Annotated in this window: 58 protein-coding genes and 1 pseudogene (1 of these 59 running past the window's edge); 17 read left to right on the forward strand and 42 right to left on the reverse strand. The window is 66.4% G+C overall.

The window, feature by feature from the left end; translation table 11 throughout:
* Positions 1-325 precede the first annotated feature (325 nt).
* The 3 genes from E3O18_RS04105 (at position 326) to E3O18_RS04115 (ending at position 2,116) form a co-directional block, all read left to right on the forward strand.
* Positions 326-1,219 carry a D-hexose-6-phosphate mutarotase gene (locus tag E3O18_RS04105; RefSeq protein ID WP_134394789.1) on the forward strand — a complete coding sequence of 298 codons (894 nt, stop codon included), beginning with the start codon at positions 326-328 and terminating at the stop codon, positions 1,217-1,219.
* Between the two features lie 180 nt (positions 1,220-1,399).
* The gene (locus tag E3O18_RS04110; RefSeq protein ID WP_134394790.1) at positions 1,400-1,774 is read left to right on the forward strand and encodes an Asp23/Gls24 family envelope stress response protein; all 375 of its coding nucleotides are present in this window, start codon (positions 1,400-1,402) and stop codon (positions 1,772-1,774) included.
* Positions 1,775-1,849: 75 nt separating this feature from the next.
* On the forward strand, positions 1,850-2,116 hold the full coding sequence (locus E3O18_RS04115) for a GlsB/YeaQ/YmgE family stress response membrane protein (RefSeq protein ID WP_104099742.1): 267 nt from the start codon (positions 1,850-1,852) through the stop codon (positions 2,114-2,116).
* A gap of 128 nt (positions 2,117-2,244) precedes the next feature.
* Here the strand turns inward: E3O18_RS04115 and E3O18_RS04120 are convergent, their stop codons facing one another.
* Complete coding sequence (locus E3O18_RS04120) at positions 2,245-2,766, reverse strand: DinB family protein (RefSeq protein ID WP_134394791.1); 522 nt, start codon at positions 2,764-2,766, stop codon at positions 2,245-2,247.
* 118 nt (positions 2,767-2,884) lie between these two features.
* Between E3O18_RS04120 and E3O18_RS04125 the strand changes: the two genes are divergently transcribed.
* Both E3O18_RS04125 and E3O18_RS04130 read left to right on the forward strand, forming a co-directional pair.
* Positions 2,885-3,295, forward strand: coding sequence for a DUF4383 domain-containing protein (locus tag E3O18_RS04125; protein WP_134417576.1), 411 nt, complete (start codon positions 2,885-2,887; stop codon positions 3,293-3,295).
* Positions 3,296-3,331: 36 nt separating this feature from the next.
* A complete protein-coding gene (locus tag E3O18_RS04130; protein ID WP_134417578.1) occupies positions 3,332-3,913 on the forward strand; it encodes a hypothetical protein in 582 nt (193 codons plus the stop codon).
* A 52-nt stretch (positions 3,914-3,965) separates the two neighbouring features.
* On the opposite strand, the gene E3O18_RS04135 is transcribed toward E3O18_RS04130, so the two are convergent.
* The gene (locus E3O18_RS04135; protein WP_134394794.1) at positions 3,966-5,315 is read right to left on the reverse strand and encodes a serine hydrolase domain-containing protein; all 1,350 of its coding nucleotides are present in this window, start codon (positions 5,313-5,315) and stop codon (positions 3,966-3,968) included.
* A gap of 284 nt (positions 5,316-5,599) precedes the next feature.
* Positions 5,600-6,913, reverse strand: a complete 1,314-nt coding sequence (locus E3O18_RS04140) for an AAA family ATPase (protein ID WP_134394795.1) — start codon at positions 6,911-6,913, stop codon at positions 5,600-5,602.
* Between the two features lie 111 nt (positions 6,914-7,024).
* Here E3O18_RS04140 and E3O18_RS04145 point away from each other — a divergent pair, with 111 nt between their 5' ends.
* Positions 7,025-8,068: a hypothetical protein gene (locus E3O18_RS04145; RefSeq protein ID WP_134394796.1), complete on the forward strand. Its 1,044-nt coding sequence runs from the start codon at positions 7,025-7,027 to the stop codon at positions 8,066-8,068.
* 33 nt (positions 8,069-8,101) lie between these two features.
* Here E3O18_RS04145 and E3O18_RS04150 read toward each other — a convergent pair whose 3' ends face one another.
* The 14 genes from E3O18_RS04150 to E3O18_RS04215 all read right to left on the reverse strand — a co-directional run bounded on the left by E3O18_RS04150 (position 8,102) and on the right by E3O18_RS04215 (position 20,474).
* Positions 8,102-10,108, reverse strand: a complete 2,007-nt coding sequence (locus tag E3O18_RS04150) for a cytochrome c oxidase assembly protein (protein WP_174722107.1) — start codon at positions 10,106-10,108, stop codon at positions 8,102-8,104.
* Between the two features lie 118 nt (positions 10,109-10,226).
* Positions 10,227-10,514, reverse strand: coding sequence for an HU family DNA-binding protein (locus E3O18_RS04155; RefSeq protein WP_104099750.1), 288 nt, complete (start codon positions 10,512-10,514; stop codon positions 10,227-10,229).
* 273 nt (positions 10,515-10,787) lie between these two features.
* Positions 10,788-11,093 (reverse strand): 30S ribosomal protein S14, encoded by a 306-nt coding sequence (gene rpsN, locus E3O18_RS04160; protein WP_104099751.1) that lies wholly within the window; start codon positions 11,091-11,093, stop codon positions 10,788-10,790.
* A 2-nt stretch (positions 11,094-11,095) separates the two neighbouring features.
* Entirely contained in the window at positions 11,096-11,263 is a 168-nt protein-coding gene (gene rpmG, locus E3O18_RS04165) for a 50S ribosomal protein L33 (protein ID WP_104099752.1), read from the reverse strand.
* On the reverse strand, positions 11,263-11,499 hold the full coding sequence (rpmB, locus tag E3O18_RS04170) for a 50S ribosomal protein L28 (RefSeq protein WP_104099753.1): 237 nt from the start codon (positions 11,497-11,499) through the stop codon (positions 11,263-11,265). Before rpmB ends, rpmG begins: the two co-directional genes overlap by 1 nt.
* 162 nt (positions 11,500-11,661) lie before the next feature.
* Complete coding sequence (locus E3O18_RS04175) at positions 11,662-12,057, reverse strand: transcriptional repressor (protein WP_134394797.1); 396 nt, start codon at positions 12,055-12,057, stop codon at positions 11,662-11,664.
* A complete protein-coding gene (locus E3O18_RS04180; RefSeq protein ID WP_134417614.1) occupies positions 12,054-12,860 on the reverse strand; it encodes a metal ABC transporter permease in 807 nt (268 codons plus the stop codon). Before E3O18_RS04180 ends, E3O18_RS04175 begins: the two co-directional genes overlap by 4 nt.
* Positions 12,860-13,774 (reverse strand): metal ABC transporter permease, encoded by a 915-nt coding sequence (locus E3O18_RS04185; RefSeq protein ID WP_134417580.1) that lies wholly within the window; start codon positions 13,772-13,774, stop codon positions 12,860-12,862. The genes E3O18_RS04180 and E3O18_RS04185 overlap by 1 nt, the downstream gene beginning before the upstream one ends.
* Before the next feature lies 1 nt (position 13,775).
* A complete protein-coding gene (locus E3O18_RS04190; protein WP_134394799.1) occupies positions 13,776-14,567 on the reverse strand; it encodes a metal ABC transporter ATP-binding protein in 792 nt (263 codons plus the stop codon).
* A gap of 7 nt (positions 14,568-14,574) precedes the next feature.
* Positions 14,575-15,594, reverse strand: coding sequence for a metal ABC transporter substrate-binding protein (locus E3O18_RS04195; protein ID WP_134417582.1), 1,020 nt, complete (start codon positions 15,592-15,594; stop codon positions 14,575-14,577).
* Between the two features lie 74 nt (positions 15,595-15,668).
* Complete coding sequence (locus E3O18_RS04200; protein WP_134417584.1) at positions 15,669-17,108, reverse strand: dihydrolipoamide acetyltransferase family protein; 1,440 nt, start codon at positions 17,106-17,108, stop codon at positions 15,669-15,671.
* Positions 17,109-17,159: 51 nt separating this feature from the next.
* On the reverse strand, positions 17,160-18,119 hold the full coding sequence (locus E3O18_RS04205) for an alpha-ketoacid dehydrogenase subunit beta (RefSeq protein ID WP_241978116.1): 960 nt from the start codon (positions 18,117-18,119) through the stop codon (positions 17,160-17,162).
* Positions 18,120-18,238: 119 nt separating this feature from the next.
* Positions 18,239-19,330: a thiamine pyrophosphate-dependent dehydrogenase E1 component subunit alpha gene (locus E3O18_RS04210; RefSeq protein WP_104169832.1), complete on the reverse strand. Its 1,092-nt coding sequence runs from the start codon at positions 19,328-19,330 to the stop codon at positions 18,239-18,241.
* 40 nt (positions 19,331-19,370) lie between these two features.
* Positions 19,371-20,474, reverse strand: a complete 1,104-nt coding sequence (locus E3O18_RS04215; RefSeq protein ID WP_134417586.1) for a histidinol-phosphate transaminase — start codon at positions 20,472-20,474, stop codon at positions 19,371-19,373.
* A gap of 99 nt (positions 20,475-20,573) precedes the next feature.
* Between E3O18_RS04215 and E3O18_RS04220 the strand changes: the two genes are divergently transcribed.
* Positions 20,574-20,966, forward strand: a complete 393-nt coding sequence (locus tag E3O18_RS04220) for a phage holin family protein (protein WP_104099761.1) — start codon at positions 20,574-20,576, stop codon at positions 20,964-20,966.
* Positions 20,967-20,984: 18 nt separating this feature from the next.
* Here the strand turns inward: E3O18_RS04220 and E3O18_RS04225 are convergent, their stop codons facing one another.
* A complete protein-coding gene (locus tag E3O18_RS04225; protein ID WP_134397068.1) occupies positions 20,985-22,487 on the reverse strand; it encodes a hypothetical protein in 1,503 nt (500 codons plus the stop codon).
* Positions 22,484-22,828, reverse strand: a complete 345-nt coding sequence (locus E3O18_RS04230) for a hypothetical protein (protein ID WP_134398560.1) — start codon at positions 22,826-22,828, stop codon at positions 22,484-22,486. The genes E3O18_RS04225 and E3O18_RS04230 overlap by 4 nt, the downstream gene beginning before the upstream one ends.
* A gap of 180 nt (positions 22,829-23,008) precedes the next feature.
* On the opposite strand from E3O18_RS04230, the gene E3O18_RS04235 reads away from it, so the two are divergent.
* The gene (locus E3O18_RS04235) at positions 23,009-23,536 is read left to right on the forward strand and encodes a low molecular weight protein-tyrosine-phosphatase (protein ID WP_134398559.1); all 528 of its coding nucleotides are present in this window, start codon (positions 23,009-23,011) and stop codon (positions 23,534-23,536) included.
* Positions 23,533-24,915: an adenylosuccinate lyase gene (purB, locus tag E3O18_RS04240; protein WP_134394383.1), complete on the forward strand. Its 1,383-nt coding sequence runs from the start codon at positions 23,533-23,535 to the stop codon at positions 24,913-24,915. Before E3O18_RS04235 ends, purB begins: the two co-directional genes overlap by 4 nt.
* A gap of 112 nt (positions 24,916-25,027) precedes the next feature.
* Here purB and E3O18_RS04245 read toward each other — a convergent pair whose 3' ends face one another.
* The 15 genes and pseudogenes from E3O18_RS04245 to E3O18_RS04315 all read right to left on the reverse strand — a co-directional run bounded on the left by E3O18_RS04245 (position 25,028) and on the right by E3O18_RS04315 (position 38,591).
* Entirely contained in the window at positions 25,028-25,282 is a 255-nt protein-coding gene (locus E3O18_RS04245) for a hypothetical protein (protein ID WP_104099765.1), read from the reverse strand.
* The gene (locus E3O18_RS04250; RefSeq protein WP_134417588.1) at positions 25,279-25,878 is read right to left on the reverse strand and encodes a DUF308 domain-containing protein; all 600 of its coding nucleotides are present in this window, start codon (positions 25,876-25,878) and stop codon (positions 25,279-25,281) included. Before E3O18_RS04250 ends, E3O18_RS04245 begins: the two co-directional genes overlap by 4 nt.
* A gap of 87 nt (positions 25,879-25,965) precedes the next feature.
* Positions 25,966-27,228: a Dyp-type peroxidase gene (locus E3O18_RS04255; RefSeq protein WP_241976488.1), complete on the reverse strand. Its 1,263-nt coding sequence runs from the start codon at positions 27,226-27,228 to the stop codon at positions 25,966-25,968.
* Positions 27,225-27,770 (reverse strand): copper chaperone PCu(A)C, encoded by a 546-nt coding sequence (locus E3O18_RS04260; RefSeq protein WP_134394381.1) that lies wholly within the window; start codon positions 27,768-27,770, stop codon positions 27,225-27,227. Before E3O18_RS04260 ends, E3O18_RS04255 begins: the two co-directional genes overlap by 4 nt.
* Positions 27,771-27,840: 70 nt before the next feature.
* Entirely contained in the window at positions 27,841-28,434 is a 594-nt protein-coding gene (locus E3O18_RS04265; RefSeq protein WP_134394380.1) for a copper resistance protein CopC, read from the reverse strand.
* Positions 28,435-28,665: 231 nt separating this feature from the next.
* Positions 28,666-29,277, reverse strand: a complete 612-nt coding sequence (locus E3O18_RS04270) for a hypothetical protein (RefSeq protein ID WP_134394379.1) — start codon at positions 29,275-29,277, stop codon at positions 28,666-28,668.
* Positions 29,278-29,380: 103 nt separating this feature from the next.
* The gene (locus E3O18_RS04275) at positions 29,381-30,754 is read right to left on the reverse strand and encodes an NAD(P)(+) transhydrogenase (Re/Si-specific) subunit beta (protein ID WP_134394378.1); all 1,374 of its coding nucleotides are present in this window, start codon (positions 30,752-30,754) and stop codon (positions 29,381-29,383) included.
* Complete coding sequence (locus tag E3O18_RS04280) at positions 30,751-31,074, reverse strand: NAD(P) transhydrogenase subunit alpha (RefSeq protein WP_104099771.1); 324 nt, start codon at positions 31,072-31,074, stop codon at positions 30,751-30,753. The genes E3O18_RS04275 and E3O18_RS04280 overlap by 4 nt, the downstream gene beginning before the upstream one ends.
* A complete protein-coding gene (locus E3O18_RS04285; protein WP_134417590.1) occupies positions 31,074-32,231 on the reverse strand; it encodes an NAD(P) transhydrogenase subunit alpha in 1,158 nt (385 codons plus the stop codon). The genes E3O18_RS04280 and E3O18_RS04285 overlap by 1 nt, the downstream gene beginning before the upstream one ends.
* A gap of 135 nt (positions 32,232-32,366) precedes the next feature.
* Entirely contained in the window at positions 32,367-33,758 is a 1,392-nt protein-coding gene (dnaB, locus tag E3O18_RS04290; RefSeq protein ID WP_134417592.1) for a replicative DNA helicase, read from the reverse strand.
* A 451-nt stretch (positions 33,759-34,209) separates the two neighbouring features.
* A complete protein-coding gene (gene rplI / locus E3O18_RS04295) occupies positions 34,210-34,659 on the reverse strand; it encodes a 50S ribosomal protein L9 (protein WP_104100663.1) in 450 nt (149 codons plus the stop codon).
* Between the two features lie 8 nt (positions 34,660-34,667).
* Complete coding sequence (gene rpsR, locus E3O18_RS04300; RefSeq protein ID WP_035835236.1) at positions 34,668-34,931, reverse strand: 30S ribosomal protein S18; 264 nt, start codon at positions 34,929-34,931, stop codon at positions 34,668-34,670.
* 56 nt (positions 34,932-34,987) lie between these two features.
* The gene (locus E3O18_RS04305; protein WP_104100662.1) at positions 34,988-35,491 is read right to left on the reverse strand and encodes a single-stranded DNA-binding protein; all 504 of its coding nucleotides are present in this window, start codon (positions 35,489-35,491) and stop codon (positions 34,988-34,990) included.
* Between the two features lie 216 nt (positions 35,492-35,707).
* Positions 35,708-36,055, reverse strand: a pseudogene (gene rpsF, locus E3O18_RS16840) (30S ribosomal protein S6); the annotation flags it as partial.
* Between the two features lie 1,105 nt (positions 36,056-37,160).
* Entirely contained in the window at positions 37,161-38,591 is a 1,431-nt protein-coding gene (locus E3O18_RS04315) for a CCA tRNA nucleotidyltransferase (protein ID WP_134394375.1), read from the reverse strand.
* Between the two features lie 81 nt (positions 38,592-38,672).
* Between E3O18_RS04315 and E3O18_RS04320 the strand changes: the two genes are divergently transcribed.
* The 6 genes from E3O18_RS04320 to E3O18_RS04345 all read left to right on the forward strand — a co-directional run bounded on the left by E3O18_RS04320 (position 38,673) and on the right by E3O18_RS04345 (position 46,543).
* The gene (locus E3O18_RS04320; protein ID WP_134417594.1) at positions 38,673-41,057 is read left to right on the forward strand and encodes a DUF6049 family protein; all 2,385 of its coding nucleotides are present in this window, start codon (positions 38,673-38,675) and stop codon (positions 41,055-41,057) included.
* Positions 41,050-42,669 carry a lipid II flippase MurJ gene (locus E3O18_RS04325; RefSeq protein ID WP_347232333.1) on the forward strand — a complete coding sequence of 540 codons (1,620 nt, stop codon included), beginning with the start codon at positions 41,050-41,052 and terminating at the stop codon, positions 42,667-42,669. The genes E3O18_RS04320 and E3O18_RS04325 overlap by 8 nt, the downstream gene beginning before the upstream one ends.
* Before the next feature lie 101 nt (positions 42,670-42,770).
* A complete protein-coding gene (gene trxB / locus E3O18_RS04330) occupies positions 42,771-43,733 on the forward strand; it encodes a thioredoxin-disulfide reductase (RefSeq protein ID WP_134394372.1) in 963 nt (320 codons plus the stop codon).
* A 43-nt stretch (positions 43,734-43,776) separates the two neighbouring features.
* Positions 43,777-44,100 (forward strand): thioredoxin, encoded by a 324-nt coding sequence (gene trxA / locus E3O18_RS04335; protein ID WP_104100656.1) that lies wholly within the window; start codon positions 43,777-43,779, stop codon positions 44,098-44,100.
* A gap of 118 nt (positions 44,101-44,218) precedes the next feature.
* Entirely contained in the window at positions 44,219-45,538 is a 1,320-nt protein-coding gene (locus tag E3O18_RS04340; protein WP_134417596.1) for a PLP-dependent aminotransferase family protein, read from the forward strand.
* Between the two features lie 48 nt (positions 45,539-45,586).
* Entirely contained in the window at positions 45,587-46,543 is a 957-nt protein-coding gene (locus E3O18_RS04345) for an ATP-grasp domain-containing protein (RefSeq protein WP_134417598.1), read from the forward strand.
* A 2,161-nt stretch (positions 46,544-48,704) separates the two neighbouring features.
* Here E3O18_RS04345 and E3O18_RS04350 read toward each other — a convergent pair.
* From E3O18_RS04350 to rpmH, 8 genes are all read right to left on the reverse strand, one after another.
* Positions 48,705-49,655, reverse strand: a complete 951-nt coding sequence (locus E3O18_RS04350; RefSeq protein ID WP_134417600.1) for a ParB/RepB/Spo0J family partition protein — start codon at positions 49,653-49,655, stop codon at positions 48,705-48,707.
* Positions 49,655-50,548 carry a ParA family protein gene (locus E3O18_RS04355; protein WP_134394368.1) on the reverse strand — a complete coding sequence of 298 codons (894 nt, stop codon included), beginning with the start codon at positions 50,546-50,548 and terminating at the stop codon, positions 49,655-49,657. The genes E3O18_RS04350 and E3O18_RS04355 overlap by 1 nt, the downstream gene beginning before the upstream one ends.
* Before the next feature lie 132 nt (positions 50,549-50,680).
* Positions 50,681-51,313: a 16S rRNA (guanine(527)-N(7))-methyltransferase RsmG gene (gene rsmG, locus E3O18_RS04360; protein ID WP_134394367.1), complete on the reverse strand. Its 633-nt coding sequence runs from the start codon at positions 51,311-51,313 to the stop codon at positions 50,681-50,683.
* Between the two features lie 11 nt (positions 51,314-51,324).
* Positions 51,325-51,819 (reverse strand): R3H domain-containing nucleic acid-binding protein, encoded by a 495-nt coding sequence (locus E3O18_RS04365; protein ID WP_241976490.1) that lies wholly within the window; start codon positions 51,817-51,819, stop codon positions 51,325-51,327.
* Positions 51,820-51,853: 34 nt separating this feature from the next.
* On the reverse strand, positions 51,854-52,825 hold the full coding sequence (gene yidC / locus E3O18_RS04370; protein ID WP_104100649.1) for a membrane protein insertase YidC: 972 nt from the start codon (positions 52,823-52,825) through the stop codon (positions 51,854-51,856).
* A 7-nt stretch (positions 52,826-52,832) separates the two neighbouring features.
* Positions 52,833-53,144 (reverse strand): membrane protein insertion efficiency factor YidD, encoded by a 312-nt coding sequence (gene yidD, locus E3O18_RS04375; protein ID WP_134394364.1) that lies wholly within the window; start codon positions 53,142-53,144, stop codon positions 52,833-52,835.
* A 3-nt stretch (positions 53,145-53,147) separates the two neighbouring features.
* Positions 53,148-53,537: a ribonuclease P protein component gene (gene rnpA, locus E3O18_RS04380; RefSeq protein ID WP_134394363.1), complete on the reverse strand. Its 390-nt coding sequence runs from the start codon at positions 53,535-53,537 to the stop codon at positions 53,148-53,150.
* An 8-nt stretch (positions 53,538-53,545) separates the two neighbouring features.
* The gene (gene rpmH, locus E3O18_RS04385) at positions 53,546-53,683 is read right to left on the reverse strand and encodes a 50S ribosomal protein L34 (protein ID WP_104100646.1); all 138 of its coding nucleotides are present in this window, start codon (positions 53,681-53,683) and stop codon (positions 53,546-53,548) included.
* Positions 53,684-54,084: 401 nt separating this feature from the next.
* On the opposite strand from rpmH, the gene dnaA reads away from it, so the two are divergent.
* Positions 54,085-55,503: a chromosomal replication initiator protein DnaA gene (gene dnaA, locus E3O18_RS04390; protein WP_104100645.1), complete on the forward strand. Its 1,419-nt coding sequence runs from the start codon at positions 54,085-54,087 to the stop codon at positions 55,501-55,503.
* Between the two features lie 363 nt (positions 55,504-55,866).
* Positions 55,867-56,372, forward strand: partial view of a DNA polymerase III subunit beta gene (gene dnaN, locus E3O18_RS04395; RefSeq protein WP_134394362.1) — the beginning only. It continues 643 nt past the right edge of the window; 506 of the gene's 1,149 nt are visible here — the first part of the coding sequence; the start codon lies at positions 55,867-55,869; its stop codon lies off the right edge, out of view.

Below are 56,372 nucleotides of genomic sequence, written 5' to 3' on the forward strand. Positions count from 1 at the left end.
GGGGCGCGCCCCAGACGCTGGACCAGATCGCCGTCGTTCAGGGCGTGACCCGGGAACGGGTGCGCCAGATCGAGAAGCGCGCGCTGGCCCTGCTGAAGGTGCCGTGCCTGGAACAGTACCTGCGCGATTGACCGCCTCCGGGCGGGGGCCTGCCCGGCTGACGCAGCGGCCGACGCGACTCGGGGAGTCACGTCAGCCGTTGGGTCACTCCCCCCTGTTCATCCATGGCGCCCCGTGGTTCGGGTCGAAGGCGATCAGTGACCCTGCCCAGCGGGGCCTCGATCGGCATTAGGCGCCAGGTCGCGGTTAGCGCGAAAATGGGCTCATGCCCTCCGTAAGCGCTGCACCCAGGTCTCTGCCCGCATCCGTTCGAATCGGAGAGGGCCGCGGTGGCCTCACCGTGGTGAGAGTGGTCGGTCCCGCCGGCTCCGCCGAGATCTACCTGCACGGTGCGCACGTCACCGAATTCACTCCGGCCGGCGGCCGGCCGGTGCTCTTTCTAAGCGACCTGAGCCGGTTCGAGGCCACCGCCGCGATTCGCGGCGGCGTGCCGATCTGCTTCCCCTGGTTTGGTGCGAACGCGCTCGACCCGGCCGCGCCGTCGCACGGTTTCGCCCGCCTGATCGAGTGGGAGCTCGTGAACGCCCACGAAGCCGACGACGACGTCGTGCTCACCTTCAGCCTCACCGACACTCCCGCCACACGCATCTCGGCTTGGCCGCACCGCTTCGAGGCCCGCTACACGGTCACCGTCGGCGCCCGCCTGACCCTCGTCCTCCGGGTGACCAACCGGGAGCCGGATGCGATCAGCTACGAAGAAGCGCTGCACACCTATCTGCGAGTGAGCGATGTGCGCAGCACGACGGTCGCGGGGCTGCAGGGCACCGCATTCCTGAACCAGCTGACCGCACTGACCGAGCCCGCGGAGAACACCCCCCTGGGCTTCGGCACCGAGACGGACCGCCTCTATCTGGGCAGCCGCGGCAGCGCCACCGTCGCCGACCCCGACGGCCGCACCGTCACGATCGGATCCGACGGATCCGAAAGCACCGTGGTCTGGAACCCCTGGGCCGACAAGTCCGCCCGGATGAGCGACTTCGGCGACGACGAGTGGCCCGGCATGGTCTGCGTGGAAACCGCGAACGTGCGCCGGGACCAGGTACGTCTGGAAGCCGGCCAGAGCCACACGACGACCGTCGTGTTCGCGGTTTCGGACTGAGCACCGGCCTTCGGGACTGTCCCGCAAAAACTTTCTTTCGGCGCTAGCGTGACGAAATCCGTTCGACCCACGTCATACTAGTGTCGCCCGGCTCGTGCCACGCGCCGCGACAGATTGGAGTACGCCATCGCTGAACAGACGTCCTCCGCACCACCAGCCGTCCCCCCAACCGGACCAGGGATGACTGTCATCGCCGATGGCGTCGTCGCGAAGGTAGCCGGTATCTCCGCACGCGAGGTGCCGGGCGTCTACGCGCTCGGCGGGAGCGCGGCCCGAGCTCTCGGCGCAATCCGGGAAGCCCTCAGCGGCGCCGACCTCTCCACCGGGGTGAGCGTCACCACCGAGGGCGCCGCGGCCTCCGTCGCGATCTCCATCGTCGTCGAGTACCCGCACGAACTGCAGAAGGTCGCGGGCGCAGTGCGCAACGCGGTCGAGACGGCGATCGAGACAATCGTCGGCATGCAGGTCACCGCGGTCGATGTGACCGTCAAGGACGTGCACCAGACGTCAGATGACACGGACGCGGACGTCGACGAGGTAGACACCCCGGACTAGCCCGGCTTTTTTCTCCAGTTCACCAACACTTACCCTTACCAGTTCGCAAACAACAGAAAGATGCAGGGACAAATTATGGGCTTCATCGGATTCCTTATTCTCGGACTCATCGCCGGCGCGATCGCCAAGGCAATCCTGCCCGGCAACCAGGGCGGCGGCTGGGTCATCACCCTCATCCTCGGCGTGCTCGGCGCGTTCCTCGGTGGTTTCCTCGGCTCGGTCATCTTCGGCACCGGTCTCGAGAACTTCTTCGACATCTCGACCTGGCTTCTCGCCATCGCCGGCTCCGTCATTGTTCTCGTGATCTACGGCGCTCTCACGGGGCGTCGTCGCCGGGCCTAAGTCACGGCAGCGCGACAAGCGCGAACGAGCGGGCGCACTATTGGGGGGTGCGCCGGTTTTTCCGTGCTTTTTTTTGTTGATTTGTGCCTGCTGACGTCCGATTGCCGGCATTCTGCGTGCCGGTGGTGTCAGTCGCCCGCGACGTCGTGCAGGTGGTGCACCGGATCGTGCACGAAATATTGCCCCATCGTGGTGACGGTGAACCGGGCACCGTCGCTGCGGCGACCGGTTCGACCCTGGTCTGCGGGCCCAACGGCTGCGAAGGAGGCGGCGACGGACGCCGCGGCCTCGGCGAGTTCGCGGGCCACGACCGCCGGCTCCTGCTCGTTGTAGCGCTCCAGCACCGCGGTGGCGTCCTGGTCCCAGTTCGGGAAAGCCGGGTCGTCCTCGGCGAGCATGAGGGTGAGACGCTCGTCGAAGATGCGGAACACGTCGCGAACATGGGCCGCGTACTCCAGGGCAGACCAAGTCTGCTCGTCGGGGCGCGACGCGACATCCATTCGCTGCAGCACCGGCTGCCAGCGGGCCGCGTTCTCGCGCACCAGCCGCGGAATGTGCGCGAAATCGACGTCGGCGGCGGAGAAACCGCACTCCGGGCAGGGGCGCTCCAGCACCCAGGTCCAATCTTTTGTATCCGCGCTGATTCCCATCCGGTGATCCTATCCGGTGGTCACGGCTACGCACCGGTGTCCGGCCAAACCGAACCGTCGTTGATTCCGAACAATAGGCGAGCACGGATGCACCGTGACATCTACTGGAGGTCTTCTCATGCGTACATCCCCCAACCGCATCATTGCCACTGTTTTCGGTGCCGTCTACGTTCTGGTCGGCCTGCTCGGTTTCTTCGTGACCGGCGGCGTCGACTTCTTCGCCACCGATGGCGGCCTGCTTCTCGGCATCTTCGCGGTCAACCCTCTGCACAACACGGCCCACCTCCTGATCGGCGCAGCACTGTTGATCGCCGGCCTAACCACGCCCCCCGCCGCAAAGGCCGTCAACACCACGGTCGGTGCGGTGTACCTGCTCCTCGGAATTGTCGGTTTCTTCATCGCCGACACCGCGCTCAACATCCTCGCCCTCAACACGGCCGACCACTTCCTGCATCTGACCAGCGCCATCGTGCTGCTTGGAGCCGGCCTCGCAGCCGACAAGACCGTACCGCGCACGGTCACCGTCTAGCCCACGCACGCCACCCACACCGCGGACAGGAATCCCATGACGCAGATCACGCGCCTCTGGATCGCTTTCGCCGCCCTCGGGGCAGGGATTATTCACTTGGCCGTGGGCGCCGGCGCTCCAGCCCTGCTCGCCGTCACCTTCGTCGGGCTCGGCGTCGCCGAGCTCTGCTGGGGTGTGGCGTCGCTCGTGCGAGGAAGGCATCTTTGGCCGAACCAGGCCCTCGTCGCCGCCCTTCTCCCGGGCGTCGTTTGGGCTGCAATTGTGGCGCTCCGCAGCACCTCGGCGGTGCCGGCCGACGCCACAGTGCTGCCGGTCTTCCCAATGACCATCGCCACCCTGTTCGGCGTGTTCGTGGCCGTCTCCCTTGCCCTCACCCGGCGGCGTGCCAGATGCCGGGCGGCGGCATCCGACACCCCTGCCGGGGTGACCGGGGCGACCGAACCCGCACCGCAGGGCTGGCGTTTCCTGGCCGCGCTGACGCTCGGCGGCCTGCTGGTTTCCGGCCTGACCACTCCGGCCCTGGCCGCGACGGATGCCGGCACTCAGGCGGTTCCGCACGGGTCCCACGGTCACTCGGGCCCCGCCGTTCTGCCCGGCGCACCGCACTCCCACCACTGACCGGCTGCGGGCCGAAGATAATTCCCGGCTCTCGCTGGGCCCGGCAGCCCTTCTAGTCCGGCTGCTGCGATGCGCAGACGGCGACAGCCCGGATTTCGCCGGCGACCTGGGTTTCGGTCCAGGGCAGGTTCAGCTGGGGTGCCGGCATCTCTCCGGACGCGGGCGCAGCGCCGGCGACCGCGGCAAGTCGGCGGGCGACCGCCTCGGCGAATCCGCGGCCGGAGGTCGAATTATTGAAGGCGACCACTACCGTGAGTCCGCTGACCGGGTCGGCCATCGCCGCCGAAATGAAACCGGGGATCTCCCCGGACTGACCGAGCAGCGGGCCGAACCGCTCGACCCCGAGGCCGTGTTGATGCCAGGAGAGGGCTCCGGCACCCGGCAGAACCGGCGCCCACTGCGCATCCGTCGATGTTTTCGACAGGAGGGTCCCCGCGGCCAGCGCCTGCGCCCAGATCCTCAGGTCGTCGAGGTTCGAGACCGCCCCCGCCGCCACTCCGCCCACCGAGGGCGACAGCTGCGTCACGTCGAGCACGCTGCCACAGCGGGCCCTGCCGACCGGATCAAGGGCCGCGGCATAGCCGCGGGGACTCGGCCCCGGGATCGCAAGCTCGCCCGGCGATGGCAGGCTGGTGTTCGTCATGCCCAGCGGTTCGAACACGTAGTGCCGGTAGAGCCACGGCCAGTCGCGTCGGGTTGCCTGCTGCAGGGCGAGACCGAGCAGCACGACCCCGGTATCCGACGCGGACCAGGTTCCGCCGGGCAGCGCCACCCGAGGTGCGCCCGTGCCGCTCGCGATGACTTCACGCGTCGACCATTTGCGACTGGGGTTGTCCATAATCTGCGGAGCCATCAGGGAGGCGTGATCGGCCAGGCCGGACGTGTTGCGGCAAAGCTGCCCGAGGGTGATTTTGTCCAGCCCCACCACCCGGGGCACGTAGTCGGACACCGGATCCTCCAAGCGCACCTGCCCCTCCTCGACGAGCCGGAGCAGCACCGTGCAGGTCAGCGCCGTCGTGTTGGTGCCGATCCGGAATCGCATCTCCGGGGTGAGGGCACCCGGTGTCGTCCTCGAGACGGACCCGGGCGACGCGACCCAGGTGCCGGCCCACGGCGCCCAGACACCGGCAATGGCCCCCGAGGAACCGGACAGTGTCTTCGCCTCGGCGAGCACGTCATCCAGCCGGGACGTGACCTCGGACGAGAACGGGGCCGCCGCCTGCGCGCGGGCTTCCGGGGACGCATCCGTCGCCGCGGTACACGCCGTCAGCACGAGGGCGGCACTCACGACGAGAGCCGGCACGCGGTGGTGGCGTGTGCGGGGGCTCGCGTGACGAGGTGCGTGGCCGGCTGGTGCACGGCCGGCTGCGGCCTGGCTGATCGGTGCCTGTTCGAGCTTCATCGCCTGACCCCCGTCGCGTCGCGGCCCACACAGGGGCGCCCCTGCACGACGGAGTGTACCCACGCCGCCGTCCGGCCGCACCGTATTGCTGCCGGCGGCCCCCCGGCTCTCGCTCTGGCCCCTACTGCCGCTCCCGTCCCTAACGAATTCGACGGAGATTTTGGGCTAGAGACTCAGTTTTGGGCTGTTCTGCACCGTTTTCGGCAAAATCTCCGTCGAATTGGTTCGGGGCAGCGGCGGGAGAGGCAGCCACGAGAAGGGCAGCCACGGCGGTAACCACGGGGCTAGTCGGCGGGAATGACCGGGTAGGGGGTCTCGGCAGGGCGCGGGCCGCGCATGAACCGCTGCACGTTCTCGTCCACGATCATGTCGCTCGGGCGCAGCGGACGGGTCAGATAAAGGCCATCCAGGCTGGTCAGCCGGCTGAGGGCCACGTAGGTCTGGCCGGGGCTGAACACGCGTGCGCCGAGGTCGACGACCGCGCGTTCATAGGTGGCGCCCTGCGATTTGTGGATGGTGACCGCCCACGCCAGCCGCAAGGGGAACTGCGTGAACTCGGCTACGACGTCTTTGCGCAGCTTCTTCGTGGTCGGGTTGTAGGTGTACTTGAACTTCTCCCACACCGCCGGTTCGACCTCGTGCGTTTCGCCGTCGATGTCCACGTACACCGTCGAATCGACCCGAGTGACGGTGCCGATGCTGCCATTCACCCAGCGTGGGCCGCCGTCCTGGTTGGAGTCGTTGCGCAGAAACATGACCTGCGCCCCGACCTTCAGCTCGAGCACCTCGTCGGCGGGGAATGTGCGCCCACCGAAGTCGCCGGTGACGTCGGCCTTGGCGGTCAGCGCCTTGCCGGGGAGGCGCTTGAGAGCGGATGCGTTGATCCGGTTCACGGAATCGTTGCGGGTGGCCAGCGTGATCACTCCCTCCCTCGGCGGGGTGCGGGCGCCCGCGGCGTTGAGCGCGCCGCCGATCTCGGCCGTGACCCGCCCGTGCCGCACCGCGTTGAGCATGTGTTTGAAGTCGGCGTCGCGCTGCCGGTGCACCTCGGTGAGCTCGAAGATGCGCAGGTCGGCGCCCTGCCAGACCTTCGCGTCGAAGAACCACATCGACCGGTAGGTGTCCGCGAAGTAGGCACGCTCGTCGGAATCCCCCGGCACCGGGGCCAGCTGGTACGGGTCGCCGAAGAGCACGATCTGCGCACCGCCGAACGTGTCGTTCGGCCGTTGCCGCGCCTGACGCAGGCTGCGGTCGATCGCATCCATCAGGTCAGCGTTGACCATCGACACCTCGTCGATGACGACCGTGTCGATCGTGTTAAGCAGTTTGCGTACCTGGTCGGACTGGTCGATCGCGTTGTCGGCGATCACGCCGATCGGCAGGCGGAACAGGGAGTGGATGGTCTGGCCGCCCACGTTCAAGGCCGCCACCCCGGTGGGCGCGGCAATCACGATCTGCTTGCTTGTGTTCCAGGCGAGGTGATTGAGCAGCGTCGACTTGCCGGTGCCGGCGCGCCCGGTCACGAACACGTTCTGCCGGGTTCCCTCGATGGCCTCGAACACTTCGGCCTGCTCGCGCGACAGCGGAATCTCAGACACGGGGGCGCTTTCGATGGGGTACGGACGGGACATACCACTGTATCCGGCCCGGCTGCACGAGTCGGCCCCGGTCTTCGCATTGGTGGAGAACCGGCCCCGTAGGATGTGGGGGTGAGCAACCGGGACGGCAGGCGCCGGCGTAACGAGCGGCGCGCCATCGTGGCCGTAGTCATCGTTGCCGCCCTCCTCGGCGCAGGCCTGGTCGCGACGATCGGGTCGCTCAACCGCGACCTCTACAGCGCCGGCAGCTTCGTGGGGCAGTATCTCGACGCCCTGGCCCGCAAAGACACCGCCAGTGCGCTGATGCTTCCCGGGGTCAGACCCACGGCTGCGGAGCTCGAAGCGGCCGCGCTGCCGAAGGACCTGCCGGACACCCTGCTGCGGAACTCCGTGCTGGGAGAACTCACAGACATCCGTCTGACCGCTGACGACGAGTCGGCCGATGGACGGCACACGGTCGACTACGAGTTCCGGCTGAACGGCACACCCGCGGCGATGACCTTCCAGGTGGAGAGCGCCGGCACGTTCTTCGGCGTTTTCGACAGCTGGCGCTTCACGACCAGCCCGCTGGCTGTGCTGCGCGTGAACGTGCTGCACCAGGCCACGTTCTCGGTGAACAGCCTGACCCTCGACACGCGTGCGCACGCCGCCGATGGCGCGCCGGAAGCGTTCTCGAACCAGGCGGCCTACCTGGCCTTCGCACCTGCCCTCTACTCGTTCGAGCACACCTCCACCCTGCTCGACGCGGCCTCGCAGACGGTGCCGGTCGTCGCGTCCGGGGTGACGGATGTCACGGTCGACGCCCAGCCCAACGCCCAATTCATCGGTCAGGTCCAGGCCGAGCTGGACCGTTTCCTCGACGATTGCACCACGCAACAGGTGTTGCAGCCCACGAACTGCCCATTCGGCATCGAGATCAACGACCGGGTGCGTGACGACCCGATCTGGTCGATCGCCCAGTATCCCCCCGTCACCCTCGTGGCCGGCGACTCCACCTTCGAGATGCCCGACACCGAGGGGCAGGCGCACATCGTGGTGGAGGTGCAGTCGCTTTTCGACGGCGATGTCGAGGTGCGGGATGAGGACGTGTCCTTTGCGGTCGCGATCAGCGTGACCGTGAACCCGGACGGGTCGCTCGCCCTCCAGTTGCGCTGAGCGGCGGCTGCTGCCCTGCTGGGCGCTTCCCTGCTACTCCGAGCGGTCGTGCGCGGCGAGACGGGCCAGGCCTGCGTTGTACTGGATCAGTTCGGCGTCTCCCGTGCGGGCGGCGTTTCGGTCCTTGCGGCGGGTTTCCTTCTCGTCGCTGCGGCTCCATTGGATGGCCACCGCAATGGCCAGGGCGATCGTCGGGATCTCGCCGACGCTCCAGGCGATGCCACCGCCCATCTGCTGGTCCTCGATGCCGCTGAGCCCCCAATCGCGCCCCATGGCCCCGTACCAGTCGGCGAGGAGCAGCCCGGTGCCCGTCATCATGGTGACACCGAAGAAGGCGTGGAAGGCCATCGTGCCGAGAAGAAGCAGCAGGCGGCCGGCGTAGGGCAGGCGGTAGGGCACCGGGTCGATGCCGATCAGCGACTGCACGAACAGGTAGCCGGTGATCAGAAAGTGCACGATCATCCACTCGTGGCCGATGTGGTCGGTCGTCGCCCAGCTGAATAGCGAGGAGTAATAGAACACCCAGAGTGAACCGGCGAAGAGCACGGCTGCGACCAGCGGATTGGCCAGGAACCCCGCGTACGTCGAGTGCACGGCCAACAGGATCCACTCGCGGGCGCCGCGGCTGCCGTCCTGCCGCTTGCGGATGGCCCGGGCGGCGAGGGTGACCGGCGCCCCGGGCACCAGAAAGACGGGCACGAGCATGGTCAGCGCCATGTGCATGAGCATGTGGGAGGAGAAGAGGTACTTCGCGTAGAGGTTTGCGCCGCCGTTGGTGATGTAGAACAGGATCAGCATGCCGGTCACCCAGAGCACGGTGCGGAACACGGGCCACTTATCGCCGCGGCGGGCCAGGCGGCGCACCCCGGCCACGTAGAAGAAGATGCCGAATGCGCAGAACAGCACCCAGGCCAGGTCGAAATTCCACTCGGTGAAGTAGCGGCTGAAAGTGAGCGGCGGCGGCAGGAGCTCGCCGGTCAGGATTTGGGCGGGCGTCGAGGTGGGGATCTCGGTCGCCGTGATCTGCTCGACCGGCGTCGCGGTCTTGGCGAGGGCGGCGGCGGCCCCGGAGGCGAGCCCCATGAACGCCAGTTCCGTGACGATGAGCCACCAGAACCAGACGCTCCGGTGGGGTGCGGGAGTATGGGGGTCTGCGGGGGCGCTCCGCAGCATCCGCCCGATCACGTACCGGCGCTGCAGCACGCCGAACGCGCCCAGCACGGTGAGGGCGAAGACCTTGACCAGAACGAGGATGCCATAGGGCGAGAGCAGCCGGTCCCAGGCGCCCAACCGCAGTTCGGCGCCGACGTAGCCGGACGCAGCGACGACGATGAAGGAAACGAGGGCGAGCGAGGAGTAGCGCGCGATGACCGGATCGAGGCGGCCGCCGGCCAACTGCTTGCGCAGCACGATGATGGTCAGCAGCCCGCCCAGCCAGACCGCGGCGAAGACCAGGTGCAGACCCAGGGCGGTGATGGCCACGTCGTGCCCCTCAGCGCCGGCCGCGTGCCCCTGTAATGCAATCGGCACCAGGGCACCCACGGCGAGGACCGTGACGAAGACGAGCCCGGTCAGTGAACGCACCGCGAAACACAGGACGGTGACGAAGGCCGCGATCAGGGTGGTGATCAGCCAGGCATGGCCGATCTCGATGTCACTGAAGAACTGTCCGGCGGTGGCGCTGAATCGGTCATCGAAGCTGAGCGGAATGGTCGTCACCTGCAGGAAGGTGAAGAAGCCGGTGAGGGCGGATGCCACGGTGAAGACGGCGGCGGACCCGGCAGCGAAATCGAGGGCCGCGTTGTATTCGGGTTCCCGAGGGCTCAGGGCGAACAGGGTGAGCACGAGGGCGCCGATGGTGCCGGCGGCGCCGAGGTTGACGAGGAGCTTGGCCAACGGGAGACCCCACCGCACGACTGGTCCCGGATCGGACAGCAGCTGCGCCGAAGCGCCGCCGCCGTAGGCTAGCGCGGCGAGCGTCGCCAGCGTCGCGACCAGCAGGAGCACTGCCGGACCGGATATACGCACGAGACGAGGCACTGACTCAGCCTAACCGTGCCCGGTGGACGCACGCTGCACGAGGCTCGCTGACATGTGACGTCATAGACGAAAGCAGGGCGCCGACCGAAGCCGACGCCCTGCTTGCTTGGTTCGAGACCTACTTGGCGGCAGCCTTGAGCTTGCTACCAGCGGTCAGCTTGACGCGGTGGCCCGCGGCGATGGCGATCTCTTCGCCGGTCTGCGGGTTGCGGCCGGTGCGCGCTGCGGTAGCGGTGCGCTCGACTCCGAGCCAGCCCGGGATCGTGACCTTGCCGTCGTTCGCGACGGTGTCAGCGAGAGTTGCAAAGAAAGCGTTCAGAACGCTGTCGACGGCAGCCTGGCTCTGGCCAGAGTCTGCGGCAACCTTGGCAACGAGCTCGGTCTTGTTCAGCGACTTGTCAGCCATTGAGTGTCCTCCTCGGACCTTTGTCTGTAAAAACAGGGATTCACGTATTGCGGGCGACGCTCCGAGGAGCGACTCCGTTTGGCCGGTTGGACCGGGTTGAATCTAGCAGACAACCGCGGAATTCCGCGGATTTGCGGCGTTTCCAGCCGGTTTGGCTGCCGCAACGGCTTCATTTTCGCTGTGGGCGAAAAAAAGAGGATGCCGACCGAAGTCGACATCCTCTCGTTTCAGAACCGAGGTTCCGAATGATCGGCTAAGCGGCCTGGTGCGGTGTTACCAGCTGGACTTGGTGATGCCGGGCAGTTCGCCGCGGTGAGCCATGTCGCGGAAACGCACGCGCGAGATTCCAAATTTGCTGAGGTGTCCACGAGGACGACCGTCGACCGCGTCGCGGTTGCGCAGGCGAACCGGTGACGCGTTGCGGGGAAGCTTCTGCAGGCCGAGGCGAGCAGCTTCACGGGACTCATCGGTGCCGGCCGGGTTGACGAGGGCCTTCTTGAGCTCAAGGCGCTTCGCGGCGTAGCGCTCGACGATAACCTTGCGCTGGTTGTTCTTGGCAATCATGCTCTTCTTCGCCATTTTTAGCGCTCCTCACGGAAGTCAACGTGCTTGCGCACTACGGGGTCGTACTTCTTGAGTACGAGACGGTCGGGGTCGTTGCGACGGTTCTTCTTGGTCACGTAGGTGTAACCGGTGCCGGCCGTCGAACGGAGCTTGATGATCGGGCGGACGTCATGCTGCTTGGCCATTAGATTTTCTCCCCACGGGCGAGAAGGTCCTTGACGACCGATTCAATGCCACGAGCGTCGATCACCTTGATGCCCTTGACGGACAGGGTCAGCGTGACGTTGCGGCGAAGCGAGGGTACGTAGTACTTCTTGGTCTGAACGTTCGGGTCGAAGCGACGCTTGGTGCGTCGGTGCGAGTGCGAAATGTTGTGTCCGAAGCCGGGAACGGCTCCGGTCACCTGGCAAGTAGCTGCCATGGTTCTCCTCCAATACCGAAGGGCGAATGCCCTTCCCAAGATCTCTTGTCGGCTGGCACGGCGACACCCCCGCGAAGCGGAAGCGAGCGAACCAGCAGTGCACGCACAGATATGCGCAGCAGCGTCTTAGACTACGCGCTCGGCTCCCCCGGTGCAAACCCGCTAGGCCACGGATGCGGCGGAGCAGGCCGCGCAGAGACCGAAGACGTCGACCACGTGCGCGGCCTGGCTGAAGCCGTGCTCGGCGGCCACGTTCTTGGCCCAGTTCTCCACGGCGTCCGCTTCGATCTCGACGGTGAGTCCGCAGTTGCGGCAGATCAGGTGGTGGTGGTGGTCGGTCGTGCTGCAGGCGCGGTAGAGGGCCTCACCGTCGGGCGACTGCAGCGAGTCGGCCTCGCCCTCGCCGGCCAAGTCGGCCAGGGCCCGGTACACCGTGGCCAGGCCGATGGGCGAACCGGTGGCGTGCAGGCTGGCGTGCAGACCCTGGGCGCTGACGAATCCCTCGGCGTCGCTGAGCGCGGTGCGCACGGCCTCGCGCTGCCAGGTGTTTCGCTTCATGCTTTCAACCGTAGCCGCGCCCGGACCAGCCGGCGACCGCCCAGGGCCAGCAGGAAGAAGACGGCCGCGGTGAGGGCGATCGCCGGCCCGGCGGCCACGTCGATCGCCCGGGACAGGAGCACTCCGACCAGGCCGGCGGCCGCGCCCAGCACCGGCGCGAGAACCAGGATCTGGGTGGCGGTGCGCGTGACCAGGCGCGCGGCGGCGGCCGGGGCCGCGATCAGCGCGATCGCGAGGATCGCCCCGACGGCCGGCATTGCGGTGACCACCGTGGCGGTGATCAGGGCGAGGGTGAGCAGCTCGATCGGCCATTCCCGGAATCCGGCGGCGCGGAATCCGCTCGGGTCGAAGGTGGAGAACAGGATCTCCTTGCCCAGCAGCACCATCACGGCCACGGCCACCCCGAGCACGCCGACGGCCAGCCAGACGTCACCGGTCGTGACGGTGAGGATCGACCCGACCAGGTAGGAGTCGACCTGCACCGGCAGCGACGGGTTGAGGGCCTGTAGAAGCACGCCGAGCGCGAAGCCCGCGGTGAGCATGATACCGGACGCCACCTGGGTGCCCTGCCGCTTCACCCGGCCGATCAAGGTCATGATGCCGACGATGAGGATGCTCGCCAGGGCCGCCCCGAGTGGGATGCTCACGCCGACGATTGTGGCGGTCACGGCGCCCGGAAAGGTGGCGTGGGTGAGGGCCTGGGCGAAGAAAGTGCGGCGGCGCAGTACGACGAGGGATCCGACCAGCCCGCAGAGGGCGCCGATCACGGCGGCCGCGAGGAGTGCCTTCTCGAAGTAGCCCATCACGTCACCGGCTGTTCGTGCGGCGGCGGGGTCTGCTGCGGCCGCAGACGGGGCGAACCCAGCCGCCGAAGTCCGTCGATGGACAGGCGCAACAGCAGCACCACGGCGTAGCCGGCGACCAGCACCAGCACCACGGTCGCGCCGCTGGGCAGGTCGAGACCGGCCTGCACGGATGCCTGGAAACCGAGCACGAGTCCAAGCCAGGCACCGAGGGCCGCGAAACAGGCCGCGATTGGGAACAGCAGCCAGAGCCGGTCAGTGATGAGCCGGGCCACGGCGCCGGGCACGATCAACACGGCCAGCACGAGGAGGTTGCCGACGGCGCTGGAGGCCGCGACGACCACGAGGGCGATCGCCACGTTGAGCACGAGGTCGAGCGCGAGCGTGCGGTAGCCGGCCGCGGCGAAGCCGACCCGGTCGAAGGCGCGGAACACCTCCTCCTTGAGCGTGAGCCCGATCAGGACCAGCGCCACGAGGCAGATGGCAACGGTCTGCACGACCTCATTCGGGCTGACCGTGAGGAGGCGGCCGAAGAGAAGCTGCTCCAACTGGCCGACGTAGTTCGTCTCGCGGGAGACCAGGATGATGCCCACGCTGAACATGGCGGTGAAGACGATGGCGATCGCGGCATCCGAGGACACGGACTGACGCACGATCAGAGTGAGGATGACCGCCGCGAACAGGGCGGTGACCATCGCGCCGGCGAACAGCCCCTCGCGCCCACCCCAGACGAAGCCGATCGCGATGCCGGGGAAGACCGCGTGGGTGAGACCGTCGCTGATGAACTCGAGGCCCCGCAGGTTGACCAGCACCCCGACGACGCCGGCCACCAGGCTGAGCGCACCCAGCACGAAGAGGGCCCGGGTCATGAACGGCAGGGCAAAGGCGTCGATCAGCGGGCTGAGGAAGTCCATCTCAGTGACCGGTGTGCCCGGGCACAACTACGGTGTGCTCGTCGATCTCCACGCCGACCTCCCGGAACGTGCGCTGCACGTTCTCCAGGATCAGCACCGACTCGCGCGGCCCGAACGCCACCTGGGTGCCATTGAGCAGCAACACCTGTTCGCAGACCTCGCGGGCGAGCTGGAGGTCGTGGGTGGAGACGACCACGGCCACCCCCTCCTCCTTCAAACGCTTGACGGTGCCCACGAGCGCGTCCCGATTCTGCTGGTCGAGGCCGTTGAACGGCTCGTCGAGTAGCAGCAGGCGGGGCCCCGCGGCCACGGCCCGCGCGAGCAGTCCGCGCTGCTGCTGGCCGCCGGAGAGTTCCCCGAAACGGGTTTTCGCGCGGTGCGCGAGGCCCACCGCGTCGAGTGCACGGGCCACGGCCTGACGGTCGCGCTTACCGGGCAGGCGCAGCCAGCCTAGCGAGCGGTAGCGGCCCATCATGACGACCTGCTCGAGCGTGACCGGGAACTGCTGGTCGATCTCGTCGGCCTGCGGCACGTAGCCGATGGATCCGGCCGGGGCCGCTGCCGCCCCCAGCACCTCGACGGTACCGCTCACGCGCTGGATCAGACCGAGGATGCCCTTGAGCAGCGTGGACTTGCCGGACCCGTTGGGCCCGATCAGCGCCACGGCCTCGCCGGCGTGCACCTCGAAGTCGATGTCGGCCAGGGCCGGGCTCTGGCCGTAGGAAAAGGAGGCGCCCGCCACCTTGAGCGCGACAGGCGCGCTCGGCCGTACTTGAGAAGGGTTCTCGATCACTGACTAACTATCGCAGGTCTGCGGGCACCGCGGTGGGCTCGACTCCCCAGGATTCGAGGATCAGGCCGACGTTGTGCAGCTGCGAACTGATGTAGGTGGCGCCGTCACTGTGCCGCGCACCGAGGGAGTCGCTGTAGAGCGCGTCCTCCCCCGAGTACACGATGACGCCGGCCTCGCCGGCGATGGTGTCGGCGGCCTTCGGGCTGATCGAGGCCTCGGAGAAGACCGCCCTGACCCCGGTGGCCGTGATGGCGGCGACGAGTTCGTCGATCGCGGCGGCGCTGGGCTCGGCGTTGTCGTCGAAGCTCGGGATGATGGAGCCGACGTAGGTGATGCCGTAGGCCTCGGTGAAGTAGCCGAATGCGTCATGGTTGCTCACGAGCAGGCGCTGCTCGGCGGGCACGGCGTCGATGTTGGTACGGATCCAGTCGTCGAGCTCGGCCAGCCGGCCGGTGTAGGCGGTCGCGTTGGCCTCGAAGTCCGGGGCCAGGTCCGGCTGGGCATCACTGAGGCCCGAGGTGATGGTGACGGCCATGGTCTCGGCATTGGACACGTCGGTCCAGATGTGCGGGTTGCCGCCCTGGTGGGAATGGTCGGCGTCATCCGTCGCGGCCTTGTCGTCGGCGTGGTCCTCTTCGCCGACTGCGATGTCCAGGATCTCGATGCCCTCGTCGGAGTCGATCGTCACGCCGTCGAAGCCGCTGGCGCTGATTGCGTCGTCGAGCCACTCCTCGAGGCCGACCCCATTGATCACGAGCACATCGGCCTCACCGAGGGCCGTGAGGTCGGCCACGGACGGGTCATAGCTGTGCGCGCTCTGGTTGGGCTGGATGAGCTGGGTCACTACTACGCCCGCGGTGTCGCCGACGACGTTGCGGGTGAGGTCCGCCACCTGGGTGGTCGTCGCGACCACCTTGAGGTCGCCGGCGGCGGCGCCATCCGCCGAACCGCCGGTGGGAGTGCAGCCGGCCAGGGTCAGCGCGGCAACGGCGGCCAGGGCGGTGAAGACGAAACGATTGTTGATCACAGTGCCGACGGTACGCCTAATGATAATGATTGTCAAAAGCGATAAGGGCGGCCGTCGTGATCTCCCCCGGGACTTTACTCGAGCAGCAGCGCGGGCTCCTCGATGATGCTCGCGACATCCGCCAGGAAGCGGCTCGCGACATCCCCATCGACCACGCGATGGTCGAAGCTCGCGCCGATGGTCGTCACCTGACGCACCCGCACCTCGCCGTCGACGACCCACGGTTTGGGCTTGATCGTTCCGAGGGCCACGATGCCGGCCTCGCCGGAGTTGAGGATGGGCGTGCCGGTATCCATGCCGAAGACACCGATATTGGTGATCGTGATGGTGCCGTTCGACATCTCCGCCGGCGAGGTCTTGCCGTCCCGCGCGGTGAGCGTGAGCTTCTCGAGGGCGCGGGCCAGTTCAAGCAGGCTCATGTCCTGCGCTTCCTTCACATTGGGCACGATGAGCCCACGGGGGGTGGCCGCGGCGATGCCCAGGTTCACGTAGTGCTTGATCACGATTTCCTCGTCGGTGAAAACCGAGTTGACCGTGGGGTTGCGCCGCACCGCCCAGATCATGGCCTTGGCCATGATCAGCATCGGGGACACGCGCACGCCCGCGAAGTCGGTGGACGCCTTGAGCCGCTTGACGAACTCCATGGTGCGGGTGGCGTCCACGTCGACGAAGAGGCTCACGTGCGGTGCGGTGAAGGCGCTGGAGGCCATGGCCTGGGCGATGGCCTTGCGCACGCCTTTGACCGGGACGCGCTCCTCACGGTCGCTGGGCCATTCCGGCGTCTGGATGTTGCGGAACACGCTGGCCTGGGTGGCCTCCCGCAGCACGTCCTCGCGGGTGACGTCACCGACCGGGCCGGTCGCCTCGACGAGGGACAAGTCCACGCCGAGGTCTTTGGCCAGCTTGCGGATCGGCGGCTTGGCGACGACGGGGCCCGCGGATGCTGCGCGCGGCAGCTGCGGGAGCTGCGGGAGCTGCGGGGTGGCCGGGCGCGTGGGGTGCACGGGCGGCGGCGCGATCGACGCGTGGGCGACGGGGGTCACCCCGTGGCGCTTGCGCCGGGTCGGCATGGTCGCCGCGGCGCCGCGGCCGACCAGGACCGCGCCCTGCGTCTCGGCCGGCTCGTCCGTGATGGTGGAGCCGGCATCCGCTGCCGCGCTGGCNGTCTCGGCCGGCTCGTCCGTGATGGTGGAGCCGGCATCCGCTGCCGCGCTGGCCAGCTCACCCGCGCCGTTCGCGATCGCATCGCTCGGAGCAGACGCGACGGCGACGGTCTCGGCCACGATGGTGATGATGACCGTTCCGACGTCGACGGTCGTACCGGGTTTCACCAGGATCTCCCCGACCACGCCGACGTATGGCGACGGCAGCTCGACGAGCGACTTCGCGGTCTCGATCTCGACCAGCACCTGGTTGATCGACACGGTGTCGCCGGGCGCCACCTTCCACTCCACGATTTCGGCCTCGGTGAGACCCTCGCCGACGTCGGGCAGTGTGAATTTCGACACGCTCATCGAGTACGCTCCTTGCGATTGGTGAGGCGAGAAGCCCTGGTGCGAGTCATATCAGTAGGAGAGGGCGCGGTCGACGGCCTCGAGCACGCGGTCCGGGCTGGGCAGGAAGTGCGTCTCGACGGCGGCCGGCGGGAACGGGGTGTCGAAACCGGAGACGCGCAGCACGGGAGCCTCGAGCAGGTAGAAGGCCTTCTCCATGACGGTCGCGGCGATCTCCGATCCGACGCTGACGAAGCCGTGGGCCTCCTGGGCGACGACCAGATGCCCGGTCTTCTCGACCGACGCGAGGATGGGACCGTAGTCGATCGGCGAGATTGAACGCAGGTCGATGACCTCGACGCTGGTTCCCTCCGCCGCCGCGAGATCCGCCGCCTGCAACAAAACGCTGACCATGGCGCCGTGGCCGACGACCGTCGCATCCGTGCCGCTGCGTACCACTCGGCTGGCGTGCAGGGGCGTGCCGCTCTCGGCAAGGTTCACCTCACCCTTGGGCCAGTAGCGGCTCTTGGGCTCGAAGAAGATGACCGGGTCGTCGGAGACGATGGCCTCCTGCATCATCCAGTAGGCGTCGTGCGGGTTCGACGGGCTGACCACGCGCAGGCCCGGCGTGTGCGCGAAGTACGTCTCCGGGCTCTCCTGATGGTGCTCGATCGACCCGATGTGGCCGCCGTAGGGGATGCGGATCACGACGGGCATGGAGACCTCGCCCTCGTGCCGGTTGCGCATCCGCGCCAGCTGGCTGGTGATCTGGTCAAAGCCGGGGAAGACGAACCCGTCGAACTGGATCTCGCAGACCGGGCGGTAGCCGCGCAGGGCCAGGCCGATGGCCGTACCGATGATGCCGGACTCCGCCAGCGGGGTGTCGAGCACGCGCTTGTCGCCGAATTCGGCGATCAGACCCTCGGTGACGCGGAAGACCCCGCCCAGCGGGCCGATGTCCTCGCCCATCATCAGCACCCGGGGGTTGTCGCGCATGGCCTGGCGCAGACCCGCGTTGAGGGCCTTCGTCATCGGCAGGTTCGCCGATCCGGTGCCGGGAATGGCCCGCTTGGCGGCGGCCGGGTGTCCCGGGGTCGGCATCGCGGTGGTCGGTGTGGCGAGGCCGGTGGTGCTCGTCACGATCGTGTCGCTCATGCGTCGCCTCCTTCGAAGGATGCCTCGTAGTGGTCGAGCCAGGCCTTCTGTTCCTGGATCAACGGGTGGGGTTCGGCGTAGACGTTGTCGAAGATGACGGCCTTCTCCGGGGAGTGGATGTCGAGGGCCCTGCGGCGCACATCCGCGGCGTAGTCGTCGGCCTCCTCGTCGACGGCGTCGAGGAACTCCTGCTCGACGCCCAGGCCCTGCAGGTAGCTGCGGAAGCGCACGATCGGGTCGCGGGCCACCCAGTAGGCCAGCTGCTCCGGGTCGCGGTACTTGGTGGGGTCGTCGGCCGTGGTGTGGGCGCCGACTCGGTAGGTCAGGGCCTCGATCAGGGCGGGGCCGTGGCCGGCGCGGGCGTCGTCCAGGTGCTTGGCCGTCACCGCGAAACTGGCGAGCACGTCGTTGCCGTCGATCTGGGTGCCGGGCATGCCGAAGCCGGCGGCACGCAGGTAGAGCGGTGTGCGGGACTGCCGGGTCACGGGCACCGAGATGGCCCAGTGGTTGTTCTGCAGGAAGAAGACCTGCGGGGTCTGGTAGCTGGCGGCGAAGACGAGCGCCTCGTTGGCGTCGCCCTGCGACGAAGCTCCATCGCCGTAGTACACGATGACGGCCTGGTCGGTCTCGGGGTTGCCGGTCGCGGTCGCGCCGTCGAGCTGCATGCCCATCGCGTAGCCCGTGGCGTGCAGGGTCTGCGAGGCCAGCACCAGGGTGTAGAGGTGGAAGTTGCCGTGGTCCTCGGGGGTCCAGCCGCCGAGGGTGACGCCGCGCAGCATCCGCAGGATATCGACGGGGTCGAGTCCGCGGATCATGCCGACGACGTGCTCGCGATAGGACGGGAACACGTGGTCCTGCGGCCGGGTTGCGTAGGCGGAGCCGACCTGGGCGGCCTCCTGGCCGTGGCTGGGCACCCAGAGGGCCAGTTGGCCCTGCCTCTGCAGGTTCGCGGCCTCGGTGTCGAACCGGCGCACCACCACCATGTCGCGGTAGAACCGCCGATGGTCGGCCTCGGTCAGTCGATCGAGGTAGGGCAGGAACTCGGCCGCGGAATCACTCGGGGCGAAGACACCCTCCGGGGAGAGCATTCGCACCGTGGGAGAGGCATTCAGGGTCGCTGACACCGTACTAACCTAGCTTCCGGGCTGGGTGCCCCGTTGGTAGATCGTCAACAATATCGGCGCAAATGCCCAGGAGCTTCCCCACGGATTCTTCCTCACCGATCGAAATTCGGATGCCCTCGGGGAACGGGCGCACGATCAGGCCGACGGCCGACAGGACATCGGCGATGTCGGCGGTGTCCTCGGCGGTGGGCAGCCAGATGAAGTTTCCCTGAGGCACCGGAATGTTCCAGCCCTGCTCGCCCAGCAGGCGCCAGACCCGGTCGCGCCGCTCGGTCAGGGCACGCACCCGCCGCAGCAGCTGGTCGGCGGCGTCGAGAGAGGCGATCGCGGCCGCGCCGGCAACACCTGTGACCGAGAGCGGGATCGCGGTGGACCTCGCTGCGTCGAGCACGGCGACGGGACCGAGGGCGTAGCCGACGCGCAGGCCGGCCAGGCCGTAGGCCTTGGAGAAGGTGCGTAGCACGACCAGGTTCGGGAATCGGGACAGCAGTGGCAGCCCGGTAACCGCCTCGGGGTCGGTGACGAACTCGCAGTAGGCCTCATCGAGGATGACGAGGAGGTCCGGCGGGACGACCGCCATGAACGATTCGAACTCGTCGCCCGTGACGGCGGTGCCGGTCGGATTGTTCGGGCTGCAGATGATGACGACGCGGGTACGGTCCGTGATGCGGGTGGCCATCTCGGGCAGGTCGTGGCCATGGTCGGCCCGGTTCGGGACCTGCACGCTCGTGGCACCGGCGACGGTGACCAGGCCGGGGTAGGCCTCGAAGGAGCGCCACGAGTAGAGCACCTCGTCACCCGGTCCCGCGGCGGCGAGGATGAGCTGGGCCAGGAGGGCCACGGAGCCGGCCCCGATGTGCACCTCGTCGACGCTCCGGCCGAACTGCGTGGCCAGCCGTTCGCGCAGGGCCAGCGCCGAGGCATCCGGGTACCGGTTGTACGCGGTCTCGGCGTTCACGGCGGCGATGACGCCGGGCAGCGGATCGAAGGGGTTCTCGTTGCTCGAGAGTTTGAACGCACTGGCAGCGGCAGCTTGACCCTGCCGATAGGCCGGGAGGGCGACAATCTCGGGGCGCAGGCGGACCGAGGGCGGGTCTGATGGGCTCACTCGGCGATTCTACGCCGCGGCATATTCACGTGGCCGCATGGTCAGGCTTCGGGCTGTCCTCTCCGTGCGACCAGTCACCGGCGATGCCATAGTGGAGTCATGGCCAGATTCCTGATCAAGCTGATCCTCAACTCCGTCGCCCTGTGGCTCACGACCCTGCTCGTCAGCGGGGTGCGGGTCGACCCGTTCGCCGAGGGCACGACCGCCCTGATCGCCACCTATCTGCTGGTCGCGCTGGTCTTCGGCCTCGTCAACAGTGTGATCGGCGGCTTCGTGCGGGTTGTCGCGTTCCCGGTCTACATCCTCACGCTCGGCCTGATCTCCTTGATCGTGAATGGTTTCCTGCTGATGATCGTGGCCTGGTTCTCGGGCCTGGTCGGCTTCGGGCTCGTGGTGGACGATTTTTGGTGGGGTGTGCTCGGCGCACTCGTGCTGGGCATCATCAGCTGGATTCTCGGCGTGTTGATCCGACCGGTCACCCCCCGCTCGTAGCGATCTCCAGCCGTCGGGTCAGCCGTCGGCCAGGCGGATGCCCCGCCACCGGGAGGACTCGCCGGCTTCCGTGCCGAGGATCGTCCCGAGGGTCTCCCGAAACTCCTGCAATCGTGGTTCCTCGGAGCCGTCCATGAGCCGCCCGGTGTCCCGGTAGGCGGTGAGGGCGTGAGCCGGCAGCGGCCGGTCGAGCGGCACCTCCGTCTCAGCGAACACCTCGCGCCGCACCACCAAGCGCTCATCGTCGCCGGCGGCCGTGCCCCCCAGGGCCGGGACGAGGTCGTCGGTGTGCTCGACCATGACGGCCTCCACGTCTGCGGGCAGGGCCACTTGGGCGGTGAGTCCCCCAAAGGTCACCACCGCGACGGTGTTGAAGTCCCCGGACGCCGCGAGCTGCGCCGCGACCAACCCGCCTTGCGAGTGGCCCACCGGAACCACCGGGTCGCTCGGCGCCACCCCTGCCTCCCGCATGGCCTCGACGACCGCCCGATAGGAGCCGGAGCCCTGGTCGGCGAGGGCGGCGAGGTTGGAGGTGAGGTCCCACGGTTGTTCCCCGGCGACCGGGCTCCACGCCGCGGTGCCGCCGATGTAGACCACCCAGGATGCGTCGTCCGGACCGCCATAACGCTCGATGCGCATCTGCGGGGCGTCCTCCGACACCGAGGGGATGCGGGCAGCCAGGTCCCCGAATCCGGCCGGCGGAGCGACGGGCCGGCCGGGGTGAGCGGCGCCGGGCCGCGCGGCACCCGCAGGCGGCGGGCCGAGGGGGCGGGTCCCGCCGTCGAGCCGCTCCACCGACACGGGAGTCTCGCGCAGCAGGCCGAGGGGGCGGGCGAGCCCGACCAGGCCCGCCGCGGTCGTCGTGACACCGAGCAGGCCGAGGCCCTCGTCGCCGAGGGCCAGTGACACCGGGAACGGCACCCCGGCACGACCGGTGGCCGCGTCGTCGGCCGAGGAGACGATCACCCGCACCGCCTCGACCAAAACCGGGTTGGTCAGGGCCCGCGGATGCGCGTGTACCCAGGCGCCGATCTCGGCGGGCGCGTCTCCCGGACGCCGGCCGGTGAGCAGACCGCCGAGCACCAGCCCCACTACGCCGACCGTGAGTCCGGGCACGGCCGCGAGGGCCAGAAGAGGTGCCAGCAGCCCGAGGGTGGAGCCCAGCCAGGCCCCGGAGAGGCTTGCTCCCCAGTCCCGCAGGCGCTCGGCCCTGCCGTAGCCCTCCGCCGCCGCGATGAGAGCGTCGGCGAGGGTCTGGCTGCGCTCCGCGACTCGCTCCAGGGCGGAGCGGGCCGCGAACACGTTCATCCCGGCGTTGGGCAGGCTCATCACCGGACCGAGGGGCTGGTCCGAATCCAGTGCCTGGATGCGTGCCACCCGCACCAGCCAGTCCTCGGCGTCGCCCTGAAGCAGCCGCAGCCGCACCGCCTCGGCCAGCAGCGTGTCGGTGGCGACGAGCGTGCTCCCGCCGCCGGACAGGATCAGGGTGTCGCCGTGGCCGCCAGGCCGCTCCCCCGTCATCGCTCCGCCCGGGGCGGAGCCGGGCCGGGTGCCCGGGCCGGGACCGGCGCCCGGGTCCGGGCCTCGGCTTCGGCCTCGGCCAGAGTAGCCCCAACCTGATCGATCGCGGCCACCACCTCGGTGAGGGCGGCGTCGAGGAGCCCGGCGGCTCGGCGGAGCTCGCCGGCGAGATCGCTGCGCTGGCGATCGTAGCCCCGCTGGGCCTCTGAGCGCCACGAGCCGGTCAAATCGCCGGCCGTGAGCTGGCCCGCCGCCCTGTCGACGTCGTCGCGCAGCAGGCGCAGCAGCATCCGTCGCTGCCGAAGTTCGTCCAGGCGCGCCTCCAGCGCGTAGTGAGTCACGATCGTGCAAGTCGAGCTGGTGCCGCCCGGAATCTCCATCTCCGCCCTTCTGCGCGCTGCGGATTCGCTGCCAGTGAGCGTGCCACCCCCGGCAGACGAGGTCGCTGCGAATCCGAGAGTTCACGGAACATGCCGCACGGCGGCGGCTGGGGAGGGGGCCGGGTGCAACACAATGGGGAGATGGACATTGTGTCGATCACACCCGATGAGTCGACACCGTTCCGCATTATTTTCGTCTGCACCGGAAACATCTGCCGTTCGCCGATGGCCGAAGTCATGCTTCGCGACCTGATCACCCGCTCCGGCCTGGGTCGCTTGATCACCACCAGCTCCGCCGGCACCGGCGACTGGCATGTCGGCGAGCAGGCGGATCAGCGCACGATCGCCGCCCTGGCCACCCGCGGCTACGACGGCAGGCATCATCGGGCCCGCCAGTTCGACCCCGAGTGGTTTGCCGACCTCGACCTCGTCGTGGTGCTCGACCGCGCCCAGGAACGGATTCTGCGCAACTGGGCCACGACCGAGCGTGACCGCAGCAAGGTGCGCCTGCTGCTCAGTTTCGATGCGGCCCAGGCTGCCCTGCTGGACGTTCCCGACCCCTACTATTCCGACGATGCTTTCTTTGACACGGTTCTTGGCATGATTGAGAGCGCAAATGAAGCGCTCTTCGCGCAACTTGCACCCGCAATCCGACAGGGAGACCGATGAGTCCATTACCGCCCCAGGTCCTCAGCCCACTCGATGGCCGCTACCGCGCCGCCGTCACCGAACTGGGCGAGTACCTATCCGAGGCAGGTCTCAACCGGGCCCGGGTGCAGGTCGAGGTGGAGTGGCTGATCACCCTCACCGACCGCAGCCTGTTCGGCTCCGTGCCGCTGAACGCCGAGCAGAAGCTCGGCCTGCGCGCTCTGGTCACCGACTTCGGCCAGACCGAGATCGACGAGTTGGCCGTGCTGGAAGCCACCACCCGGCACGACGTGAAGGCCGTCGAGTACCTCGTGCGCCGCCGCCTGAGCACGCTGGGCCTCGACCACATCAGCGAGCTCACCCACTTCGCCGCCACCAGCGAGGACATCAACAACCTGTCCTACGCACTGACCGTGAGCGACGCCGTGCGCGAGGTCTGGCTGCCCAAGTTTCGCGCCGTCATCGGCGCCCTGCGCCTGCGCGCCCTCGAATACCGCGCCGATTCCATGCTGGCCCGCACACACGGCCAGCCGGCGACACCCACCACGGTGGGAAAGGAGCTCGCGGTCTTCGTCTACCGGCTCGAACGCCTGGTCCAGCAGGTCGAGGACAGCGAGTACCTGGGCAAATTCAGCGGTGCCACCGGCACCTTTGCCGCCCACGTCGCGGCCGATCCCGCCGTCGACTGGCCGGCCGTGTCGCGCGGCTTCGTCGAGGGTCTCGGGCTCACCTGGAACCCGCTGACCACCCAGATCGAGTCCCACGATTGGCAGGCCGAGCTCTACTCGCGCGTCTCCCACGCGAACCGGGTGCTGCACAACCTGGCGACGGATGTCTGGACCTACATCTCGCTCGGCTACTTCCGCCAGATCCCGCAGGTCGGGGCCACCGGCTCATCGACCATGCCGCACAAGATCAACCCCATCCGTTTCGAGAATGCGGAGGCCAACCTCGAGCTGTCCAGCGCGATCCTCGACTCGCTCGCGGCGACACTGGTGACCTCGCGGCTGCAGCGCGACCTGACCGACTCCACCACCCAGCGCAACATCGGCGTGGGCTTCGGGCACTCCCTGCTCGCCCTCGACAACATTCTGCGCGGCCTCAGCGAAATCGACATCGACCGCGCCATGCTCGCCCGGGACCTCGACGCCAACTGGGAGATCCTCGGCGAGGCGATCCAGACCGTGATCCGCGCCGAGGTGTCGGCGGGGCGCTCTACGATCGAGGACCCCTACGCCCTGCTCAAGGAGCTCACCCGGGGCAAGCGGATCAACCGGGACGATCTGGTGGACTTCGTCACCGGACTGGAGATCGGCGACGCCGCCAAGGCGCGACTGCTCGCGCTGACCCCGGGCAGCTACGTGGGTCTCGCGGACCCGCTTCTCGACTACCTGACCTAGCGGCTGCGCGGGTGCTGCGCCGCTCCGCTGGTGGCGTGCCACCTGCGCAGCGGCGTACCTCACGCGCGGCGTCAGAATGCTCGTGGCGTCGGAGTACGCACGGCGCCTCAGTTCAAAGGCCCCGGTCCTGCTCGTCGAGGTCGGACCTCTCGGCCGGGTTCGGCTTCATGCCGAGCACGAGCATCGCGATCACGACGAGCACGAGGATGAACGTGCCACCGAAACCGATCAACGCCAGCACCACGTCCCGGGTGCTCATCAGCACGACCAGGCCGAGGAACACGGCCATCACGGCCGAGAAGCCGACGAGCTCGATCGGCTTGAGCTTCTCGGAACGGCTGGGCGTGCGCGGGGTGTTCTGGGTCACAGGGTGTCCGAATCGTTGGGTGAGGCCGTGAGGGCGCGGGCGGCATCCGTGCCGGACCACTTGAGGGAAAACCCGGCGATGGCGAGGTAGACGCCGAGCATCACGAGGTAGGCGCCGAACAGGCCGACCGATACCACTGCGTTGGGCGGCAGCAGCAGGAAGATCACGGCCAGCAGGACGGTGACGGCGCCGACCAGCAGCCAGTCACGGTCGGCCGGGTCGCGCCGACGCGCACGGATGCCGCTGTACAGCTCGAGGAAACCGGTCACCGCCGCCCAGACCGAGACTAGGAAGAGGAAGAAACCGAGTCCGCCCGCGTGGTAGAGCAGCGCGAGGAGGCCGGCGACGACACCTACTGCGCCCTGCACCACAAAGAGGGACCGCTCCCGCGGATCGGCCAGCATGCGCCGGCTGAGCAGACCCACCGTGAGGCCGCTGAGTAGCGCGAAGGCGCCGAACACGAAAAGGCCGAATTCCGCCGAATGATCGGCGTTGAAGGTGATCGCGGCCGCCGGCACAAGGGTGAGGGCGGCCCGCAGCACCGGCACCGGCCAGTACCGGCCGGTGGAGGAGTGTGGAGCCTGGGCGTTCGCCACGCGGCGACCTCTTTCATTGCGGGTTGAGACGGATACAGTCTACGCGGGCGGCCCTGGCCGCCCGCTGGGCCCCGGTGCGCAGATCGGTCAGAACAGGGTGTCGCCGATGTAGCCGTCCGTCGCGCATCCCGGCGGAATCGCGAACACCGCGGAACCGATCGGGGTGGTCCACTGGTTGAGCAGGTCGAGGGTGTCGAGGCGCTGTTGGATGGGCACGAACTGCGCGTCGACATCCGCCTGGAAACACGCGAACAGCAGTCCGGAGTTGGAGACGCCGGAACCCTGAGGCGCGTCGTCATAGTTGTAGCCGCGGCGGTGGATGCGCTGGGACCGGTCCTCCGACCGGGCCCGACGCAGGTGGGAGTACTCGGGGATGACCGGGAACCCGAGCGCGTTCGTCGCCGTGAAGTCGGGCTCGTCGCACTCCTTCGTGCCCGTGAGCGGCGCCCCGACGGCGAGAGTGCGTCCGACCGCGGACTCGCGGCCCGAGCGGTCGAGCCCATCCCACGTGTCGAGGTTCATGCTGATCCGACGCAGGACGAGGCTGGTTCCACCGACCAGCCAGCCGGGACCGGAGGCCGTGCCCCAGACCAAGGCATTGAAGTCGGCCGTTCCGGCGGCCGGGTTCGCGGTGCCGTCCACCTGGCCGAACAGGTTGCGCATGGTGGTGCCGGGCATCTCCGAACCGGCCGCTCGGCGGAAGCCGGACTGAACCCACCGCACCGACGCGAAGGAGCGCAGGTCCTTCAGCAGCATTCGGGTGGCATGGGCGACCGTCATCGGGTCGTCGGCGGCGATCTGCAGCAGCAGGTCACCGTCGTTCCACTCCGGCTGGAGCCGGTCGATCGTGAATGCGGGCAGGGGCCTCAGCCAGCCGGGAGCCTCTCCCCCGGTGACGGCGACGAGGCCGGGGCCGAAGCCGAAGGTGACCGTCAGCCGGGCCGGCACGACGGCCAGCTCGGGTTCCGAGTCGGCCAGGGCGCCCTCGCCCTGGGTGAGCCGGGCGGCATCGTCGGTCAGGATGCGCATCATCCGCCGCAGCGCGGCCCGGTCGATCTGCGCGAGCAGGTTGAGCGCCACGAACGTGACCTGGGTTTGCGGGTCGGTGTCCACCCCGGCCTGGTGCACTCCGAAGAAGGGCACGGCGTCGGTGCCGCGAAAGAGCGGCACCGACGGAGCCGTAGAACCGCCGATCCCGGCCTGGGCCAAGCGGTCGATGCCCATGGCTCCGGCCGCACCGATCCCGGCGGCGGCACCACCCAGAAGAAGGTGGCGCCGGCTGAGCCGGCGGCCCGACTGCGCGGACGATTCGGACGGTCCGCTCCGTTCACTCTCTGTGAGAGAACTCACTGGTTGTCGGTATCCATGTCCGTTTCGGTGTCGCCCTCGTATGTTTCGTTGGCGCCGGTGTAGTCCTTCACCGGGGCCGAGAAGTCCAGGCTCGACCCGTCGGCGAGGTCGAGGGTGAAGGCGGCCTCATCGCCGGCGGCGAGCGGGCCGGTGAGCCCCATCAGCATGATGTGACGGCCGCCAGGGACGAGTTCAATGGAGCCGCCGGCCGGCACCACGAAGCCATCCGGATTCTCCTGCATGACCATGTCGCCGGCGTCGTTGGCGACGGTTTCGTGAAGTTCGATCATCGAGGCCGCGGAAGTCTCGGCTGAGACGACCGTGATGTCGTCGGGTCCGGAGTTCTCGAGCAGGCCAAAGGCGCCGGTCATGCCGGACTCGCTCGCCTTGACCCAGGCATCCGTCATGGTTAGGGTGTCGGCCGAGGTGGCGTTGTCGGTCGTCGCCGCGGGTGCCTCGGTCGCGCCGGCGCAGCCCGAGAGGGCCAGCATCAGAGCGGCGGCGGCAACGACGAGACGGGTGGGAACGGTGTTGAGCTTCATGAGCGGTTCTCCTGGTGTGGTGCATTGGGTGGTCGGGAAACGATGCGGTGCTTCAGGTGCTTCAGGTTTTTCACGGGTTGCCGCGGCGCCTGGCTCGCCAGGCAATGAACAGAGCGACGGCGGCCAGCCCTCCGAGGGCACCGAGGAGACCCACCGCGACCACCGGGAGTCCCGTTCCGTCGGCGGTCTCTTCCGAGGCGGCGGATGCCGCCTCGCCGGACGGGTCCGGCGACGCGGTTGCACCCGCGGTCGACTGCGACCGGGGCTGGGCCGCGGCGCCCACGGTGAAGGCGAAGGCGCCAGAGACCGGGTGACCGTCGGCGGACACGACCCGCCAGCGCACGTCGTAGGCACCGTCAGGCAGGTCAGCCGCCACCGGCTGAATGGCCTGCGGCCCGTCGAGCCGCATGTCGCCCTCTGCCCAGTTCTTGTCCTCGGTATCGACGACCATGACGATGGCGCCGACCTCGAGGATGTCGTCCGTGAACGTGATGACGATCTCGGCGGGAGCGAGGTCGACGTTCTCACCGTCGGCCGGCACGGTCAACGCCACCTGGTCGTGCGCATCGGCCGCCGGAGCCACTGGGCTGTATATGGACAGAGCGATCACGGCCAGGGTCAGGAAAACGGCTGCTGCCGGGCGTCGCGGTAGGGCAAAAATCATTGGAATCTCCGATTCGTGGAGGGAAGAGATGGATCGGTGCGACGGAGGATTCACCGCGCACAGACGTGCCGGTGGCCGGGTGCGCAGACGCCGACGACCTCACTGAGGTCGAACGGAATCGTTCGGGCCAGGTGTCAAAGCGTCCGCGGGTCAGCAGGTCAGCGGGTCAGCGGGTCGCGCGTAGGGTGCAGCGCATCGGGATCAGAGCGCACGGGTGAGAAGGTCAGAGCCTCACTGTGCCAGGGCGCGCAGGGGCGGACCGCGGCGGAGCACACTGGAGAGCAGTACGCCGAGATCGGCCGGCACGAAGACCCGGCGGAAAGCAGGGCGCACCGTCGCCGCATCCGTTCCGATCTGCGCCGGAGCGAGGCGTTCGATCAAGACCGCGATGAGACGGATCGTCGTCTCCTCGAGCAGCGCCCAGAACGACTTCTCGCCGCGGTACAGGGCGGCGATGGTGACGAGGGCGGCCAGGGCGTGTGCCACCCACATCCAGCCACCAGGCAGGGCGCCGACCGCGTGCATCACGTGGGGGGTCGCGTCGGCCAGGGTGACGGCGCCGTGATGGGAGGTGCTCGTCATCGTCGCGCGCGAGGCCCCGCCGAGGCCGAATAGAACGTGCAGCAGAAGCTGGCTGACCCCGACGGAGAGGGAGAGGCGCAGCAGAGACAAGCTTGTGCCGGCCAACAGCACGGACGCGATCCCCGCGAAGGCGAGGGCCAGACCCACGCTGAGCCAGCCGGGAGCGTTGCCGCCGCCGGCGATGTGCGAGAGGGCGGCCGCGAAGACGGCGACGGATGCGGTCAGCCAGCCACGACCGAATCGCGCCCACCTGCTCGTCATGGCTCTCCCTCGCACCGGCACCGCCCCGATCGGGGTCAGGGTCGAGTCCCTGACTGAACCCTACCGCCCTGACCTGTGCGCCGGGGCCGGGCGGGCGCCGAACTCAGAGCGCGTTGACCGCGCCGAGCACCTTCGTCAGAGAGTCCTTGGCGTCGCCGAACAGCAGCGTCGTCCTCGGGTCGTAGAGCAGCTCGTTCTCGATGCCGGCGAAACCGGGACGCATCGACCGTTTGAGGAACACCACCTGCCGGGCATCACCGACGTCGAGGATCGGCATGCCGTAGATCGGCGAGCCGGGCGACGTCTTCGCGGCCGGGTTGACCACGTCGTTGGCGCCGACGACGAGGGCGACATCCGTGTTCTTGAACTCGGGGTTGACCTCGGCCATCTCCTTGAGCGCCTCATAGGGCACATTCGCCTCGGCGAGAAGCACGTTCATGTGCCCGGGCATGCGCCCGGCCACCGGGTGGATGGCGAAGACGACCTCGATGCCGCGCGCCTCGAGGGTGGTGGCGAGTTCGGCGATGGTGTGCTGGCCCTGCGCCACGGCGAGGCCATAGCCGGGCACGATGACCACACGCTGGGCGTAGTTGAGCAGCACGGCGACGTCTTCCGCATTGGAGCTGCGCACGGGCCGGTCGCTCTGGGCGGTCGACCCGGCGGTGGAACCGCCCTTGAACGCCCCGAACAGGATCCCGCTCACGCCGCGACCCATGGCGGATGCCATCGCCCGGGTAAGGATCGTGCCGCTGGCGCCCACGAGGGTGCCGGCCACCACGAGGAGCAGGTTGCCGAGGACGATGCCGGAGGCCGCGACGGCCAGACCGGTGAAGGCGTTGAGCAGGGAAATCACGATCGGCACGTCGGCCCCGCCGACGGGGAGCACGAGCAGCGCCCCGACGAGCAGTCCCAGGACGAGCAGGCCGATAGCCCAACCCGCCGCACCGGTGGCGACGACGAAGCCTCCGGCCACAAGGGCGGCCAGCACGATGCCGCCCATCACGATCGCGAGGCCCGGGAAGATGAGCGGCCTGGAGCTGATCAGACCCTGCAGCTTGCCGACGGTGACCGCGGAGCCGGAGAACGAGACGGCGCCGATGAGCATCGTGAAGACCACGGCCACCTTGCTCCACGGGCTGTCGGTGCTGCCGAGCTCCAGCACGGCGACCAGTGCCGCGGCACCGCCGCCGACGCCGTTGAACAGCGCGACGAGCTGGGGCATCTGCGTCATCTCCACGCGCCGCGAGATCGGGGCGGCGATCGCCGACCCCACCGCGATGGCGATGAGGATGGCCGGGATGTTCTCGATCCGGGCGGAGAGGAAGACGGTGATCACGGCCAGCAGCGCGCCGGCGGCCCCGATCAGGTTGCCGCGGCGGGCGGTCTTCGGCGAGGAGAGCCCGCGCAGGGCCAGGATGAAACAGACCGCGGCGATCAGGTAGAGCAGGCTGGTCCACTCGGGGCTGAGCAGGCTCATTTCGTCGCGTCCTTCGGATCGGTCTTCGGGCCGGCGCCGGCCGGTTTGCGGGGGGCGAACATTTTGAGCATCCGGTCGGTCACGACGAAGCCGCCGACGAGATTCGCGGTGGCCATCACCACGGCGAGCAGGGCGACCGCGAGCAGCCACGGCTCCAGGGTCTGCCCGGCGACGATGATGGCGCCGATCAGGATGATGCCGTGGATGGCGTTCGCCCCGCTCATCAGTGGGGTGTGCAGGGTGCTCGAGACCTTCGAGACGACCTCGAAGCCGACGAAGACCGCCAGCACGACGACGGTCAGTAGGGTGATCGGATCCATCAGTGTTCTCCTGTCGCGGCGGCGGCCACGGCGGCGGCCGTGGGTTCGTGCCGGATGGTGCCGTCATGCGTCAGGCAGGCTCCGGCGACGACCTCGTCCGTGAAATCGGGCGCCACCGTGCGGTCGACGGTCATCAAAGCGAGCAGGTTGGCCACGTTCTTGGCGAAAAGCCGCGAGGCGTCCGCCGGCATCGTGGAGGGGGCGTCCTTCATGCCCACGAGCGTGACGGAGCCGTCACCGGCCTGGGTGGGCACCAGGGTGTCCACACCGGCGAGAACACCCTCGACGTTCCCGCCGGTCTCGGCGGCCAGGTCGATCACGACCGAGCCCGGACGCATCGCGGCCACCATCTCGTGGGTGACGAGCAGCGGGGCCGCGCGACCGGGGATGGCCGCCGTGGTGATCATGACGTCGGCTGCGGCCACGTAGGGTGCGAGCAGTTCGCGCTGGCGCACGGCACGGTCTTCGCTCAGTTCCCGGGCGTAGCCACCCGCACCCTCGACGGCGTCCAGGTCGAGGTCGACGAAGGTGCCGCCCATGGAGGTGACCTCATCGGCCGAGGCCGGGCGCACGTCGTAGGCCGAGACCCGGGCACCCAGGCGCTTGGCCGTGGCGATGGCCTGCAGTCCGGCCACGCCGGCCCCGAGCACGAGCACTCGTGCCGGCGGAATCGTGCCGGCTGCGGTCATGTAGAGCGGGAAGAAGCGGGGGAATCGGATGGCCGCCTCGAGCACCACTCGGTAGCCGGAGACCAGCGATTGGGACGTGAGCGCGTCCATCGACTGGGCGCGCGAGATGCGCGGAACCAGCTCGAGGGCGAAGGCCGTCGCGCCGGCCGCGGCCAGGGCGGCGACGGTGGCCAGCTCGGAGGCCGGCGACGCCAGGCCGACCGTGATCGTGCCGGGGCGGAGAGTAGCCGCGAACTCCGGGGCGAGGGGGCGCACGTGGCAGTAGACATCGAGGTCGCCCGGGGTGAGGTGCGTCACAACGGCGGCACCGGCATCCGTGTAGGCGGCGTCGCCGTGACCGGAAGGGGCGCCCGCACCGGACTCAACCAGGACCTCGAGTCCAAGGGTGGTGAGCTGGGTTACTGTCTCGGGGGTCGCCGCGACGCGGCGCTCACCCTGCAGGCGTTCTCGTCCGATGCCGACTCTCACGCGCGTCTCCTTCGTGGCGAACGGCCACGAGCGAGAACGGACCGATCCGAACGCTTGCGCGGCACTTTCGTCCCCGTTCGTAGCGTAGTGGGATTCGCGTGCCGCCCGGAGAATATGACCGCGCTGGGGTGGGTGTCAGGCGCCCGGCACCATATCGGCGAAGCGGGAGTAATGGCCGTGGAACGCGACCGTGACGGTGCGCGTGGGGCCGTTACGGTGCTTGGCGACGATCAGGTCCGCCTCGCCGGCACGCGGATTGTCCTTCTCGTACGCGCTCTCGCGGTGCAGCAGGATGACCATGTCGGCGTCCTGCTCGAGCGAACCGGACTCGCGCAGGTCTGAGATGGCCGGCATCTTGTCCGCGCGCTGTTCGGGACCACGGTTGAGCTGGGAGAGGGCGATGACGGGAACCTGTAGCTCCTTGGCCATCAACTTGAGCGCGCGGGAGAACTCACTGACCTCCTGCTGGCGCGACTCGACCTTCTTGCCCGACGTCATCAGCTGCAGGTAGTCGATGATGACCATCTTGAGGCCGACCCGTTGCTTCAGCCGGCGGCACTTGGCCCGGATCTCGACCAGGGTCATGTTGGGGCTGTCGTCGATGTAAAGCGGGGCGTCGTTGATACGACCGCGGGTGGCGGCAATGGTGGTCCAGTCGCGCGCGTCGACGGCGCCCTTGCGCATGCTCTGCAAGGGCACGGATGCTTCGGCCGCGAGCAGACGCATCGCGATTTCGCTGCGGCCCATTTCCAGGGAGAAGAAAATGCTGGGCATGTCGTGCTTGATGGAGGCTGCCCGGGCGAAGTCGAGGGCGAGCGTGGACTTACCCAGCGCCGGACGGGCCGCCACGATGATCAGCTGGCCGGGATGGAAGCCGTTGGTCAGCTCGTCCATATCGGCGAAGCCGGTGGGGACACCGGTCATCTGACCGTCCTTGAGCTTGGCAGCCTCGATCTCCTCGATCGCGGCTGTGACCGCATCGGTCAGCGGCACATAGTCTTCGGTTTCGCTGCCACCCGTGACGGCATAGACCTCGGCCTGGGCGGTATTGACCAGATCCAACACCTCGCCCTCACCGGAATAACCCATCTGGGCGATGCGGGTGCCGACCTCGACGAGGCGCCGGAGGAGGGCGCGCTCGGCGACGATCGAAGAGTAGAAACCGGCGTTGGCCGCGGTCGGCACGAGGCTCGTGAGCGTGTGCAAGTAGTCGGCGCCGCCGGCCCGGGATAGTTCGCCGAGCTTGGTGAGCTCGTCGGTGACGGCGATGACGTCGGTCGGCTCGCCCTGCGCGTAGAGCGACAGAATCGCGTCGAAGATGATCTCGTGCTTGGGAATGTAAAAGTCTGAGGCGCGCACGGTCTCGACGACGTCGGCGACGGCATCCTTGCTCAGCATCATGCCGCCGAGCGCGCTCTGCTCGGCCAGGAGGTCGTGCGGGAGCGTGCGCTCGGTGTGCCGGGCTTCCAGTCCGCCGCGTGAGTCTGCCCCGCGCTTGTCCGCCAGACCCAAGTGAGAGATCGACACTTGTGCCTCCTTTACTTGTGGTGCAGTTCTATCAGGGCCCACCGACATCGCTGCCGGGCACTGTGCATACCCCGATTGCGGCCGCGTGCTCACCATACGGACCCGGCTCAGCGGAGAACAAACCACCCTGTGGATAAGCCTGTGGAGAATCTGGGCGAAACGCCGCGTGTCTTGTGCACAAGCTGTGGAATCAACTGTGGACAACTTTAGTTTTTCAGCAGATAAATACGATTTGATCAGGCATTAATTCTATTCACAATGGGGTGAAGAAAACCTGTCTAAAGTACGTGTTGAATCTTGTCGAGGTGTGGGAAGACCTGTGTACAGCACCTCATGTTCTGGGACTGAAATCACCCCCAATTGGGTGTGCGGCATCGCTTAAACAGGTGTAGCGGTGGGTTCCCTTCGGAACCCACCGCCACACGGGTGCACAGCTGTAACGCTGTAACGCTTACTTGGCAGCTACCACCAGCAATGTGATGGTCGCACTCAGTTCGTCACGAAGGCGAACCGTTGCCTGGTGCTCACCCGTCATCTTGATCGGGCTGAGCTCGATTTTGCGCCTGTCGAGGGCACCGAGACCCGCTGCGGCAACTGCATCCGCAACATCCGTGGTCTTGACGGAGCCGAAAAGGCGTCCGCCTTCGCCGGCCTTGACGACCAACTTGACCTTGGCGTTCTCGAGTGCAGCCTTGAGGGCCTGCGCCTCTTCGAGGGTGGCGTGCTCGCGGGCTACACGAGCGGCCTTGATCTGCTGAATCTGCTTCTCGCCACCGCGAGTCCAGGAAACAGCAAATCCCTGCGGGTAGAGGTAGTTGCGGGCGTACCCGTTCTTGACCTCGACGATGTCACCGGGTGCACCGAGGCCGGAGACCTCGTGCGTCAGAATGATTTTTGACATGAGGTGTCCTACCTGCCTGAACCGGCGTAGGGCAGCAGCGCCATTTCGCGAGCGTTCTTGACGGCGCGGGCGATGAGACGCTGCTCCTGAACGGAAACACCGGTGATACGACGGGCGCGGATCTTTCCACGCTCGGAGATGAACTTGCGGAGGGTGGGGACATCTTTGTAATCGATGACACCAACCCGGATCGACTTCGCGGGAGCGGCATTCTTGCCACCCTTAGCACCGCGGAGCGGCTTGCGGCGGTCGCCGCTCGACTTTCCAGCCATGATTTCCTTACTTTCTCAAAGAAGTGTTTTTCAGCCAACAGCCTGTACGGCTCGGCTTAGAAGGGTGTCTCGTCGCTGAAGTTTCCCGGAGTGTTCCAGACATCTCCACCGGTGTTCGCGGCGGGGGCGCTGGCGGCCCAGGGCTCGTCGTTCGAGGCAACGGCAGGTGAGCCACCGCCTCGAGGAGAAGACGAGGACTGCGCGCGAGTGAGCTGAGCGGTGGCGTATTTCAGCGAAGGACCGATTTCATCGATCTCGAGCTCCATGCTCGTTCGCTTCTCGCCTTCCTTCGTCTCATACGAACGCTGCTTGAGACGCCCGGAAGCGATGACACGGGTACCCTTAGTCAGTGAACCAGCCACGTGCTCGGCGAATTCACGCCAAACGCTCGCGCGCAGGAAGAGCGACTCGCCATCTTTCCACTCACTGGTCGCGCGATCGAAATTGCGCGGAGTGGATGCGATGGTGAAGTTGGCAACCGCCAGCCCGTTCTGCGTATACCGCAGCTCGGGATCGCTGGTCAGGTTGCCCACCACGGTAATTACGGTCTCGCCGGCCACGGGCTACTTGTCGCTTGCCTTGTCGGCGGACGCGGCCGGGGCGGGAGCAACAGCTTCTGCCGTGGCAGAAGCGTCGACAACCGGGGCTTCGACCTTGGCCGGAGCAGCCTTGACCGCGGCGGCAGCAGCTGCCGATGCTGGCTTCACGGACGCGGCGACCTTGGCGGTCGGGGCGGCAGCGGCGGCTTCAGCCTTCGCAGCGATTACCTTCGGGTTGGCTGCCTTGCGGGCGGCCTTCTCGGCGGCAAGCTTGCTTGCGACGGCAACCTGGGCAATGCCTTCTTCTGCGCGCAGAACTTTGGTGCGCATGACGGCTTCCGACAGCTTCAGCTGGCGGTCGAGCTCGGCCGTGGCAGAAGCGTTGGCGGTGAAGTCGACAACGGCGTAGATGCCTTCGGACTTCTTGTTGATCTCGTAAGCGAGACGGCGGCGACCCCAAACGTCAACCTTGTCAATGCTTCCACCATCGTTGCGAACAACGTTGAGGAACTTGTCAAGGCTGGGAGCTACGGTGCGCTCATCGATCTCGGGATCGAGGATAACCATCAACTCGTACTGATGCATGACTAACCCACCTCCTTCGGACTAAACGGCTGCAGAATCTCTGCAACAGGAGGGTTGTGCATGTGTTGTGAGCGGAGGCCGGGAATCCGGCGCACAGACAACCTGCCAAGGCTACCGGAAACGGCGGCCCTCCGCCACCGCCTCCGCCCGTTCACCCGGATGTCGCCCTCGTCGCCGCCGAGTCCATCACCGCTGTCGCGAGAATCGCCAACTGTGTCGACCATCGTCGTTCTATCGGCGATGGTCGGCAGGAACGGCGACGGTCGCTTCACCTGTTGGGGTATTTCCTTGGTTCGGACGCAGTCCGGCGGCGAGCAGGAGCCGCTTCAGGCTCTCTCGGCGGAGCGCTTCCGCCCAGATCCAGCGCTCCATTCCGTGCCCCGTCCCGCGAAGCCGGTCCTCGTGAAGCTTTTCTGACCACACGACTTCTTTACTGGTACGCCCGTTCATGAGGGCGCGGGAATCCGCACAGGTGAATCTGTCCCCGGCTGAGGGACTCGCCCACCGAACCGGATCGATTGTCGCCGAAGACAATGGCGATCCGAGCGGCTCGTGCCCCACGCGTTGGTCCGTCGGAGTCGGGTCGATCAAGCAGGATGTCGCGGTCGATCCCGAACGCAGCCGTGCCGTTCGGAGGTGGCCCTCGTCGGGCCATCTGCCGAGGAGGGGCAGTCCCCACAAAACAGCAGCCGATTCGTGAGAGTAGACGGGCTGGGACTTTCTGGTGGCTTCCACAGCGCGCATACGCAAGAAGTACCGATCACGATCGCTGATGGTGTCCCGGCCGGTCGCGTCAACGGCAACGCCACGTCGTAGGCGAACGGCGTGACCGGACCCGACCAGCCGTTGAACAGGACGCCCATCGCTGCCGAGAAACCGAGCGTCACGACCGAGATACAGTGGCCGCCAGTCATGCGGGGAGTTGGGATTCATAGCGCCATGCTGGTGGTGCGGCCAACTGGCTCCGATCGCAAGGGCGGCTCCTGTGTCCAAGATCGGCGGCGGAGGTCCTGTGGAGGAATAGTCACACATCCGCTCGCGAAGTGCCACCGCATCTCGAGTCTCACCTCGGCGAAGAGTTGGCCCCGGAAGGCGCCGGCAGGGCCTACTGTGCGCGCTCGGCCCACCAGGCGATCAGGCGGCGGGTGGCCTCGTCTTCGCCGAGCGGCCCGTCATCCAGCCGCTGCTCGAGCAGGTACCGGTAGGCCTCGCCGACGTCACGGCCCGGACCCACTCCGAGGACGGCCATGATCTGCTCACCGTCGAGATCGGGGCGCACCGCCGCCATCTCTTCCTGTTCGTTCAGCTCCGTGATGCGCTGTTCCAGGTCGTCGTAGGCGAAGCCGAGCCGGTCCGCCTTGCGGCGGTTACGGGTGGTGACGTCCGCACGGGTCACGATGTGCAGTCGTTCGAGCTGGTCGCCGGCGTCCCGCACGTAGCGCCGCACCGCGGAGTCCGTCCAGGCACCCTCGGTGTAGCCGAAAAAACGCAGGTGCAGTTCGATCAGGCGTGCCACGGCGGCGATAGTGTCGTTGTCGAAACGGAGGGCCTGTAGCCGCTTCTTCGCCAGCTTCGCGCCGACCAGGTCGTGGTGGTGGAAACTGACCACGCCGCCCGGCTCGAGCTTGCGGGTCGCGGGCTTGCCGATGTCGTGGAGCAGCGCCGCCAGGCGCACGATCAGGTCGGGGCCGTCGAAGCTGCCGCGGGACTTCTCGTAGCCGATGGCCTGGTCCAGCACCGTCAGGGTGTGCTGGTAGACATCCTTGTGGTGGTGGTGCTCGTCGACTTCGAGGCGCAGGGCGGGGATCTCCGGCAGCACCCGGCTGCAGAGCCCGGAGTCCACCAGCAGTTCGAGCCCGGCATGCGGATTGTCCGCACACAGCAGCTTCGAGAGCTCGTCGCCGATGCGCTCGGCTGAGATATTACGGATGCGGTCCGCCATCGCTTCCATCGCTTCCGCGGTGTCGGCGTGGAGGGCGAATCCGAGCTGGGCGGTGAACCGGGCCGCCCGCATCATGCGCAGCGGGTCGTCGCCGAACGAGATCTCCGGGGAAATCGGCGTGCGCAGAATACCGGCCAGGAGGTCATCGATGCCGTTCGCGGGGTCGACCAGAGTCAGCCCCGGCAGGCGCAGAGCCAGCGCGTTCACCGTGAAATCGCGGCGCAGCAGGTCGTCCTCCAGGCGGTGGCCGTAAACCACCTTGGGCTTGCGGGTCTGGCCGTCGTAGCTGTCCGACCGGTAGGTCGTGATCTCCACCTTTTCGCCGGCGATTTGGGCGCCGATCGTTCCGAAGGCGCGGCCGATATCCCAGTGGGCATCCGAAATCGGCTTCACGAGGTGCAGGATCTGGTCCGGCGTGGCATCCGTCGTGAAATCGAGGTCGTTGAACGGCCGGTCGAGGAAGGCGTCGCGGACCGGTCCGCCGACGAGGGCCAATTCGTGTCCAGCCGTCTGGAACGCGGTCGCCAATCGGGAAACGGTCGGGGTGGCAGCCAGGTCGCCCAGCCGCTTGAGGGCTGTCGCAACGCTCTGCATGACCCCCATGTTAGTTGGTGAAGCTATGCCGGCTGCCCCCGTGCGGCGTTACCCCCGCGTCGAAGCCGTAGAATCCCGTACATGGTGGCCGAGTCTGTTCTCAAGCGTCGGCCCGCGCTCCCTGGAGCGATGCGCGGCCTCTGGTCACGCACGAAGAGGCCGATCGGCGCCGTTCTGATCGGCCTGCTGGCCGGAGTTCTGCCGGTCGCCTCCGCCGGTCTGCCCGCATCCGCGACCACGTCTGAAACCACATCGGCATCTGCCCCGACGGCGAAGACCCCCGCCGCCGTAAGGGCCAATGCGGTGAACCTGAGCGTGGCACCCGCCACACTGGCGCCCCTCCAGGCCGGCCAGGACCTCACCGTCACCGTCACCGTCGAGAACGCGACCCCTGACACCATCTCTCCGGGCACCATCAACCTCTTCCTCGCGGAACGGGCCCTGATCAGCCGCAACGCCCTCAACAGCTGGCTGGATCCGGAGAAGAACGGCAAACCCGGCGATCTCATGCTGAGCGAGCCCACGACGGCGTCCATTCAGCCGGACAGCACCGAGATCTTCACCTTGACCGTGCCGGCCGGCTCCGTGGGCCTCACCAGCGGCAACGCCTGGGGTGCCCGCGGCATTGCCGCCACCCTGAGCACAGACGACAGGGTGCGGGCCGAGGGCCGAGGCACCTTCGTCTGGTATTCCGACGAAGAGGTCACCCCCGTCAACATGTCGGTGATCATGCCGATCACCGTCCCCGCGCAGTCGACGGGCCTGATTACGTCAAAAGCACTGGAAACCTTCACGGCGCCGACCGGTGTTCTGAGCCGCCAGCTCGACGGCGTGGTCGGACGCCCGGTCACCATTGCCATTGACCCGCTGATCCTTGTTTCCATCCGAATCCTCGGTTCGGCGGCACCGCCCGGCGCAATCGCGTGGCTGAACCGGCTGGACGAGGCTCCGAACGATATATTCCCGCTCAGCTATGCAGATGCCGACCTTGCCCTGCAGGCTCAAGCCGGCACCGGGCCGCTGCTGACGCCCACCACGTTCGACCAGGCGATCGACCCTGCCTTGTTCGCCGCGACCGACCAGCCCGTGCCGCCGAACTCCGACCCTGCCCTCCCGCCAGGCACCGAGACACCGGCGCCGACAACGGACCAGCCCGCACCCCCCAGCGATGGCACACCACCCACCACGAAAGAGTTGCTTGCTTGGGAATATAGCGCCACTGACATCGGCTGGCCGGCCGAGGGTGACGTTGCGAGTGCAGACCTGGACGTTTTCGCGGCCAGTGGCCTCAACACAACTATTTTGGGCGGATCGAACGCATCCGGGGCCGCCGGCGACTTCACCCCGAATGCAATTCTTGATCTCGGCACCGGCCACGGTTCGGGTCTGGTCGTCGACGACCCGCTGGCCGCCGCCCTGCGCACTGCCGCGGCGGCGACGACGGATGTCGCGTGGCGCGAAGCCATGTCCCAGGTCAGCTCGCAGCTGGCGGTCGTCTCGGCCGAGCGCCCCGGAACCGCGCGCACCCTTCTGGCCACTTTCGACCGCGGGTGGCCGCCCAGCGCGGACCGACTCACCGAGACCATCGACGCGCTGGCCGGCTTGCGGTGGTACGCGCCGTCCACCCTGCCGGAGGTGCGGGCATCCGTCCCAGCCGAAGAGGTCGAGTTTGACAGCCAGGCCGAGCCGGAGGATCGCGTGGCCCTGGCCGCCGAGCTCTTCGAGGCCGATAAGACGGTCGCCGACTTTTCCTCCGTACTGTCCGACCCGGCGATCGTCACAGGCACGCAGCGCCTGGACCTGATGGCCCTGCTGTCCAATTCCTGGGCATCCCAGGAGGCCAGTTGGGCGGATGCCGTCGGCACCAGCCTCGCGAACTCCGCGGCGCTCGTGGGCTCGATCACGGTCGCGACCAAGGGCCCCATCAACGTGGTCGGCAGCCAGGTCGACATACCGGTGACCCTGGACAATGCCCTGAGCCAGGCCGTGACGGTAATGGTTCAGGTCGTTCCCTCCAACGGACGCCTCCTGGTCGGCGAGGCGGTGGAGTCCACCATCGAAGCCCAATCCGCCCGCACCGTGACCATCCCGGTGACGGCCGCAGTGGGAAACGGCGCCGTCACCCTGCGCGTGACCCTGCTCACTCCGGCGGGAACGGTCATCTCGCAACCCGCACTCATCCCGATCAACGTGCGCGCGGACTGGGAAGGCCTCGGATCCCTCCTGTTCGCCGCGTTCGTGGTGCTGTTCTTCGGGTTCGGGGTGTGGCGCAACATTCTGCGCCGCCGACGGGAACGTGCCGAAACTGAGACTGCGGACGCCCCTGAGCCAGAGGCAGAACCGGCCACAGTCCCTGACACCGGTGCACACCCAGGAGAAGAGCCCGAATCCGGGGCCGCCGACGCTGCGCCCGGCCCGCTGACCCCTGACAGCACGGCCGATGCCCCAACGGAGCCCCGTGCCTAAGACCGACAGCATCGGCCGGGCGAGCGCGTTCCTCGCCTCCGGAACCATTGTTTCTCGCATCCTCGGCTTCGTGAAGCTGATCGTGCTGGCGGGGGTGATCGGCCAGGTCGGTCAGAGCACCAACGCCTTCGCCGTGGCGAATCAGCTTCCGAACACGGTCTACGTCATCGTGGCCGGTGGGGTGCTGACGGCCGTCCTGGTGCCGCAGATCGTGCGCGCCAGCCTGCACGCCGACGGTGGCACGGCGTACATCAACAAACTCCTCACGCTGGCCCTGGTCATCCTCGCCGCGACCACCATCGCAGCCACCGCGCTTGCTCCACTGTTGACCCTGCTCTACGGGTCCAACATGAAGCCGGATTCGCTGGCCCTCGCCACGGCGTTCGCCTTCTGGTGCCTGCCACAAATCTTTTTCTACGGCCTGTATACGGTCCTCGGAGAGGTCCTGAACGCCCGCAAGTCCTTCGGCCCGTTCACCTGGGTTCCCGTACTCAACAACGTCGTGGCAATCGCGGGCCTGCTCACCTTTTCGGCGCTCTACGGAGCCGACCCGAACGGGACCCGGCTGGCCACCGAGTTCACGCCCGCGATGATCGCCGTCCTCGCCGGGAGCGCCACGCTCGGCGTCGTGCTGCAGGCGGTCGTCCTGTTCTATTTCTGGCACCGCATCGGTCTGCGCTTCCGCCCCGACTTCCGCTTCCGCGGCGTCGGTCTCGGCGTGGCCGGCCGGATGGCGAGCTGGACCTTTGGGATGCTCCTGCTGACCACCCTGGCCGGCGTCGTCGAGACCCGGGTGGTCACCCTCGCCGGCGACTCCGACGCCTCGGTCGCCGCACTCAACACGGCCTGGCTCATCTTCATGCTCCCGCATTCGGTGATCACCGTCTCGGTCGCCACCGCCTACTTCACCCGGATGAGCGAGCACGCCTCGGTGGGCAAGCTGGCCCTGGTCAGAACGGATGCCTCCTCCGCCATCCGCGGCACCACCCTGATCATCGTGCTCGCCTCCGCCGTCATCGCGGTCTGCGCCTACCCGTTCGCCCGGGTCTTCGTCGCCCCCTACGACCAGGTACAGAGCATCGGCAACGTCATCGTCGCCTACGTGCTCGGCCTCGTCGCGTTCTGCGTCCTGTTCGTCGTACAACGCACCTTCTACGCGCTCGGCGACACCCGTACGCCGTTCTACTTCACCCTGTTCCAGGTGACGCTGGTCATCATCGGCGTCCTTGCCTGCTCGCTCCTGCCCAGCGCCTGGATCGCAGCGGGCGTCGCACTCACGGTCACCGTGTCCGGCATCGCGCAGGCCCTGCTGGCGGCAGGGCTGCTCCGTGTGCGCCTCGGCGGCATCGACGGCCGGCGCATCCTGCGCAGCCTCGTGAAGTACTTCGTCGCGGCTGTGCCCGCGATCACGGCCGGCGTTCTCCTCCTGCTCGTGCTTGGCGGCACCCAGGAGGCCGGATTCGCCCTGTCCGGGAAGTTCCAGGCCGTTCTCACCATGATCGTCATCGGCCTCGCCATGTCAGGCGTCTACTTCGGCCTGCTGCTCCTCATGCGCACCGCTGAGCTGCGCGGCTTCATCGACCCGCTGATCGACCGCATCCGTCGTCGCTGACCGGTCCCCAGCCGGCGTGGAATAGCATCCGATTAGGATGTGTTGTATCCGGCAGCGAGGCAATCGAGATCGCTTCCCCCATAATCTGAAGGAGTCTACGCGTGCGTCAGATCATCATCATCGGCTCCGGACCGGCCGGTTTCACGGCCGCGATCTATGCCGCCCGGGCGAACCTGAAGCCGCTTTTGATCGCAAGTTCGGTCGAGGCCGGCGGCGAACTGATGAACACAACCGAGGTGGAGAACTACCCGGGCTTCCCCGACGGCATCCAGGGACCGGAACTGATGTCCAAGATGCAGGAGCAGGCCGAGCGGTTCGGCACCGAGGTCGTCTATGACGATGTCACCGAGCTCGAGCTTTCCGGCGACACCAAGACCATCACTCTGGGCAGCGGCGAGAAGCACGAAGCCCTCGCCGTGATTTTCGCCACGGGTTCCGCCTACCGCAAGCTGGGCCTGGACGACGAAGAGCGCCTATCCGGCCGCGGCGTTTCCTGGTGCGCCACCTGCGACGGCTTCTTCTTCAAGGAGAAGACGATCGCCGTGATCGGAGGCGGCGACTCCGCGATGGAAGAGGCCACCTTCCTCACCCGCTTCGCCAGCAAGGTCTACGTCGTGCACCGCAAGGACACCCTGCGGGCCTCCAAAATCATGCAGGACCGTGCGTTCGCCAATCCCAAGATTGAATTCCTCTGGAATTCCCAGGTCGTCGGCATCACCGGCACGGATGCCGTCGACGGCCTGGTTCTGCGCAACACCGTCTCGGGTGACGAAACCATGCTCCCTCTCGGCGGAATCTTCGTGGCCATCGGCAACGACCCGCGCACGCACCTCGTGCACACCAAGCTCGACTTGACCCCCGAAGGCACCATCGCCGTCGCCGGTCGCAGCTCGAAAACCAGCCAGACCGGTGTTTTCGCCGCCGGGGACGTGATCGACCCGACCTATCGCCAAGCGGTAACCGCAGCGGCCTCCGGAACCGTCGCCGCACTCGACGCGGAGCACTACCTGGCCTCGCTTCCCGAGGACCTGCTGGCCAGCGCCGGCGAACCCGCACTCGCATAACCCCTCACCGAAGTCACCTAACCCTCAACTAAGGAGTAACCACATGTCTGCACGCGCCGTCACCGACGTCACCTTCGACCAGGAAGTCATCAACAACGAAAAGACCGTTCTGGTGGACTTCTGGGCGGAATGGTGTGGCCCGTGTCGCGCCGTCAGCCCGATCCTCGACCAGATTGCCAGCGAGAACGCTGACAAGCTCGACATCGTCAAGCTGAACGTCGACGACTTCCCGGCGCTGGCCGCCAAGTACCAGATCACCTCCATCCCGGCGATGAAGGTGTTCCAGAAGGGCGAGGTCGTCAAGACCGTCATCGGCGCCAAGCCGAAGGTCGCTCTCGAGAAGGATTTGGCCGCCTACCTGGCCTAACCGTCCCTGCCTCTTCCGAGGCCCCGACCCGTCCGGCTCACGCCGGGCGGGTTTTTTGGGATTCGGGCCGGATGGTACCGACCGCATACGATTGAAACCTCACCAGATCGGAAGTGACGTGACAGCGAAGCGCTCCCCCCAGACCGGCAACAACCTCGACCCGTGGCACCACCACTACGCCGAGCGAGCCGCGGGGTTGCGCGCCTCCGAGGTCAGGGCTCTCTTCGCGGTCGCCTCCCGCCCCGAGGTCGTCTCACTGGCCGGCGGCATGCCCTTCGTCGCCGCCCTACCGCCCGACCTGGTCATCAACGCCATGGACCGGGTCATGCGCCAGCAGGGCCCCGTGGCTCTCCAATACGGCTCTGGTCAGGGTGTTCCCGTTCTGAGGGAGCAGATACTCGAGGTGATGGGGCTTGAAGGCATCCGTGCGCACGCAGACGATGTCGTCGTGACGACAGGGTCCCAGCATGCCCTCGAATTGGTCAGTAAGCTTTTTCTCGACCCAGGCGACGTGGTGCTCTCGGAGGGCCCCAGCTACGTCACGGCCATGGTCATCTTCAAGTCCTATCAGGCCGAGGTCGAGCACGTTCCTATGGACGAGCACGGCCTCATTCCCGAAGCGCTCCGCCAGCACATCCAGCGCCTCAAGGCAGCCGGCAAGACCATCAAGTTCCTGTATACGATCCCGAATTTCCACAACCCGGCCGGAGTGACCCTCAGCTGGGCCCGTCGCCTCGAGATCCTCGAGATCGCCCGGGCGAACGACATCCTGGTGTTGGAAGACAACCCCTACGGCCTGCTCTACTTCGACCAGCCGGCACCGGATGCGATGCGCTCGCTCGAGGAGGACGGAGTCGTCTACCTGGGCACGTTTTCCAAGACCCTCGCCCCGGGCTTCCGGGTCGGTTGGGCGCTGGCCCCGCACGCCATCCGGGAGAAGTTGGTGCTTGCCAACGAGGCCGCGGTGCTCTCCCCCAGCTCGTTCAGCCAGCTGGTGATTTCCGAGTACCTGGCGACGTCTGATTGGAAGGGCCAGATCAACACCTTCCGCGGGGTCTACCACGAGCGCAAGAACGCACTGCTGGACGCCCTGGAAGAGTACCTGCCCGGCCTCACCTGGACCAATCCGAACGGAGGGTTCTACGTCTGGGTCACTCTCCCAGAGGGACTGGACTCCAAGGCCATGCTGCCGCGGGCGGTCAAGGAACTCGTGGCGTACACGCCCGGCACCGCGTTCTTCGCCGACGGCGACGGGCGGCGCAACATGCGCCTTTCGTTCTGCTACCCGACGCCGGATCACATCCGGGTCGGAATCCGTCGCCTCGCATCCGTCCTCCGTGATGAACTCGACCTGCTCGAGACCTTCGCCGGCACCGGTTCCCTGAACCCGCTGCGCGCAGAAGGCCGCTTCAACTCCCCGCCCCCCGACATTTCGTAGTTCGTCTTCCTCGGTATCCACACCAGCCAAAGCAAGGAAAACCTGACCATGAGCGATTTTTTGCCACTTGACATCGTTGTCCTCGCGGGCGGGATCTCGCACGAGCGGGACATCTCACTGCGTTCGGGTCGCCGGGTCGCGGATGCACTGACGAGCCTGGGCCACACCGTCACCGCTCTGGACCCGCAGGCCGGCCTGCTCGCCGATCTGACCATGCGGAAACCCGATGTGATCTGGCCGGTTGTGCACGGAGCCACTGGTGAGGACGGGGCACTCCTGGCCCTGCTGGAGACCACCGGGATACCGCATGTGGGCTCCCTGGGTGGACCGGCCCGTCTGGCCTGGTCGAAGCCGATCGCCAAGGAGCTCGTGCGCCGGGCCGGCTACGCCACCCCCGACGCAATCGCCCTGTCCTCCGAGACGTTCCGCGATCTCGGTGCCGCCAGCGTCCTCGAGCACCTTCTGACGGCCCTGTCCACGCCGCTCGTGGTGAAACCGGCCGAGGGCGGCTCGGCCCAGGGGGTCAACATCATCGACTCCCCCGCCGGACTGCCGCGTGCCATGGTGGACGCCTACACCTATGCCACGGTCGCCCTAGTGGAGGAGAAGGTCGAGGGTACCGAACTCGCGGTCACGGTCATCGACATCGGAGACGGCCCCGTTGCACTGCCCGCCGTGGAGATCGTGCCCATTGACGGCGTCTACAGCTTCGAAGCCCGCTACAACGCGGGAGAGACGCTGTTCTACACACCGGCCCGGATCCACGCGGAGCTTGCGGAACTGGTGGCCCAAACCGCGGTCGCCATCCATGAACTGCTCGGCCTGCGCCACATCTCCCGCATCGACCTGATCGTGGACTCGGATGGCGTTCCCTGGTTCCTGGAAGCGAACGTGCTTCCGGGTCTGACCGAGACGTCCCTGGTACCCATGTGCATCGAGGCTTCCGGTCAGTCTCTCGGGGCCGTCTACGACGCCCTCGCCCGAGCCGCCATCGCCGGCTCGTAGTACGCGCCGTGGACCGTGTTTCACGTGAAACATGGTTCTGGCGCTACTGATGCCCGTCGGTGGACGAGCTCTTCGAGGGCGCGCCACCCCCCCTCACGCCGGTGGTGGTTGTCGAGCACCCACCCCGGCGCCCACACCGCCCACACTGCCCGCCCTGCCGGCATGGACGCCCTGCAATCCCTGTGTCTGCCCGACGAATGCCCGGACGCCGGCGCCGGGTGTGTGTGTGTGTGTGTGTGCGTCACCCTTTCCGCCAGTGTAGTGAAAGAGTCCGCGACCTCACTTCCAGGTGCTGCCGACGACGTCGCCGAAGTCTTCCTGCGTCGAGAAGCATTAATGGATCAACAATGCCCGCGAGGGACAGCCCCGGCCACACTCGCCACCGTCCGCTGACCGAGACCCTGTTCTGCGGAATTCAAGGTTTCACGTGAAACGCCCACGACACCTGCACTCGCTGACCGCACCAGACACCAAGCAACCGAGTCTCCACGTACGAACCGGCCCGAGGACATCCACGGGGCGAGCAAGCTCGGTGTGACTGACCCCTCCCCTACCCACCCCTGTGGCAGCGTTCCTCCTTCGCGAGTTCGGCCGCCGTGACCCGAGCCGGTGGAATGAGACCCGACCACAGACGACCTATTGCACCTCCACGTAGTCGGCACACAGCGCCAAAGCGCGGTAGGACATTCTCACCGTTCCGCCGCACCGTGTGCCCAGGATCAGTCGCGATACACACCGGAGACATTAATCAGGTCGGCGCGAGTGGCGGATCGAAATGCGACTGTGACAGACGCCAGCCAGGCCGTGGCGGTTGCATCCGCTGACAATCCCCGATCTCACGAACACACTCAAATCGTTGGTCGACTGTCGAGACCGGAATGGGCACCAGCACAGGTGCGCGGAGGTGGCGACGCTGCGAAGCTGCACCAGTGTCGAGCTTTTTGGGCCCGGATCCGAACTCGAAGTGTGTTTCACGTGAAACATGACAGTGTCGGGACGGGACGGGACGGGACGGGGAGACGATACTTCTCGCCTACGCAGCGCGCTGTATCCCGTGCGCATGGAGGCCCACCCGGTCTGAACGTCATATCTGTGGGTCTTCCTGTCGGGATTCTTGAGCTCGACGCGGTTGGTTCCCGGCATTCTGGATCAGGGACAAAAACGCGCTGCCGATACGGCCTTCCGCGGGTCCTGGTGAGTTCGCGCGGCACTCGGTGCAGGCGCCTCTCCTTCGTGTTTCATAAACGGCGGGGCCAACCACACGAGCCGTGGGGAACAAGTCCTCGGTTGACGGGAGCCAAGGGTGGCTTCACCGATGAACCTTACCCGCGAAACACTTATGATCCACCGAGTTGGTCCGCGTCATGCACGGTCACCTGGAAGGACCCGCGGTGCCCGACGCGTGACGACGTCGACCACCGAAACGGATCGACGCGAACCAATCTTGGGCACGGTGCACCACCGGGACGGGACGGTGGCCAAGCCTGTCACAACCTGTGAGCACTGGATCGCTGCACTCTCTGCAGGCAAGTCTTTTTCGGCGCAGGCCGGCTGCTCACTCGAAGTGAGCGCCATGAGTCGAACCGTGCATCCAGGGTGGGCTGGTCGGTCCGCTTCTTGAGTGCACGGTTTCTGAAGCGCAGGATTTAGGCCCCATAGGGGCCGTGATGCGGATTTTTGTTTTGTCTCGGTCGTGCTTAGGTTGCTTCCTGGTGACGTCTAATGTGCAGTTGATGACCGATTTGATCGACCCGGAGACTCCGCTGGCGATGACCGCGGGTCGGTCTGACGATGTGCAGGCCGGCCTGAGCGGACGGTCCAGCGTATCTGGATGGACGTGCAGACGAGGTGTCGGGTGTCGGGTGTCGACAGGCCCCACCACCGGAAAGGGTGAAGGGGCAGACTCTGGACTGGCTTGAACACCGCGGCCGGGTTCGACGCGCGGGTGATGGTCGATGCTCATGTTTCACGTGAAACACGGTCGGCTCGGAGCGAGATGGGCAGGGCGGGTGTCGCCTCACTCGAACACGGGGTAATTGACCACCGGCTAGGCAGCCACCGGCTAGGCAGCCACCGGTTGGTCAACCTCCGGATGGTCAGCCACCGGCTGGTCGCCCACCGAGCGGTCAAACAACGGGGCGCTCGTCACTGTGGGGTGAGGCTAGCTGGCTCCGAAACCGGGTTCACCGAGGACGTCGAGAATGCGATTGAGATCACCGATCGTGGCGAAATCAACTTTGATCTGGCCTTTTCGTGCGCCCAAGTGGATCTTAACGCGGGTGTCGAGTCGGTCACCGAGGCGTTCCGCGATCTCGTCGAGGTGTCCCTGACGACGTCCGCCCATGGGCTTGACAGAATCGACACGTGGCTGCATCGCGGCCGCAGCCTCCGCTGCCCGCACGGAAAGATCCTCGTTAACGATCTTGTCGGCCAGCTTGACCATGCCCGCCTGATCCCCGACGGAGAGGATCGCTCGCGCGTGCCCGGCAGACAGAACACCGGCGGCAACGCGCATCTGCACGGCCTCGGGAAGCTTCAGCAAACGGATGGTGTTGGTGATCTGAGGCCGCGACCGACCGATCTTCTGTGCCAGCTCTTCCTGGGTGATGCCGAAATCGGCCAGCAGTTGCTGGTAGGCGGAGGCCTCCTCAAGCGGGTTCAGCTGTGCGCGATGCAGGTTCTCCAGCAGCGCGTCACGCAGCATGTCGACATCCGCCGTCTCACGGATGATAGCCGGAATGGTGGTCAGCCCGGCCACCTTCGTCGCGCGAAGCCGACGCTCCCCCATCACCAATTCGTATTTGCCGGGCTGCTCCACAATGGAACGAACCACGATGGGCTGAAGCACGCCGACTTCCTGGATGCTGTGTACCAGCTCGGCCAGGTCGGCCTCATCGAAGGTGCTCCGCGGCTGGACGTGGTTCGGCACGATGTCGCTGGGATTGAGGTGAGCGAGCCGCGCACCCGGAACCGGGAGGAGCCCCTCGGTCTCGTTCGGGCGCACCGCATTGGCGTATGGGAAGAACACATCGACTGGACGCGCCTGCGTCGGATCGTCCTGAATGGGGATAAGTGCACCGATCCCCCGGCCAAGCCCAGTCCGTTTAGCCATTAGAGTGCGACTCCTGTCTTGGGGGCGCCCCGATGGGCGATCTCTGCTGCTGCTTCGAGGTATGAGAGTGATCCGGCAGAGTTGAGGTCGTAACTGATAACGCTCTGACCGTAGCTCGGCGCCTCAGAGACACGCACGGAACGCGGTATAAGGGTGTTCAGAACCTGCTTGGGGAAGTGTTCACGCACATCCTGGGCCACGTGGTTCGCCAGGTTGGTGCGGCTGTCGTACATCGTGAGCAGAATCGTGGACACCCCGAGGTCCGGGTTCAAGTGCTTCTCGATCAATTCAATATTTTTGAGCAGCTGGCTGAGACCTTCGAGCGCGTAGTACTCACACTGAATCGGGATCAGCACCTCGCGGGCCGCGACGAAGGCGTTGATCGTCAAGAGTCCCAGAGACGGGGGGCAGTCGATGAAAACGTAATCGTAGGGGTCATCCATTGTTTTCAGGTGCGATTCGAGAGCACGGTTGAGACGCTGCTCCCGGGCGACCAGGGAGACGAGCTCTATTTCTGCACCCGCGAGGTGGATGGTGGCCGGCACACAGAACAGCGAGCCGAACTCCGGGCTGGTCTGAACGACCGCAGCCATGTCCTCGTCGTTGACGATGACGTCGTAAACGCTGGGGGTCTCCGCGCGATGTTCGACGCCCAGGGCTGTGGACGCGTTGCCCTGGGGGTCCAAGTCGATCACCAGAACGCGCGCGCCCTGACGGGCCAGAGCCGCCGACAAGTTGACCGCGGTCGTGGTCTTGCCGACGCCACCCTTCTGGTTCGAGATGGTGATGACGCGCGTCTTCTCCGGCTTCGGCAGTCTCTCAGAGGCAATCCGCTGTCGGCGCCGCGTCAGGTCAGAAATCTCACGCGCAAGCGGGGTCGTATCGTCAAACACCGCGGCCGCTTTGTTTGATTGCTGGTCTTCGCCAGGTTGTTTCACGTGAAACCTTCGCGTTCGACGATTGATGAGCCACCCCCGCAGGGACTCCGGTTGTGCCTCAGCCCTGACAAGAGCAGACACCAGGGACTAATCCACTGTAGCCCTTATGACTCGGGTCACATCCTGCAGCACGCCCTCGCCGAGAGTGATCACCTCGACATTGCTGAGCCGGAACTTACGGATGGCCTTCGCCGCGGCTTCGACCTCAGCCGCGGCGCCCGCGCCCTTCATCAGCACCAACTCGCCGCCGGGATTCAGAAGGGGGGCCGTGAGAGGAATCAGGGTGCGGAAGGCACTGACCGCACGGGCGGTCACCTGGTCAAGCCGCCCAGGCAGCCGAACGTCTTCCGCCCGAGCCCGGAGCACGGTCGCATTGGTCAGGCCGAGCGCGGTCACTTGGCCGGTCAACCACGCGACCCGGCGCTCCATGGGCTCGATGAGTACGAACGTCACATCCGGCCGGGCGATCGCCAGCACCAAGCCGGGTAACCCGGCCCCCGAACCGACATCGCCGACGAGACCGGGTCGGAGCAGCGGCGCCACGATCGCACAGTTGAGGATATGTCGACTCCACAGGCGTGGTACTTCCACCGGGCCGATCAGGCCGAGTTCCTCGCCCTGCGCAGCCAGGTGGGCCACGAAGGCGCGGGCAACCTCGATCTGGTCACCGAAGAGATCCGCGGCAACGGCCGGCTCCGCCTCAAGAGTGTGAGTCACGATATTTCAATGTACTACGCAGCGGAGATGACCGTATGGCGGTCCCGGCCCTCGCCCTTGGACTCAGAGACGAAACCCGCTTCCGACACCAGGTCATGCACGAGCTTGCGCTCGTAGGAAGACATCGGCGGCAGTGATGCCTCGGCGGCACCCGCCTGGATGCGTTCTACGGCGTGGGACACCAGCGAAGCCAATTCGGCCTGCCGGGCATCGCGCGAGCCGCCGATATCCAGGATCAATCGCGAGAAAGCTCCGGTCTTGTTCTGCACGGCCAGTCGCGTCAACTCCTGCAGGGCATTGACGGTTTCCGGCTTGGAGAGCAGACGCAGGTTCGCGACATCCGCGGAATTGACGGACAGGTATGCCCGCCCATTCCGCGCGTCAATGTCGATGTCCCCGTCGAGGTCGCAGATATCGAGGAATTCCTCGATATAGTCCGCGGCGATATCCCCCTCCTGCTCGAGCTGGCCGAGCGTGGGGGAATCGTCCGCGGGTCCAGGTGCGGCGATAACGTCAGTGTTCTCAGTCACGTTGGGTCTCTTCTTATTTTTTTGGGCCGGATTGCTTCTTGGCACGATTCTTTGCGACCGGCTGCTGACGCTGAGGCTTCTTGGGTTCTTCGACCACAATGACGTCACCATCCGTGGCGATGAGTTTACCCTTTCGGGCCAGTCGCTCTTCGCGCGCCTTGGCGGCCTCACTGCCGGGAGTGGGCATATTCCGGATGACCAGGAACTGCTGGATCATTGTCCAGATGTTCGAGGTGAGCCAGTAGAACATGACGCCGAGGGGGAAGGCGACACCGGAGAAGGCAAAGACAAGGGGAAGCAGGTAGAGCATGATGCGCTGCTGCTTGAACATGGGGCTCGCCTTGGTCTCCGGCGACATATTCTTGGAGACGATCTGTAGCTGGGTGATGAACTGCGAGGCGGTCATCAGGACCACCATGATGGCCGCGATCCACATGACGACCGCATTGAAGTCCTGACCAGCTACCATTTTCGTCCACTGAGACGCGAACGAGTCATGCAGCGGCGCGTCGCCGAAGAGGGTGGCGTTTCCAAAACTCTTCGCGAGATCATCGTTGAGCGGGCCGACCCCAGCCTGACTGCGTTGCGCGTCATTCAATACTGAGAACAGGGCGAAGAAGATCGGCATCTGCAGCAACAGAGGCAGGCAGGAGCTCAGCGGGTTGGTGCCTGTGCGCTTGTAGAGCTCCATGGTCTCACGGGACATGGCCTCGCGCGAAAATTGGTCTTTCTTGCCCTTGTACTTGTCCTGGATCTTCTTGAGTTGCGGCGCGACCTCCAGCATCTTGCGCTGGCTCTTGATCTGCCGCACGAAGATGGGAATCAGGGCGGCCCTGACAACGATCACGAGACCAACGATCGAGAGCACCCATGTGAGGCCGTCGTCGTAGTTCATCCCCATGACGGAGAAGAGGGAGTGGAATGCGACGAGCAGAGCCTCGACGACCCATTTCAGCGGCCAGAGTATCGTACCTAGGAGGTCCATCTTTGCGTCAGCCCTTTCCGTGGCTCGCTGCGATAACAAAACCAAACGACGTCACGATGAAGCGACGCTTCCGCCTGAGGGGAACGTCATCGATCCCGCCTTCGGCCCACGGATGGCATCGGCCCAGCCGCAGCGCGGCTCGGGCTGATCCCATGACGAGTCCGTATTCCTGAACGGCGCCGAGTGCATACGCCGAACAGGAGGGGTAGTACCGGCAAACATCGCCGTAGAGCGGGGAAATCACGGCTCTGTACGCACGCAGTACGAGAACCCCCGCGTTGCGTGGGAGGAGTACGAGCGTGATCAAGAACCTGTTCATCAGTCAGCGATCCGATCGGATCGCTGCCGGGGCCTTACCGGCGACGGATGTGACCGCGGTGCGCTGAAACTTCTCCAGGGCCACGGATAGTTCCGCATGCAGGGACGACCACGGCGCATCCGCTGCCGACGGCAGAGCGCGGATGACAACATCCGTGCCGGGCCGCGTAGAGAGCAGCACCGCGTAGCTCGCCGCCTTCAAACGACGTCGGACTTGATTGCGCCGCACGGCGACACCCACGTTTTTCGCCACAATGAAACCAAACCGTGCCGGAGCCCCGTCGGGATTCCGGCGCAGATACGTCACCAGGTGCGGGCCGACGATGCGCACACCCCTGCGCACGACCGACTTGTAGTCGTCACCGGCGGTGATGCGATTGGCCCCCGCAAGCACGAGAGTGCTTATGCGGAGAGTTCGATGCGACCCTTGCGACGGCGAGCACCCAGAATCGCGCGGCCGGCACGGGTCTTCATGCGAAGGCGGAAGCCGTGCACCTTGGCGCGACGGCGATTGTTTGGCTGAAACGTTCTCTTGCTCATTGTCTTGTCTCCACGTGTTAAATCTCCGTAGGCCAAACTGAGCGGCCGGGAAAGAGTGAGGTAGCCCTCGGGCTGGGGTCAACTGATTAAAACTACGGCTTTGGCCGGTGATGGTCAAACTCGACCTCCCGAAATCATCGGTTGTACACACAATTGCGCCCATTTCGAGCATCGACACGCGCACGAAATGCGAACGAATTTGTCCGGACTGGCGGTGATTGACTACCGTGAGGACAAGTTATCCACAGGTTTTCAACAAACCCTGTGAATTGGGGCTTATTTGCCCACAGGCGGTGGATAACCTTGTGGATGCTTTGGCTGGATTACGCGTTCAGAGACGAGCCCAGTCCTCGATCTCCGTCGTTGTAGAAGGCAACAATGAGAGAAAAGCGGAGAAAACCATGGCCACCGAAGAACAGCCCATCACGGAGACCTGGCGGTCTGTCCTGACCAGCCTGGAATCCGACGACAGCATCACGCCGATGCTGTACGGCTTTCTCAACCTGGTCGAACCCAAGGGTATCGCCGCCGGCACGTTCTACCTCGAGGTGCCCAACGAGTTCACGGCCAGCATGCTCAATCAACGCATGCGGGTGCCGCTCCTGACGGCGATGGGCCACCTGGATGAGGCGTCAGCGGTGTCCACTTTTTATGTGGTCGTCAATCCCGAGCTGGAAAAGGAATCCATCCGGCCGGTGCACGAATCAAGTTCTCCCCCCGATGTGGAAACCCCAGCCGCACCGCAATCGGTATTCGAGAGCAGTTCACCCGAGCGGCCCCATGACACCCGGTTGAACTCGAAGTACAGCTTCGACAACTTCGTGATCGGCCAGTCCAACCGCTTCGCACACGCCGCGGCGGTAGCGGTAGCGGAGGCGCCGGCGAAGGCCTACAACCCCCTTTTCGTCTATGGGTCGTCCGGCCTCGGCAAAACCCACCTCCTGCACGCCATCGGCCACTACGCGATGAGCCTGTACCCCGGCATCCGGGTGCGTTATGTCAGCTCCGAGGAATTCACCAACGACTTCATCAACTCGATCGCCAACAACCGTGGTTCCGCGTTCCAGTCGCGTTACCGCAACATCGACATCCTGATGATCGACGACATCCAATTTCTGCAGGGTAAGGCGGAAACGCAGGAAGCCTTCTTTCACACCTTCAACACCCTGCACGATCACAACAAGCAGGTGGTGATCACGAGCGACCTCCCGCCCAAGCACCTCACCGGTTTTGAGGACCGAATGCGGTCACGCTTTGAGTGGGGCCTGATCACGGATGTCCAGGCCCCCGACCTGGAAACGCGCATCGCGATCCTACGCAAGAAGGCACAGAGCGAGAAACTCCAGGTCCCGCACGACATTCTCGAGTTCATGGCCTCAAAGGTTTCCTCGAACATCCGTGAACTCGAGGGAACCCTGATCCGGGTAACGGCCTTCGCGAGCCTCAACCGCACCCCGGTCGACATGGACCTGGTGCAGACGGTGTTGAAGGACCTGATCACCCTCGATGAGGACAACGTGATCGCGCCCGTCGATATCATCACCAACACCGCCGACTACTTCAAGCTCTCCGTCGATGACCTCTACGGGTCATCCCGGTCGCAGGCGATCGCCACAGCGCGCCAGATCGCGATGTACCTCTGCCGTGAGCTGACCAACCTCTCCCTGCCCAAGATCGGCCAATTATTCGGCAACCGCGACCACACCACGGTGATGTACGCGAATAAGAAGATCAGCGAGCTGATGAAGGAACGCCGGTCGATCTACAACCAGGTGACCGAGCTCACGAACCGCATCAAGCAAAACCACCGTTACAAATAGCGGTATTTCTTCAGTTTTCACACCTGTGGATAACCCTGTGGAAATTGTTTACACAACTGGGCACAACCTGTAGAAACTCAGCACGTGGTTGTGCAAACTCCCCTCCTTGCCAAACCGGCACGACACCGAAGTGTGCTGGGCACTCACAGGCTGCCAACAAGTTACAAGTTTGTAGTTCCCAGTCGGCAGGCGGCATCCCACGAGTTATCCACAGTTTCCACACCGGTTAAGAAGATTAACAATTAACTTCTCTTTCTCTCCATCCAACAACCTTGAGTGCTGGGCGGTTGCAAAAATTTGCTCCGTAAAACACGGCTACCATTGAGGCCGTATCCAGGTCTCTAACCGAACAGGAGTGACTTCGTGAGATTTCAGGCCAACCGGGACGTCTTCAGTGAAGCCGTCTCTTTCGCTGTCAAGCTCCTTCCCCAGCGCACGACGCTGCCGATTTTGAGCGGTGTGCTGATCGAGGCGACGGCAACCGGGCTGATCCTCTCCTCGTTCGACTACGAGGTCTCCGCGCAAACCGAAATCGCCGCCGACGTCGAAGAAGTCGGCAAAGTTCTCGTCTCCGGACGACTCCTCGCCGACATCGCCAGCCGGATGCCCAACGCACCGGTGAGGTTCTCGACCAACGAATCCCGGATCACGGTCAGTTGTGGCAGTGCAAGCTTCACGTTGCTCTCCATGCCGGTTGAGGAATACCCGAGCATTCCGCAGGTCAGCGCGCAGTCCGGCCTCGTGCCCGCCGAAGAGTTCTCGGCCGCTGTCGCCCAGGTGGCTGTGGCCGCCTCCCGTGACGATGTCACCCCCGTGATCACCGGTGTACAGCTGCAAATCACGGAAAACAGCCTCAGCCTCGTGGCCAC

This window comes from Cryobacterium sp. TMT2-42-4 (genome assembly GCF_004402645.1).
Taxonomy (GTDB): Bacteria; Actinomycetota; Actinomycetes; order Actinomycetales; family Microbacteriaceae; genus Cryobacterium; species Cryobacterium sandaracinum.

What these genes read in the sequence shown, in the direction of transcription:
- E3O18_RS04105 (WP_134394789.1), top strand. Translation starts at nt 326, where the DNA reads ATGCCCTCCGTAAGCGCTGCACCCAGGTCTCTGCCCGCATCCGTTCGA.
- E3O18_RS04110 (WP_134394790.1), top strand. Translation starts at nt 1,400, where the DNA reads ATGACTGTCATCGCCGATGGCGTCGTCGCGAAGGTAGCCGGTATCTCC.
- E3O18_RS04115 (WP_104099742.1), top strand. Translation starts at nt 1,850, where the DNA reads ATGGGCTTCATCGGATTCCTTATTCTCGGACTCATCGCCGGCGCGATC.
- E3O18_RS04120 (WP_134394791.1), bottom strand. Translation starts at nt 2,766, where the DNA reads ATGGGAATCAGCGCGGATACAAAAGATTGGACCTGGGTGCTGGAGCGC.
- E3O18_RS04125 (WP_134417576.1), top strand. Translation starts at nt 2,885, where the DNA reads ATGCGTACATCCCCCAACCGCATCATTGCCACTGTTTTCGGTGCCGTC.
- E3O18_RS04130 (WP_134417578.1), top strand. Translation starts at nt 3,332, where the DNA reads ATGACGCAGATCACGCGCCTCTGGATCGCTTTCGCCGCCCTCGGGGCA.
- E3O18_RS04135 (WP_134394794.1), bottom strand. Translation starts at nt 5,315, where the DNA reads ATGAAGCTCGAACAGGCACCGATCAGCCAGGCCGCAGCCGGCCGTGCA.
- E3O18_RS04155 (WP_104099750.1), bottom strand. Translation starts at nt 10,514, where the DNA reads ATGGCTGACAAGTCGCTGAACAAGACCGAGCTCGTTGCCAAGGTTGCC.
- rpsN (WP_104099751.1), bottom strand. Translation starts at nt 11,093, where the DNA reads ATGGCGAAGAAGAGCATGATTGCCAAGAACAACCAGCGCAAGGTTATC.
- rpmG (WP_104099752.1), bottom strand. Translation starts at nt 11,263, where the DNA reads ATGGCCAAGCAGCATGACGTCCGCCCGATCATCAAGCTCCGTTCGACG.
- rpmB (WP_104099753.1), bottom strand. Translation starts at nt 11,499, where the DNA reads ATGGCAGCTACTTGCCAGGTGACCGGAGCCGTTCCCGGCTTCGGACAC.
- E3O18_RS04175 (WP_134394797.1), bottom strand. Translation starts at nt 12,057, where the DNA reads ATGAAGCGAAACACCTGGCAGCGCGAGGCCGTGCGCACCGCGCTCAGC.
- E3O18_RS04180 (WP_134417614.1), bottom strand. Translation starts at nt 12,860, where the DNA reads ATGGGCTACTTCGAGAAGGCACTCCTCGCGGCCGCCGTGATCGGCGCC.
- E3O18_RS04185 (WP_134417580.1), bottom strand. Translation starts at nt 13,774, where the DNA reads ATGGACTTCCTCAGCCCGCTGATCGACGCCTTTGCCCTGCCGTTCATG.
- E3O18_RS04205 (WP_241978116.1), bottom strand. Translation starts at nt 18,119, where the DNA reads ATGACGAAGGCCCTCAACGCGGGTCTGCGCCAGGCCATGCGCGACAAC.
- E3O18_RS04210 (WP_104169832.1), bottom strand. Translation starts at nt 19,330, where the DNA reads ATGCTCTCCCCGGAGGGTGTCTTCGCCCCGAGTGATTCCGCGGCCGAG.
- E3O18_RS04220 (WP_104099761.1), top strand. Translation starts at nt 20,574, where the DNA reads ATGGCCAGATTCCTGATCAAGCTGATCCTCAACTCCGTCGCCCTGTGG.
- E3O18_RS04225 (WP_134397068.1), bottom strand. Translation starts at nt 22,487, where the DNA reads ATGACGGGGGAGCGGCCTGGCGGCCACGGCGACACCCTGATCCTGTCC.
- E3O18_RS04235 (WP_134398559.1), top strand. Translation starts at nt 23,009, where the DNA reads ATGGACATTGTGTCGATCACACCCGATGAGTCGACACCGTTCCGCATT.
- purB (WP_134394383.1), top strand. Translation starts at nt 23,533, where the DNA reads ATGAGTCCATTACCGCCCCAGGTCCTCAGCCCACTCGATGGCCGCTAC.
- E3O18_RS04260 (WP_134394381.1), bottom strand. Translation starts at nt 27,770, where the DNA reads ATGAAGCTCAACACCGTTCCCACCCGTCTCGTCGTTGCCGCCGCCGCT.
- E3O18_RS04265 (WP_134394380.1), bottom strand. Translation starts at nt 28,434, where the DNA reads ATGATTTTTGCCCTACCGCGACGCCCGGCAGCAGCCGTTTTCCTGACC.
- E3O18_RS04270 (WP_134394379.1), bottom strand. Translation starts at nt 29,277, where the DNA reads ATGACGAGCAGGTGGGCGCGATTCGGTCGTGGCTGGCTGACCGCATCC.
- E3O18_RS04275 (WP_134394378.1), bottom strand. Translation starts at nt 30,754, where the DNA reads ATGAGCCTGCTCAGCCCCGAGTGGACCAGCCTGCTCTACCTGATCGCC.
- E3O18_RS04280 (WP_104099771.1), bottom strand. Translation starts at nt 31,074, where the DNA reads ATGGATCCGATCACCCTACTGACCGTCGTCGTGCTGGCGGTCTTCGTC.
- rplI (WP_104100663.1), bottom strand. Translation starts at nt 34,659, where the DNA reads ATGTCAAAAATCATTCTGACGCACGAGGTCTCCGGCCTCGGTGCACCC.
- rpsR (WP_035835236.1), bottom strand. Translation starts at nt 34,931, where the DNA reads ATGGCTGGAAAGTCGAGCGGCGACCGCCGCAAGCCGCTCCGCGGTGCT.
- E3O18_RS04315 (WP_134394375.1), bottom strand. Translation starts at nt 38,591, where the DNA reads ATGCAGAGCGTTGCGACAGCCCTCAAGCGGCTGGGCGACCTGGCTGCC.
- E3O18_RS04320 (WP_134417594.1), top strand. Translation starts at nt 38,673, where the DNA reads ATGGTGGCCGAGTCTGTTCTCAAGCGTCGGCCCGCGCTCCCTGGAGCG.
- trxA (WP_104100656.1), top strand. Translation starts at nt 43,777, where the DNA reads ATGTCTGCACGCGCCGTCACCGACGTCACCTTCGACCAGGAAGTCATC.
- E3O18_RS04345 (WP_134417598.1), top strand. Translation starts at nt 45,587, where the DNA reads ATGAGCGATTTTTTGCCACTTGACATCGTTGTCCTCGCGGGCGGGATC.
- E3O18_RS04350 (WP_134417600.1), bottom strand. Translation starts at nt 49,655, where the DNA reads ATGGCTAAACGGACTGGGCTTGGCCGGGGGATCGGTGCACTTATCCCC.
- yidC (WP_104100649.1), bottom strand. Translation starts at nt 52,825, where the DNA reads ATGGACCTCCTAGGTACGATACTCTGGCCGCTGAAATGGGTCGTCGAG.
- yidD (WP_134394364.1), bottom strand. Translation starts at nt 53,144, where the DNA reads ATGAACAGGTTCTTGATCACGCTCGTACTCCTCCCACGCAACGCGGGG.
- rpmH (WP_104100646.1), bottom strand. Translation starts at nt 53,683, where the DNA reads ATGAGCAAGAGAACGTTTCAGCCAAACAATCGCCGTCGCGCCAAGGTG.
- dnaA (WP_104100645.1), top strand. Translation starts at nt 54,085, where the DNA reads ATGGCCACCGAAGAACAGCCCATCACGGAGACCTGGCGGTCTGTCCTG.